Below are 57,671 nucleotides of genomic sequence, written 5' to 3'. Positions count from 1 at the left end.
TGGAAATACCTTTGTCATCTTTATGATCTATACCTAAATAGACAGGTTCACCGGAATTATCCCACTTATATGTAAAGCTAAATACACCATTTTTTGATCTTGTACTATCAATTTTATTACCTGCCCAGTCTTTATATAGATATACAGTACCGTCAGGTAGATTCGGAATATTACCTTCAATCACAGTTTGTTTATCTCTGGAGCAGGATAGAATAAATAATAGAAAGAGAATAAAGTAGAAGGTATTTAATTTCATGTTTTGTATTTTATTTAACAGCGAGATTTTCCTCCATTTGAAGTTACACGTAATGGACCACTGCCGACACCAATGTCACAATAAGCCGATTCACTACCTGGCCATGACCTGCATTCGCCTGAAAACGTTGTCCAATTTCCATTTCTGTCTTGTAGCTATAGGTACAAGCTAATCCTCTACCTGTTACCTTTTTTAAATCTGTTCTTGAAAGTTTTTTGAAATTTTTCATCTTGTATTTTTTAGAATTAGTAATTATATTTTCATTTTAAAATAGTATAATGTATATAATTATTTTTATTTATTATTATGACTTTAAATTAGTTAAATGATTTAAAATTATAACTATTTTTAATTATTTAAATTATTTAAATTATTTAAATTATATTTTACTTATATTTAGAATTGTTTTGTAGTCTTTACGGTTTATTATTAAAATTTTCTTGTCTTATTTTAAATAAAAAACGCCATATATTATGATAATATATGACGTTTATGCTTTATAAAATTAGTCTAACTTATTTCATTCCAAAAATATTCAGTGCATTCTGGTTGGTTATAGCCTCAATATCTTTATAGTCCTTCTTATAAAGATCTACAAGTTTTCCAAGAACCAAGGCTGTATATGCACTTTCGTTTCTCTTGCCACGGTGGGGAACAGGAGCCAGATATGGAGAGTCGGTTTCCAGAACAATTTTGTCCAGTGGAATTTCATTTAGAAATTGATCTATTTTTCCATTCTTAAAAGTGACAACACCGCCTATCCCTAATATAAATCCTAAGTCTATAGCATGTTGTGCCTGATCCAGGTTCCCTGAAAAGCAATGGAATATACCTCTTAATTTTGGGTGCTTCTTTCTTTCTAAAACTTCAAAAGTTTCGTTGAAGCTTTCTCTTGTATGAATTACGATTGGTAAATCCATTTCAATAGCCCAGTCAATTTGCTGTTCAAATGCTTTTACCTGAATATCCAATGTAGATTTGTCCCAGTAAAGATCTATTCCAATCTCTCCTACAGCACAGAATGGTCTTTTATCCAGATATTCTTTTACCAGAGCAAGTTCTTTTTTCCAGGTTTCAGGTTGTACACTGCAAGGATGCAGGCCCATCATTGCAAAGATTTCGTCTGGATATTGGGCTTCCAGTTCCAGCATTTTTTCATGAGTTTCTGAATCTATAGCAGGAAGATAAAACTTTTCAACACCAGCTTCTTTAGCCCGTTTAATAGCCTTATCTCTGTCTTCATCAAATTGTTCGGAGTATAGGTGGGTGTGAGTATCAATCATTTTATTATTATCAATTGTTTGTTGTAAAGGTTGTTTGTTTCTGGATATACAGCGTAGAATTTTAAATTCTCACATCACGAAAAATATTGTGATGTACTTTCTGTTGTTGCTGGGCAATCCGTTCCTTCAGTTTTTCTTTAAAAATAATATATTCTTCAGAATTATGCTGAATAGGGCGGTGCATAAGCGCCTGGTTTATTTTCAGATTCTCTTTCATAAAGTCAAGAGTTTCTGGTGTAATATAGGCTTTCGAAAACTTTTCCCAGATGTATTGTATAGCCTGATTGTTTGGATGAATCAGATCTTCTTTATAAAACCTGTAATCTCTGAGGTCATCCATCAGAATTTCATAAATTGGCAAATATTCGCAATATTCTGATACTTCTACCATTTCATGAACTGCATTAATCAGTAAAGATTTGCTTCGCTGATTTTCTACAATACCATCTTTAACATGCCTTACAGGGCTAATGGTAAATAGTACCTGTAATTTTTCAGAGGAAATGTCTTTCAGCATATTAATCGTTTCCGAAATAGCATCAGTAATTTCCAGATGTGACAAAAGTCTTTTTGTAAAATGTTTCTGAGGTATTTTATGGCAATTGGCAACAATTCTGTTTTGCTCTGTAAATTCATATATCCAGGATGTTCCATAGGTAATGATAATCCATTTCGCTTCTCTTAAAAATTCAACCGCTTCATTTAATGATTGGTTAATTCTGTCAAGACTTTTATGAAGATACTGATCATCAAAACTCGTATGATGATCCAGACTGATGTATTTTCCCTGATGGTAAATGAAATCCTCTTCAGTATATTCTCGGCCTTCATAAATCCTTTTTAGTGCATTATTTACAGCTATAGGATGGAATATTGTTCCGAAAGGATTATTGACGGTTTGTAACTGTCCGGAAGCAAAAATGGAAGCCATTTCTGTAGCGAAACAACTTCCAATGCTGAAAATACGATCTTCAGCCTGAATTTTCTGCTTGCTTTCGGCAAGTTGTATTTCAGTTCTGAAAAGCATTTATATTATGAATCTCTTTTTAACAGATAGTTTGCAAGTTCTATAAATGGCTGCTTCTTATCGTCAGGAAGATTAATTTTATTTAAGTAGTGCTGACCTTTTTCGTTATGTCTTTGGATCAGACGCTGTACTTTCTCATCAACTTTAGTTCTGCGGAATATTTTTTCTACACCGTAAACTTTGTCAATATTATCCGTTTTCTTGGAATACCAGAAGTTTAGTTCTCTGCGTTCCTCTTCGTTTGCAAATTTTAATGCGATAAGGTATAGGATAGTTTTTTTATTTTCAAAAATATCTCCGGCATGTTTTTTACCAAATTGCTCCTGCTTTCCGAATACATCCAGGTAATCATCCATAATCTGGAATGCAATACCAATATGTAATCCGAAGTTGTAAAGGTATTCAGCCTGCTCATCGCTGGCACCACCAATAAGCGCTCCTATCTTAAGAGATGCAGCACTCAGTACACCTGTTTTATTAGTGATCATTAACATATAATCACGATAAGTTACATTTGGCATATTCTCGAAGTTAATATCTAACTGCTGACCTTCGCATAGTACAGCTCCTGTTTCAGAGAATATCTTCACACATTTTTTGAATAATTCCGGTTCCAGATCTTCAAAGAATTGGTAGGCTTTAATCATTAATGCATCTCCTGAAAGAATTCCGGTATTAATACCATGCAGAGTATGAATTGTAGGCTTATTACGGCGTAGTGGCGCTTCGTCCATAATATCATCGTGAATTAGCGTGAAATTATGAAAGAATTCGATTGCTAGTGCCGGCTTTATAGCTGTTTCCATATCACCACCAAACAGATCACATGCCATCATCACCATCATCGGGCGCAATCTTTTCCCCCCGTGTGAGATAATGTAGTTAATGGGATCGTATAGCTCAGTTGGCTTCTGCGTAAATTTATGTTTCTCTATTCCCTCGGAAACAAGGTCCTGATATTGATCAAAAAACTTCATACTACAAAAATAATGTTTTTACTTTCATTTCAGACTTTAAAGACATAAAAAAACTACCCGAAAAGGGTAGTTTTATTTCTTTATTGTTTTACTTTAGAATAATATTACAATAAGATATGCAATAGCCGCTACAAGAGCACTGATTGGAATCGTAAGTACCCATGCCCAAAGTAAGCTTACTGTAATTCCCCAGCGTACCGCGGAAACACGTTTTGTAAGTCCTACACCAATGATAGAACCTGTAATAGTGTGCGTTGTAGAAACCGGAATAGCTAAATATTCAGTGATGAATAATGTTAGCGCTCCTGCAGTTTCTGCACTTACACCTTCTAATGGAGTTACTTTTGTAATTTTTGTTCCCATGGTCTTGATAATCTTCCAGCCGCCACTCATTGTTCCCAATGCGATGGCAAGGAAAGATACCAATGGTACCCAAAGGTAATGTTGTGCAAAGTAGTTGAATCTGTCAGCTGAAGGCATTGCAGCATATCCGTCCTGTAAAATGTTTACATGGTAAAAGATTACTGCGGCTCCGATAATACCCATTACTTTTTGCGCATCATTCAAACCGTGCGTTAAACTAAACAGGGCCGAAGAAGCTAACTGTAGTTTTTTGAACGCCTGATCTGCCTTATGAGGATTACTCCTTTTATAAAGATGTACAATAATCAGTGTAATGATAATTGAAATAACCATCCCGATAAGAGGTGCCAGGAAAATAAATAAGAAGATAGGGATTACTACATTAAATTTAACAACCCCCTGAGTCGTCAGTTGCTTGAATGCTAAAGAGAACGTATCAAAAAAGCCAAGCCCCGGTTGTGCTGCAGCTATCTGGTTGTAATCTGTAACAAAAGCGTGCATTAGAGCAGCGCCTAAGAAACCTCCGATAAGAGTATGTGATGAAGAGGAAGGAATTCCAAACCACCAGGTAAGCAGGTTCCATGCTATAGCAGCAATAAGTCCTGAGAAAATTACTTCGAGAGTAATGAAATTTTCGTTAACCGTTTTAGCAATGGTATTTCCAATTTTAAATTCCCCTATTACATACGCTGCAAGGAAGAAAGCGGCAAAATTCCATAATGCTGCCCACAGTACAGCCTGAAATGGCGTCAATACTTTTGTGGATACAATTGTGGCAATAGAATTGGCTGCGTCATGGAAACCATTGATATAATCAAAGATTAGTGCTAAAGCAATAATAACTATTAGTAAAATAGGAAAATCCATTCTGTGTGTTATATATTAGTTTAGGCGTATTTAATCATGATGTTTTCAATAGTATTGGCTACATCTTCAGCCTTATCTGTAACGATTTCAAGATAGTTTAATACAGACGAAACTTTAATAACGTTTATAGCGTCATTTGTTTCAAACAATTCTACCATTGAGTTGGATAATAAATCATCCGCAATGTTTTCAATAGAGTTTACTTTAATACAAGCTTCTTTTACCTGCTCCATGTTTTTGAAACCTTTCAGGTTCTTCATCGCATTCTGGATCTCGATACAAGCTTTATGGATTAATAAAGAGAAATCTGTGTATGATTTTTGTTGTGGAGATTTGTATAGATAAATATACTTTGCAGAAGCATAAATATAATCAGCAATATCATCAAGACCTGTAGCCAGCTCATGGATATCTTCACGGTCAAAAGGTGTGATAAAGTTTTTTCCTAGTTCCACAAAAATCTCGTGAGTAAGATCATCATTTTTGTGTTCATAGTCGCTCATTTTTTTAAGCATTGAATCGTCGTTCAGATCAAAATCCTTTAAACCGTTGTTAAACTCATTTGACATCTCGACAAGATTGTCTGTTACTTTCTCAAAAAGGACAAAGAAAATCTTATCCTTTGGTTGAAATGCGTGGAAAATATTACCAATTCCCATTATGATATAATCTTTAAAAGTTTGTGCAAATATCGGTAAAACGAATTTGTGTTTTCGGGGGTAAATATTAATTTTTGTTAACATAAAAAACACTGCCCTTTGGCAGTGTTTTAAATATTTAGAATAAAGCAAGTTAGATTAGTTAGCAACTTCCAAACGCATCTCTCTGCCTTTGTATTTTTTGTTGTTAATGTTACCCATTACTTCATTTTTGAAGCTTTTTTCTACTTCGAAGAAAGTGAATTTCTCTAAAATTTCAATATCTCCGATGTCAGCTTTTTTACCTGATTTTTTAGTAGACTGATTAATGATATCCAGTACATCTACTTTTTTCAGTTCATCTCTCTTTCCTAGATTAAAGAAGAAACGTACCATGTTTTCGCTTTTCTTTCTGGATTTACGATCCCCACGGTCTCTGCTGCTTCTGTCTCTATCTCTGTCCCTGCCATCTCTGTCACGACTGCGTTCACGTCTGCTTCCTCTTTCAGAATCATCCCTTCCATTAAACTTCTGCTCAGCAATATCATTACGATTTTCGTAGTATAATGCCATGTCACGAAGTTGGAACTGTAATAACTGGCCAACAAGTTCTTCTTTAGTGAAGTTAGAAAGATCTGGAATCAAAGAAGCATCAAATTCAAAATAATTTTCGTGCTCAGAGAATAATTTTTCAAAAACACCTTCTACCTGAGCTTTGATAATCTCTTGTCCTGTAGGAATTATTTTCTCAACAATTTCGATTTTACTCTGGCTCTTAATCTGCTTCAGCTTGCGGCTTTCTTCAGGTTTTATTAAAGCAATGGAAATACCATCTTTTCCAGCTCTACCAGTTCTACCACTTCTGTGTACGAATACTTCAGGATCATCTGGTAAAGAGAAATGTATAACGTGAGTTAAAGAATCTACATCTAGTCCTCTTGCTGCAACGTCGGTAGCAACTAGTATGTCGATGTTCTTTAAACGGAACTTCTTCATTACAGTATCACGCTGTGCCTGAGAAAGGTCTCCGTGAAGTGCATCTGCTGCATAACCATTTTGCATAAGGAAATCAGCAACTTCCTGAGTTTCCATACGGGTACGGCAGAAAATAATAGAATACTGATTCGGGTTATTGTCAATAAGCCTTTTCAAAGCTTCTTTTTTCTGACGATATCCTACTACATAATATTCATGCTTAATGTTCTTCTTAACCTCGTTAATAGAACCTACAGAAATTCTGTGCGGTTTAGTCAAATAATTCTTAGAAATACGTTCTACTTCCTTGCTCATTGTAGCTGAGAAAAGGAAAGTCTGTTTGGTTTCCGGAGTTTCGCTGATGATTGTTTCCAAATCATCTTTGAAGCCCATTGAAAGCATTTCATCTGCTTCGTCTAATACCAACCAGTGAATATTGGAAAAATCCAAAGATTTACGATTGATCAAATCGATAACACGTCCCGGTGTACCAACAATAATTTGCGGTTTCTCACGAAGCGATCTGATTTGGTCATTAATGCTGCTACCACCATATACGGCAACAGTCTTAATATTAGGAAGGTATTTAGAGTAGTTTTTTATGTCTTTTGTAATCTGAAGACATAATTCGCGCGTTGGACACAATACCAAAAATTGGATTTTGCGGCTTGTGTCATCTACCATATCCAAAATTGGAAGGGAAAAAGCTGCTGTTTTTCCGGTACCCGTCTGCGCCAGAGCGATAAGATCTCTAACGTCTGATGATATAAAGGGGATTGTTTGTTTCTGGATTTCAGTAGGGCTCTCGTAGCCTAGTTCACCAATAGCCTTCAGAATTTCAGGACTTAAATTGGTTTCGGTAAATAAATTCATTAATTTCTTAAATATTTTGCAAAGATACGATTTTTAACTTAAACATTTTTTTATAAATACAAAAGCACATCATTTAACTAAGATGTGCTGAGTGAATTACCTTATTTTTAAGATTATTTTTTAAGGAGTTTATTGATGGTTGATTGTATTTCCGGATCGTCCGGAGTGATAGCATAATATTTTGCAATCTTAGATTTCTGATCAATAACCAGATAACGTGGAATCCAGTTAAGATCAATATAATTATTAAAATTATTTTTCCATCCTTCGGAAAACCAGTAGTTTTCTTTTCCTTTCATATTGAATTTTTCAAGGCTTTTGTCAAATCCTTCTCTGTTGCGATCCAATGAAAAGAATACAAAATGAACATCAGGATTGTTTTTTTCCAGTTCTTCTGCCTTTGGCAATGCCAGAATACAATCTCTACACCATCCCGCCCAAAGATCGAGCACAATAACTTTTCCTTTATGTTTACTAAACACATCTTTAATAGACATAACATCTCCGTTTTCAGCAGTAATTTTCTGTGCTAATGCTTCTTTTGTAAATAAGGTCTTTAATACTTTAGGGGTTTGCTGAGCGAAGGTTAAACCGGATAAAATTATTCCGAAAAATAGAATGGCTCTTTTCATGTCTCTTTGAATTGTTATAACAAAGCTATATAAAATATAGGAATTACAGAACAACTATTTTTATCCTATAATAATGCTGTGGTTTCAGAGAATCTGATATTTAATTACTTCCAATAGCTTTTCCTTCGGGGTTTATAAAGATTTCTTCTTAAAAATCAGATTTTAATTTGTCTTAAAAATGAATTAGAGCTAACTTTGCATGAATCTAAATTTATAGTAAAATATGTCAACTTACGTTGTAGTAGGCCTTCAGTATGGAGATGAAGGTAAAGGTAAAATTACGGATGTTCTTTCCGCTAAATCAGATTACGTAGTACGTTTTCAAGGTGGAGATAATGCAGGACATACTGTATATGTAGGAGATAATAAATTTGTCCTGCAACTTTTACCATCAGGTGTTTTACAATGCCGTGGAAAATGTTTCCTTGCTAATGGGGTAGTAGTAAATCCTAAATCTTTCCTGAAAGAAATTCAGCAGATTGAAGATAAAGGAATGAAAACAGATCACGTGTTTATTAGCCGCAGAGCGCATGTGATTATGCCTTATCATATTCTCTTGGATACTTATAGAGAAGAAGAGCAGGGAGGTACGCAGATCGGAACAACCAAAAAAGGTATCGGCCCATGTTACGAAGACAAAATTTCCAGAGTAGGTATCCGTATGGTAGACTTACTAAATCCTGAAATACTAAGAGAAAAGATTGAAAAAAATCTAAAGCTTAAAAATGCTTTGTTCTCCAAATATTTTGATAAGCCGGAAATGGATGTTGAAGAGATTTACAATGAATTTTTAGAATTAGGAGAAAAGCTAAAAGACAGAATTGTAGATACTGAGCTTGAAATAAACGAAGCAATTAAAGAAGGTAAAAATATCCTTTTTGAAGGAGCTCAGGCTTTAATGCTTGATATAGACTTCGGAACTTATCCATATGTTACATCATCTTCTCCTTCTACAGGTGGGGTTTGTACAGGTGCTGGTGTTCCGCCAACATCTCTTCAAAACCTTATTGGTGTGGCAAAAGCTTACTGTACAAGAGTAGGAAACGGACCTTTCCCTACAGAATTGGATGACGAGCTTGGAGAAAATATCCGTAGAATTGGTGGTGAGTTTGGAGCTGTAACCGGAAGGCCAAGAAGAACAGGTTGGTTAGATCTTGTTTCTTTAAAGCATGCTTGTATGATTAACGGTATCAACAATCTTGTAATTACTAAATTAGATGTAATGACAGGTCTTGGTAAACTAAAGATTGCTACACACTATAAAACTGAAGATGGTAAGATCATTGATTACTTCACTTCTTCTACAACCAAGTTATATAACTATGAGCCTATCTATGAAGAATTAGAAGGTTGGGATGAAGATATTACTACAGTAAGAAGCTATGACGAGCTTCCTGCAACAGCTAAGAAGTATATTGAGTTTATCGAAAAATACTTAGGTATTAATGTTTACTTAGTTTCTGTAGGACCAGAGCGTTCTCAGAATATTATCAGAAAAGAGCTTTTCTAAGAAAAAAGAAATAGCAGAATTATATAAAAGTTCCGGAAAATATTTTCCGGAACTTTTTTTATTAAAAAATGATGGGGATAAGTGTTTATAAGGTTAATATTATTCTTAATCCAGGGTTTTTGAATATGTATTTTGAGAAAAAAGTTATTATTTGACAAATACTTATTGGATTTTAACAATTTTTTGGAATAAATTTTGATTTGAATGATGCATATGTGTTAATTTTTTTATTTAATCATCAAAACCACAAATCTATGAAGCCATTCCAACATCTGAACCACGAGTTCGCTTTGAATGAAATTGTTTTTGAAAACAGAAACAAATTTTATGGTGCCTATGACCTGAGAAATCGGGCAGGGCAGTATATGAATAGGGCCCTTTTTTCTGGGATTCTTTTCTTTGGTGCACTGACAGCAGCGGCTATAATTTATACCAATCTTGCAAATTCAAAAGTAGTTGAAGTTCCGCCGCCAACATTATTTAATGGGGTTATTGTTAATGAACCTCAGGATCCTGTAAAACCAAAAGATCCGGAACCAGTTCAGCCACAACCACAAAAAGTTGTAAAGACAATTGATACTCAGGTGCCAACTCCGGTAAATAATCCACCAATTGAGAAGATTACGACGAAGGTACCACCAGATGCTGTTTCTGGAACACAGAATGTAGAAGGGCCAGTTGCAACGAATCCAAATATTCCGGCTCCGACAATTAAAACAACTCCAGGAAATGAAATTGTACCTGCTCCACCACAACCAAAGATTTTATCGAATGATCCTGCTACTGTTGTTGATGTTGAAGCTGCTTATGTTGGAGGATTGGATTCTTTCCGTAATAAGATTAAAGAGAACTTTGACGGAAGTGTAATGGATGGAACAGAAGGTGTTATTAAAACAATGGTAACCTTTATTGTAGAAAGAGATGGTACAATTACCAATATAAAAGCAGATGGCCCTAACAGAGATTTTAATGCAGAGGCTATTCGTACGATAAAATCAGTAAAAGGCAAATGGAATCCTGCTAAATTGGAAGGTCAGAATGTAAGATCTTATTTCAGAATTCCGGTGTCTATGAAATTTGAATAAATTTTACCAGATAAAATTGCTATAATTATCCACAAAGAGTTTTTTTTGTGGATAATTTTTTTAAGGTATAAAGCCTTGTTTAACAAATATTTAACAAGATCACGTCTTTTGTGATAGGCGTTAGCATTAAAAAAATTGTATTTTTGAATCTTAAATCTTGAAAATGGGTAAAATAATAGGAGTGGCAAACCAAAAAGGAGGCGTAGGAAAGACAACTACATCTGTTAATTTAGCTTCTGCATTGGGTGTTTTAGAGAAAAAAGTTTTACTAATAGATGCTGATCCACAGGCTAATGCAACTTCGGGCTTAGGAGTTGAAGAAGTATACAATTCTACATATAATGTTTTAGAAAACAGTAAGAATGTACGCGAATGTATACAGAGAACCACTTCTCCTAATCTGGATATTATGCCGTCGCATATTGACTTAGTTGCGGCTGAAATTGAACTCGTAGATAAAGAAAGACGTGAGTACATGCTGAAAGAAGCATTGAAGGAGATTAAAAATGATTATGATTACATTATCATCGACTGTGCTCCGAGTCTTGGACTTATTACGATAAACGCATTAACTGCTGCGGATTCAGTAATTATTCCTATCCAGTGCGAATATTTTGCTTTGGAAGGTCTGGGTAAGTTACTTAATACCATTAAAAATGTTCAGAGAATTCACAATCCGGATCTGGATATCGAAGGTTTATTGCTTACAATGTATGATAGCCGTTTAAGATTGTCTAATCAGGTTGTTGAAGAAGTTAATTCCCATTTCCCGGATATGGTATTCAGTAGTATTATCAACCGGAATGTAAGATTGAGTGAAGCGCCAAGTTTTGGAGAGTCTATCATTATGTACGATGCCGAAAGTAAAGGAGCTATACAATATATACAGCTTGCAGAAGAAGTTTTGTTGAAGAACGAGTCAAAAACCAAAAAGAAGAGAGAAACCATTGAAAGATAAGAAAAGAGCCATGGGGCGTGGTTTAGGTGCTATTCTTAGCGCTGAAACCAAAGGCACAGTAAACTCAGCAACGGATGCCGGTGCGGAGCAGTTAGTGGGCAATATAGTAGAGGTGTCTATCGATGATATATATCCCAATTCTAGTCAGCCACGTACTTATTTTGATGAGAAGGCACTTAATGACCTTGCTCAGTCTATTCTGGCTTTAGGTATAATTCAGCCGGTAACACTACGTAAGGACGGAGATAAATTTGAAATTATCTCCGGAGAACGTCGTTTCCGCGCCAGTAAGATCGCCGGTCTGAAAACAATTCCGGCTTATATAAGATTGGTGAACGATCAGGAGCTATTAGAGATGGCTCTTGTAGAGAATATACAGCGTGAGGATTTAGATGCCATCGAGATCGCACTTACCTACCAAAGGTTAATTGATGAAATAGGTCTTACCCAGGAAAATCTTAGTTCCCGTGTCGGAAAAGAGAGAAGTACCATTACCAATTCATTGCGTTTGCTAAAGCTTAGTCCTGAAATTCAGGGAGCTATCCGAAGTAATGAGATCTCAGCTGGTCATGGCCGTGCCTTGCTAAGTCTTCAGGACGAAGCACAACAGGAATTACTTTATCAGAAAATTGTTAAAGAAAACCTGAATGTTCGCCAGGCAGAAGAGCTTGTAAACAAATTAAAGAACAGTAAACAAAAAACTGTTAAAGCCATAAAAGAATTACCTAACCATTTGAAGAAAGCACAGAAAAGTATTTCCGATGCATTGGACTTGAATGTGGAAATTAAATCTGTTGGAAAAGGTAAAAAAGGTAAAATTATTTTAGATTTTGCTTCAGAAGAAGATCTGGAGAGAATTTTGAAACTTATAGGGGAATGAGACTTTCGTTCCGTAAATACCAGCCACTAAAAGTGGTTAACGAAAAATAGACGAATGAAAAAATTAATTGTTTTTTTTAGTACGCTTATCGTTGTATTTTGTTTTTCTCAGGAGAAAGTCAATGATACAATAAAAAGCCCTTCGGTTACAGATACGCTTAGTGCTAAGAAAACACCAGATGATGTTATGAAAGACATCAATATGGTAAATGCAGCTCCCAAAAAAATAATTGAAATAAGTCCCACAAAAGCAGGATTATATGCTGCAATATTACCGGGATTGGGGCAGGCTTATAATAAAAAATACTGGAAAATTCCTATTGTTTTAGGGGCTATCGGTACAGGAGTAGGAATTGCAATGTGGAATGATAAGCAATACAGACGTTATCGGGAAGCTTTTATTGCAGAACTGAATGGTCAGAAGCATGAGTTTTCCGGAATTGCAGGAGTGACCAAAGACGTACTGGGACGTACACAGGATAGGGCCAAGCGACAGAGAGATTATGCAATTGCTATTACAGCTGGAGTTTATCTGTTGAGTATTATAGATGCGGTGGTAGATGCCCATTTAGCTCCAATTAAGAATGATCCTGATTTGGCATTTGCACCAGTGGTTATTATGGATCCTACGGGGTTTGAGCCTTCTAAGCCTGGCATAGGAATACGATACAGATTTTAAAATATTCGAATAAATTATAATGAAACCTTACAGGTGATTTTATCTTAGGATAATTGCCCGTAAGGTTTCATCAGATCAATAAAAAATAAAAGTTATCTAATGAAAATAGCATTAGTAGGTTACGGTAAAATGGGTAAAATTATCGATGAGATAGCCCAGAAAAGAAGCCATGAAGTCGTAGCCAGATTAAAAGAAACACCAACAGCTGATAATCTGAACAATCCGGATGTTGTTATTGAATTTTCTAACCCGGAAGCAGCTTATGAAAATATAAAAAACTGTTTGGAACTTGGAATTCCTGTAATATGTGGAACAACAGGCTGGCTTGAAAAAAAACCTGAAATAGAAAGATTAGCAGTTGAAAAGAATACTGCATTTTTATACGGATCCAACTTTAGTTTAGGAGTAAACTTATTTTTTGCACTTAATGAAAGGCTGGCAAAAATGATGAGTCCTTTTCCTGAATATGACGTTCAGTTGGAAGAGATCCACCACATTCATAAATTAGATGCTCCAAGTGGTACAGCGATTACATTGGCAGAAGGAGTTATTGGAAATTCAGGTTTTGAATCATGGAAATTAGAAGAAACGAAAGGCAAAGAATTAGGTATATTTGCTATTCGTGAAAATGAAGTTCCGGGTACACATAGTGTATATTACCGTTCGGAAGTGGATGAAATTGAGATCAAGCATACAGCTTTCAACAGAAATGGCTTTGCTTTAGGTGCAGTTGTTGCTTCAGAGTGGATCAAAGATAAAAAAGGTGTTTTCACCATGAATGATGTGTTGGGTTTGTAACATTTACCCCGAAATTATAACTAATCATTTGAAAAAATAAAGATTAATCAAATCAGAAACTGATGAATTACGTTCTTACATATTGCTTTTATGTATTAATCCTGAGTGTATTAATGGGGATTTCTACATGGAAGCTGTTTAAAAAAATGGGATATAATCCTATTTTTGCATTTATACCTTTTTACAATTATTCAATAATACTGAAGGAAACTGAGCACCCTAAATGGTGGTCAATATTGTCGTATTTACCAATTGTAGGACCCATTATGATGTCCGTTTTTCATTTATTTTTAATGAAGAAATTTGGTAAGGTTTCTTTTGTACAAAGAGTTCTTACGGTTGTACTGCCTTTTATCTACATGGCGGTAGTTAACTATTCAAAAGATACAGAAATCTATAAAGAATTTTTACTGCAGGGAGAAGAGGAAGGAAAAAAGAAAGATGGTTTCTGGGGTTCTGTTGTGTATGCTGTTGTTTTTGCAACCGTTATTCACACGTTTATAACCCAGCCGTTTGGCGTGCCTACCGGCTCTATGGAAAGAACAATTCTGGTTGGAGACTTCTTATTTGTAAATAAACTGAACTATGGTTACCGTTTTCCAATGAGACCTGTGGCAATTCCTTTCTTACAGGGAACTATAGGAGGAAGTGCTAACCCTAAAAAAGCTACGAAATCTTACGTAGATGGTGTGAAGCTTCCTTATTTCAGACTTCCGGGTTGGGAAAAGGTAGAAAGAAATGATATCGTAGTATTCAACTATCCTGGAGACTCTGCACACGTTGCAATAGATCGTAAAGATCCTTATGTAAAAAGGGTAGTAGGTGTTCCGGGAGATGTTATTGAAATGAGAAACGGTAGATTATTTGTGAATAATCAGCCTGAAAAAATAATGGGTGATGCAGAAGTGCAGCATTCTTACTTAGTATATACTTCTTCTGCATTGGATGTAAACCGTCTTTGGAAAGTATATGGCTATTTGCCTCTACAGGAAGGAGAAATGCCTACCGGAGGATATGTTTATCAGTTCCAGGGATTAACAGATAAAACTGCTGCTGAAATAAAGAGCCTTCCGGAAGTAACCAAGATGGAAGAAGTCATCAATCCGAAAGGAGAAGCTGCAATTAGCTATTATAATCAGGAAACTAAAGCTAAAATCGATACAGCTCAATCTATATTCCCTATTAATAAGCCATGGAATGCAGATCAGTATGGTCCGCTTAAAATTCCTAAAAAGGGCGATGTTGTCGCTGTAAATAAGGATAATTTACCGGAATACCAGTGGATTATTCATAAGTATGAAGGTCATAAACTGGAAAATAAAAATGGTAAAATCTTTATCGATGGTAAAGAATCTAACCAGTATACTATAGAACAGGACTATTACTTTATGATGGGGGACAACAGAGATGCTTCCCTTGATGCCCGTTTCTTTGGATTCGTTCCGGAGCAGTACATCGTAGGTAAGCCTATGTTTACATGGTTAAGTGTACAGGGTGTTTTTGATGAAGGACCAAAGAAAGTTCGATGGGATCGTATGTTCAAAGCATCTAATACCGGCGATATGAACAAAACATCTTATTGGTGGATTGCTGTACTCGTATTGGTATTGTTCTTTGGATGGGATTATTTTACTAAAATGTTTAAGAAAAAGAAAGAAGATGAATAATGTACTTCTTCCGATATTCTACCTGCCGCCAGTACAGTGGTTTGCAGAGTATCTGGATGAGAATAATGATGTTGTATTTGAAGAGTGGGAAAACTTCCCTAAACAAACCTATAGGAACCGTACAGAAATTTATGGTGCCAATGGTAAGCTTGCGCTGATTATTCCAACCAAGCATACCGGAAGCAGGTTGTATAAAGAAACGGAGATTTCTTATGCCGAGAATTGGCAAAAGCTGCACTGGAAGTCAATTAAAACGGCTTATCAGAGTTCTCCTTATTTCGAGTTTTACGAGCACCAGCTGGAAGATATTTATTCCGTTCAGACAGAAAGTTTAATGGAATTTAACCTTCGGGCTTTAAATATTATTTTAAAAATACTGAAAACTGAGAAAGCGTTTGCATCTACTTCCACGTATGAAAGAGAACCTGAAGCTACTGACTTTAGAGATTCATTTTCAGCAAAGAAGAATACAGACTCAGCTTCAAAAGAATATTATCAGGTATTTTCGGATAAGTCAGGCTATATTCCAAATTTGTCTATTGTGGACTTATTATGCAATCTTGGCCCGGAATCTGCAACATACCTTAAAAATTTTAAATAAAAAGTTATGAGAAAATTCTTTATAAGTGCTGCTTTTCTGACAGCATTTACTTTTGGTTTTTCACAGGAAACCTCCGATAAGCAAAATAAGGATCTGGAAACCTGGTATCATAAAGATTTTGCAACAACCAAAGTTTACGGAGTTAATACTGAAAAAGCTTATAAGTTCTTAGAATCAAAAGGACTAAAACCACAAACGGTAATCGTTGGTGTTTTGGATAGCGGAGTAGAGGTGGATCATCCGGGACTTATAAAGAATATGTGGGTTAATACCAAGGAAATACCAGGTAATGGAATCGATGATGATGGCAACGGATATGTAGATGATATCCACGGCTGGAATTTCCAGGGTGGTAAAAATGGTGATGTGGATGTAGATACTCAGGAAGTCACCAGAGTAATTCAGAAATACAAACCTCTTTTTGAAGGAGCTGATTCAGCTGCAAATAAAGCTAATCAGGCAAAAATGCCTGCCGAATTTGATCTGTATATGAAGTCGAAAGATATTTATACAGCTAAGAATGGTGAAGCACAGCAATACTATGTGTTTTATATGGAGCTGAAAAACAGAATTCCAGCAATTGTAGGGTTATTGGGAGGTAAGGCATTAACACCGGAAAATGTAAAGGCTATTGTGCCTAAAGATGGTCTTGAAGCTAATTATGTAGGTATTCTGGATAATATGACAAAAGACGGTGATCTTGCTGGTAAAAGTGGTAATGACCTACAAAAAGTTTTCTCAGAACAAATAGAGGATGGTATAAAGCATTATAAAGTACAGGCGACTAAACAGTTTAATCTGGACTATGATCCACGCTCTATTGTAGGAGACAACTATAATGATATAAATGAAACAAAGTATGGTAACAACCATTATGAAGGGCCAGATGCAGAACACGGTACCCATGTTTCAGGGATTATTGCAGGTTTACCAAATGGTAAAGAAGTTCAGTATGGAGTAGCTTCCAGAGTTGCCAAGATTATGACGGTAAGAGCTGTTCCGGATGGTGATGAACGTGATAAAGATGTGGCTAATGCTATCCGCTATGCTGTAGATAATGGCGCAAAAGTATTGAATATGAGCTTTGGAAAGCCTGTTTCTCCGGGTAAAGACAAAGTATGGGAAGCATTTAAATATGCACAGGATAAAGGTGTACTTTTAGTAAAAGCAGCTGGTAATGAAAATGAAGACATTAGTGAGCATGTAGCTTTTCCTACCAATTTTAAAGATCCTGCGGATGAAAAGCCTTTTGTAAATAATGTAATTGTTGTTGGAGCAAGTACAAACGATAATAGTAAATTGAGAGCTTCATTCTCCAACTATAACCAGAAAATGGTAGATATTTTCGCTCCTGGTGAGAAAATATATTCTACAGTACCGGATGGTAAGTATAAATACCTTCAGGGTACCTCTATGGCTTCACCAGTTGTTGCCGGAGCTGCTGCTGTTTTGTTAGCTTATATGCCGACACTTACACCTGCCCAAATTATTGAGGCAATTGTAAAAACAGCGAATAAGTCTACAGCAGATGCTGGTATCGAAGGACGTAAGGTAAATAATACATTCAATTACATGTCCAGATCCGGAGGCGTAATGGATCTTTATAAGGCAGCAGAATATGCCTATAATAACTTTTACACTTCAGGGAAAAAGCTTCCTGTAAAATCTAAAACAAAGGTTAAGAAATAACATGAAAAAAAACATCTTCACACGAAGATGTTTTTTTTTGATTTCGGAATTTTTGGCACAATTTTTTATTACCTTTATATAAATAAACAATTTATGAAAAATCTATTACTTACGGGATTGTTTGGCTCTATGGTAGCCGTTTCCTGTTCAACAGCAAATCAGGCACAGAGTGCACGTAATGACAATTACAGTTTAAAGGGTACCTGGCAGATTACTAATGTAGATTATGATAAAAACTATAAGATCAAACCTTTCGATGAGGGAGTTGATATTAATTGTTTCGTTGGTAGCCAGTGGAAATTGGTTCCGAACAATAATACAGGATCTTATTCTATTTCGGAAGCAGCTTGTCCAGGTGTAAACACTCAGTTTAAGTTTAACGTAACAACTGACAGACAATTCTCTTTCAAGAAAATTCCAAACGGAACTAAAGCAAAAACTGTAACAGCTGGTTATTTCCTTCAGTTACAAAATCAGTCACCAGATTCATTTGAGCTAGTACAGACTGTTGGAGATTCTTCCACACCGGTAAACGTTGTATACCATTTCCAGAAAATTAACTAATCTACTTTAAAATTAAAAAAAATGAAATATTTAAATAAATCAAGCGTAGCAGCTTTATTCCTGTCAGGAAGTTTATTACTAACTAGCTGTGAAGCTGTACAAAATGCTAATAATACACAGAAAGGTGCAGCTATCGGTACTGCTGGTGGTGCTGTACTGGGAGGTATCTTAGGAAACAATATCGGTCGTGGTGGTAATGGTGCCATCGGTGCTGTATTAGGTGGTATTCTTGGTGGTGTTGCTGGTGGTGTTATCGGTAACAAAATGGACAAGCAGGCTAGAGAAATCAACCAGGCTTTACCAGGTGCTGAAGTAGAGAGAGTAGGAGAAGGAATTAAAGTTATCCTTAACGAAAATACAATTAACTTCAACTTCGACTCTGCAACACTTACTCCAACAGCTAAAGCTAACTTAGATAAGTTGATCCCTGTTTTCAAAAACAACCCGGATACTAATATCAATGTTTACGGACATACAGATGCTAAGGGTACAGATTCTTACAACATCGGATTATCTGAAAGAAGAGCAAACTCTGTAATCAGCTATTTCGTTGCTAATGGTCTTTCAAGAGGTCGTTTTGTAGCAAAAGGTATGGGTAAAGCAGAACCTATTGCTACTAATGATACTGATGCAGGAAGAGCTCAGAACAGAAGAGTAGAGTTTGCAATTACTGCAAATGATAAAATGATTCAGGACGCTAAGCAAGGTAGATAATTAAGCCTTTTTAGCTTTGATATAAAAAAACCACTGCCTTGGCAGTGGTTTTTCTTTATGATTATTATAATCGTTACTTTTGCATCAGTATATTATAAATGAAGAAGTATTTAAAACTTTTACGAGTTGAGCAGTGGGTGAAGAATTTATTTGTGTTCTTGCCTGTATTTTTTTCCGGAAAAATAATGGACACAGATCTTTTTTCTAAGAGCTGTGTTGCTTTTATTGTGTTTTCTCTTACAGCAAGCTGTATCTATATTCTAAATGATTATATGGACATAGAACTGGATAAGCGTCATCCTGAAAAGCGAAACAGACCATTGGCTAGTGGTGCTATAGGTAAGAAGACAGCTATTGGTATATTCGTTCTATTGATCGTATTAGCGGTAGGTTTTACCTTGTATATGCAAAATCGGGGTCTGGAAATACAGGAATTTGCTACAGTCATCATCTCTTACTTTGTTATTAATATTCTCTATACCTTTAAATTAAAACATGTTGCTATTGTAGATATTTGTATTATTGCTACAGGTTTTGTACTCAGAGTTTTAGCGGGAGGTTATATTACCGGAATTGTGGTTTCCCAGTGGGCAATACTACTTACTTTTATTCTGGCATTAGTATTGGCAATAGGAAAAAGAAGAGGCGAACTTATCAATGCTCAGATTAATGGTAAAACCAGAAAAGCCCTGGATGGTTATAATGTTCAGTTTGCCGATATTGCTTTATCTATTAGTTGTGCATTGGCGATTGTATGTTATCTGATGTTTACGCTCTCACCGGAGGTACAGCAGAAATTTCATCCGAGGGTTTTTTATACTGTAATTTTTGTTGTTTTTGCTTTTCTACGCTATTTGCAGCAGACTTTAGTGTATAATAAAACAGAATCCCCAACAAAAATTATTTATAAAGACCACTATATACAAGCTACAATGCTGCTATGGCTTATAGCATTTTTATTACAGATTTATTTCAAAAAATAAAATACATCATTAAAACACCTTGCAAATGAAAAAATTGTACTGTTTTGATTTTGACGGAACGATAACGACTAAAGACACAATGTTTCTATTTCTTAGGTTTTATAACCCGGGACGTTATTATTTTCAATTTATGAAACATGTTCCGTTGTTTGTAATGATGAAGCTGAAACTGGCGAATACAGAGAGGGTGAAAAAAAGCTTCATTACTTCTATATTAAAAGATGAGAAGCAAAAAAAGCTGGAAGAGCTTGCTCAGAATTTTTTTAAAGAATACAAAAACAGCATTATGAGAGAAAATGCGCTGGATTTTTTTAAAAACATAGATAAGAATGCAACGGCCTATCTGGTAACCGCATCTTTGGACATCTGGGTAAAGCCATTTGCCGAGCATTTTAATTTTGGATATATTTCTACAGAAGCTAAATTTGTAAATGGTAAATTTGCAGGAGATTTTGCAACCAGAAATTGTAACGGGCCCGAAAAAGTCACTCGGATAAAAAGAACGATAGATTTAACAAGGTTCGACAAGACCATTGCCTTCGGCGATACTTCCGGAGACAAGCCAATGCTGGAGTGGGCAGATGAAGGGTATTTCAAATTTTTTCACTAATTTTAATATTTGAATACAAGGCACTCGAAGGGGAATATTAATGAACGTTTTTATGTTTCTCCTTGCAATAGTATATTAATGATAATGTAAAAACATAATAACAACGAGAGATCTAAAATGGATAGAGTTTATCTTGATAATGCAGCGACAACACCCCTTTTGGAAGAGGTAATTGATGCAATGGTAGATGTGATGAAAACCCAGTACGGGAATCCATCTTCCACATATAGTATAGGGCAGGAAGCAAAAGCCATAATTGAGGAGAACAGACGTAAAGTTGCGGCTTACCTTAATGTAACACCTGCTGAGATTATTTTCACTTCCTGTGGGACAGAGTCTAATAACATGATCATAAGATCAAGTGTAGATAATCTGGGAGTACAACGCATTATTACTTCTCCTATGGAGCATAAATGTGTTGCAGAAGCATGCCTTGAAATGAAAAAAATGAGAGGTGTAGAGTTAGTTTATCTTCGTCCGGACAGTAAAGGTGATTTTGATCTTGCAAAGCTCGAAAGCCTTCTTCAGAATTCTGAGAAGAAAACTTTGGTATCTCTGATGCATGCAAATAACGAAATCGGAAACTTACTGGATATAGAGAAAGTTGCTGCGCTTTGCAAGCAATACGACGCTTTATACCATTCAGATACAGTACAGACTGTCGCGCATATGCCTTTAGATTTCTCTAAAATTATGGTTGACTTCGCATCATGCAGTGCTCATAAATTTCATGGCCCTAAAGGAGCAGGATTTGCTTTTGTAAGAAAGTCATCCGGGCTTAAAGGGATTATTGTAGGCGGATCTCAGGAAAGAAGCCTTCGTGCCGGTACAGAAAACGTAACAGGTATTGTAGGATTAGGTAAAGCTTTGGATATTGCAGTAGAGCATATGGATGAATATGCTAACCATATGGAGGAGATTAAGGCTTATACAATAGAGAAATTAACAGAAAAGATACCGGGAGTACTATTCAACGGACATAGTGCAGAAAGAGGCACCAGTCTTTACACTTTATTAAGCGTACTTTTACCATTTAAGAACCCGCTTATCGGCTTACAGTTGGATATGAAAGGAATTGCAGTATCTCAGGGTAGTGCTTGCAGCTCAGGGGCTGCTAAGCCTTCTATGGTAATGATGTCAATACTTACAGACGAGCAAATGGATAACGGTACTCCGCTTCGTCTTTCTTTTAGTCATATGACTTCAAAATCCGATATAGATGCTTTGGCTAAAGCGCTGGAAGAGATTAAAGAAGGTACTATCGAAAAAATGAATGTTTGATATAGACATTCAGGTATAATAAATTGTGTAAATTTGTAGACTTAAATTAAACTGAAATAATAAGAATTATGGCATTAGAAATCACTGATTCAACATTTAGCGAAATTATCAATTCGGATAAACCGGTATTAGTTGACTTTTGGGCAACTTGGTGTGGTCCGTGCAGAATGTTGGGTCCAATTATTGAGGAAATTGCTACCGATTTTGAAGGAAAAGCGGTTGTAGGAAAAGTAGATGTAGACAACAATCAACAAATCTCTATGGAGTTTGGGATTAGAAATATTCCTACAGTTTTAATCTTCAAGAACGGAGAAGTAGTGGACAAATTGGTTGGTGTATCCCCAAAAGAGGTTATTGCGCAGAAGCTTTCTGCTCACTTATAGAAAAAAGTATAACTGATAATGAACGCTTTCCCGACTGGGAGAGCGTTTTTTTTGAAAAATATTTGTTAGTATCGATTATTGTTGTATTTTTGCAACCACAATAAACAAAGAGCATACGTTTTTAAATATTGTCGATTGATCCGGTAGTTCAGCTGGTTAGAATGCCGCCCTGTCACGGCGGAGGTCGCGGGTTCGAGTCCCGTCCGGATCGCAAAAGGTTTACAGTATTCTGTAGACCTTTTTTATTATGTATTACGTTTATATATTGTATTCTGAAAGTAAGGATGTTTACTATAAGGGCTTTTCCGAAGATGTAGAGAGGCGCTTAGAGTACCATTTGTCTTCAAAGGGAAAATATACGTCAGATATAAAAGATTGGGTAGTTGTTTACACTAAGCAGTTTATTGATAAATCTGCAGCGTTGGCAGAAGAAAAAAGACTGAAAAGGTTAAACAGAAAATCATTAGAAAAATTAATAAAAGGGTAGGATATTCCCTGTCATCTCGTCTCTCGGGACGAGACGGATTCGAGTCCCGTCCGGATCGCAAAAGGTCTACAGATATTCTGTAGACCTTTTTTGTTTTGTACCAGTTTCAAAAGGAGTTAAAATAGACAATCTGAAGGTGGCCCATAAAAAGAGAAGCGAAAGCTTAATGAAAAGTAAGAAAAGCCTATTGGCAGACTTGTTTAGAAATTGACCCTCGCTAGCGCAAGCATCTTGCTCGCGCTCAGAATGAATCAAACCTTTGCAATAATGAGGGCTTGCTTTTATAATGCTATTATGATTTTTTCTGTATTTTAGAATAAGAGAAGGGAATAGAAATTTCATGAAATAGAGGTAGCTTGTTTTATAAGTTTTGCTGCAGTATTTAATGATTTTATGTTTGTCATTACATCAAAATAAGAATATTGTCCTCGTAATTTTTTAATTCTAATAATCGATGCTGAATTCTACAAGTGTTTTGTCTTAAATAAATATGTCGTTCTGAATTTTTCATGAAAAATATCTTTGAAAAATAAGTACATTTGGCCTTGCTTTAAAACGATATGGACAGGTACAATTTTCAACATCTCTTTTCCTCTGTTGGGATTTTCATGATACTTTTGCTTGCCTTGTTCCTGATTACTGTAAAAACTAAGCACAGACTTTCAAATTGGCTTCTTGCTTTCTTTCTTTTTACAAATGCAGTTGATGCTATCAAATTTTTGCAACACGGATTTCCGGTTAATTATATTAATCTCGAGGCTTTTCGTTGGAGTACTAATTATGTGGTTTCAGCATCATTTTACCTTTATGTATTGTCTGTTTGTTATACCAATTTTCGGTTAAAACCGAAACATTTAGTACATGTAATCCCATTTTTGGCGTTCAATGCGTTTATGATGTGGGGAATTTATTTTAGTGATAGACCTGCGAAAATAAAATTCATCAACAGCATGAACGATATGCCGCTCTTGCAATTTTTCCTCTTCCTTTTCGAAGCGCTGTTTCAAGTCTATTTTATTGCCTCGTTTTTGGCAATTAGAAAGGCTAAAAAAGTATATCTCGAGAATTACACAAACCCAAATATTTCAGCACTCAATGCCCTTTACAAAATAACAATTCTCTATTACGTTTTGCATTTTATTGTCCTGATAAGATGGTTGGTTACGTATATTTTTGGTGTCGGCGAAATTCGAGCGTGGATTGTGACTCTTGATGGATTTGCATTTTTATTTTGTACCTGTTGGTATCTTTTTGTTGCGTTAAATAATCCCGAATTTTTTCGTGGTGTGAATTCTGATTTAAAACCAATTACCGAAGTTGTTCCAAAACAAAAAAACATGCCTTTATTGGTTGACGGAAGGAATAAGGAAGTCGAATTTTTAAAAGATTTCATGAAGGAAAAAGAACCTTATTTGGATTCTTCATTAACGATTCAGGATTTGGCGGAGCAAGTTGAAATGCCTGTTAAAGATTTATCAACTTTGATTAACTTGTATATGGACAAACATTTTTTCGATTTTGTAAATGAATATAGAATTGAAAAAGCCATGCAAATTCTAAAAGATCCTTTTCAAAAAGAACTGACCGTTTTGGAAATTTTGTATCAGGTTGGTTTTAATTCCAAATCCTCATTTAATACTTCCTTTAAAAAATATACAGGAAAAACACCAACAGATTACAGAAAGGAAGCTTTGTAAAATTGTATTACTTTTCAAAAAATGAGTTCGATTTTTTTTAATCGGTCGCGTATCAACGCTTTTTAGATCAGCTTTGCAGAAAGTTTTAATCTAAAAATAAATGACATTGAAAAGTACACTTCATCGCAAATCTTTTTTAATTTTAATTGCTTTATTACTTCCGTATTGGGCAATTTGCCAAATAGAAGTAACGGGAAAAGTAAAAAATGGAACAACGCCCATTCCATTTGCAAACGTGGCTCTTGTAGATTCACTTGGCGTTTTAAAATCTGGAGCAACGACAGATAATAATGGTATATTTACAATCAGGACTGTTAAGGGAAAATATAGGCTCAAAATTAATTTGTTGGGATATGAAAGTTGGGATAAAGAAATCAACTTAGAAAACAATAGTACTTTAGATGATATCATTTTAATCTTGAATTCAAGAAATCTGGAAGAAGTCGTTATAAAAGGAAAAAAAAGAGTTTTCGAACAACATATGGATCGTCTGGTATTTAATGTTGAAAATAGTCCTACTGCAAATTCAGGTAATGCTTTAGACGCATTAAAAGTAGCTCCAGGACTTATGATTCAAAATGGATCTATTAGTATTTTGGGTAAAGGATCGTCGCAGGTAATGGTTAATGGAAAATTGATGCAAATATCGGGTGATGATTTAGTCAGTTTTCTGAATTCAATTCCGGCAGGCAGCATCAAAAAAATCGAAATTATAACCAATCCGCCAGCACAATATGATGCAGGAGGAAATGGCGGACTCATCAATATCATTTATAAAGAAGGGATGAAAAATTCTTGGAAAAATTCATCTTCTTTCACTTATGATCAAAGCCATTATAATTTTTTCACACTAGGCAATGATTTTTTATACAACAAGAATAAGCTTAGATTTTCTTTAGGTTTAAACGGAACTGTTGGTGCATTTAGAGCTTTTGAAAGTTTTGATGCTTTATCTGCAAATAAGCTGCAAGAGCTGAATTCGGACACAAAACAAAAGAAGAATAGTTTTACAGGTCGAGCTTCTTTTGATTATGATATTACCAAAAATACTGTTTTAGGTTTTATGTATCTAGGTAATCAGAGAAGACCTGATCAAGATAATAAATCAACCACCCTATTATTTGATTCCAATAATACTCTTGAGCAAATTATTCAGAGTAAAAGTTTTAACGACAGAGAATTTAACAGCAATATTTACAATATGAATGTGATGTCGAAATTAGATACTTTGGGAAGAAAACTTACTGTAGATTTTAGCTATTTAGATTACAGTGTAAAGCAAAATAATAGCTTCGCAACAAATACATCATTTCCGAATGATCCAACGTTTATACATCAAACATCAGCCATTAACAATTCAGGGCAGGCTATAGAAAATTTTAGTGCAAAAGTTGATGTAGACCATCCTACTAAATTTGCCAATTTCTCGTACGGAGGTAAGCTAAGTTTTAACAAATCAAATAGTAATGTCAAATTTTTTGACGCTACTACAAATCCGCCTGTTTTAGATGTGTCACAATCGAATGAGTTTGAATATAAAGAGAATATTCAAGCCTTATATGTGAATTCTTCAAAGAAAATAAATTCAAACCTAAGTTTACAATTAGGTTTAAGAATAGAAAATACGGTTACAACAGGTTTCTCGAAGACAATAAATCAAACAAATAAGAAGGATTATTTCAAATTGTTTCCTACATTTTATGCTTCTTATAATCCTGATGCGGAAAACAATTTTGCCCTTAATTACGGGAAAAGAATTAACCGCCCAGGGTTTAGTGAGTTAAATCCATTCCGGTTTTATTTGAATAACAACAGTTATTCTGTGGGGAATCCTTTTTTACAGCCTTCATTTAGTGACAATTTTGATTTAACGCATACGTTTAAGAAAAAACTAAGCTCAAATGTATTTCTTAGAATTACCAATGATAACTACGGATTACTATTTACGACAGATACAGAGCGTGATACACAGGTAATTACTAGAAAAAATTACTCAAAGGAATATTATTATGGCATTAGCGAAAACTATACATTCGATAAATATTCTTGGTGGACAAGCCAGAGTGCTATATCACTTTTAGCCTCTAAAACTACCTTATTTGATACTATAAATGCAGAGGTTCAAAACGGGATGAGGTTCTATTTTAGTACGAACAATACTTTTTCATTGACCAAAACAACAAAGTTGGAAGTCAATTACTGGTACAGCTCGCACCATAAAAGAGGTCTCTATGAAATGGGAGAATACTCCAGTTTTGATATAGGCATTAGGCAAAGCTTACTAAATGATAATTTAAAAGTTATGCTTTTGATAAATGATTTATTCAATACATCATATCAAAATAACATCATATCGATTGTGAACGGAGTAAAGCAAACAGGAAATTTTAATTACAGTAACCGATTTTTTAGGCTTTCTCTTCTTTACAGTTTTGGAAGTAATAAAGTAAAATCCGACAATCGAAAATTTGGCAATGAAGAAGAGCAAAGACGTTCTGGAGTTTAGTATCAAAAAAAGCTTCTAAGAAAAGAACTCATAATTTTAGAATTCTTTACGAACTTGGTTTCAGTTCTAAATCATACTTTTATTCCTTCCTTCAAAAAATATACTGGAATTGCTCCAGCAGATTTGAAGAAAAAACCAAATTAATTCGTCTTACTTTCTCATAAATGAGTTCGACTTTTTTAATCGGTCGCGTATCATAGGTTTTCACAGCATATTTGCAGAAAGTTTTTAAAATATAATTACAATGAAAAAAATAATTGTCTTAATATCATTAAGTATTTTATTCACCAATTTTCTTTCAGCTCAGAAGCCAGTTGAGCAAGAAACAGAAATCAATCAAATTAATGAACTAATGACCAAATCCTACGAAAGAGGTTTGTTCAACGGAAATGTTTTGGTCGCTAAAAAAGGAAAAATCATCTATCAAAAATCATTTGGCTTTACCGATGAAACAAGAAAAGCGCCTTTAACGAAAAACTCCATTTTTAATTTTGGCTCTATTGTAAAGCAGTTTAATGCAGTTGCTATTATGATGTTGGTGGAGCGTGGTCAGCTGAATCTTGATGATCCCATTTCGAAATATAATTTGGACTTGCCAAAATGGTCAGAAAAAGTGACGACCAGGCATTTAATCAATTATGCCAGTGGAATTCCTCGCATTGAAAACAAAATGATCGTCCCAAAAAATAATGAAGAAGCATGGAAGATTTTGAGGAAAACGGACACCCTGTTATTTGAGCCGGGAAAAGGCTATAGATACGATAATGGCAATGTGTTTTTGCAAAGAAGAATTATTGAAAAGGTAACAGGAATGACTTTTCAAGATTTTGTGACTAAAAATATTATCAAACCTTTGAAAATGACTAATTCTGTTTTTGATGCAAAATCAGGATACAAAAACCGAACATCATGTTATGATATGGACAATGTGAGATGTCCGGAAATGAAATTTATCAGTGGTTGGCTTTGGTTAGACATTAATGATATGTACAAATGGATTGAAGCGATGAATCATAACCGTTTAATCTCTAGAAAGTCCTTTGAAACATTATTGAATAATCCTTATGCAAAAGAAGAAGGAGGATCGCTTGGTAGATTTTATGAAGAAGATGAATTGCAACGACACAATGGTATTTCGTATAAATTTGAATCCATTCTATTAAACGATATGAAAAATGATGTCATTGTAATTTTAGCATCCAACAACCTCAATAAAGTTTATAGTTTAGGATACACAATCCGTGACATTATGCTTGGAAAAGATTTTGAAATTCCTAAAAAATCTGTTTACCGAGCGATAAGAAAGGAATCTTTTACTGATATCAATAAAGCGAAAGAAGCTTATTATTTACTCAAAAAAACTTCTGAAAAGGAATATAGCTTTGAGAACCCAAGCGAGCTGAATACTTTAGGCTATGAACTATTGAGAGCGAGTAAAATATACGAGTCGATAGAAATATTCAAGCTGGCAATAAGTGAGTTTCCTAAAAACGCGAATCTATTCGATAGTTTAGGAGAAGCCTATTTTACAAATAAGCAATATGATTTAGCATTAGGTAGCTATAAAAAAGCAATAAGTCTTGGTGGAAGCAACGGTAATGCAGAAAAAATGATTGATAAAATAAATAGCTTACTGTAGGATAGGTTTTTATTGAAAAAATAACAAGTCCCATCAGGGCAGCAAAAGGGCTTACAGATATTCTGTAAGCCCTTTTGTTTGTATTAGGCTTATATATAGTATTGATAAAAACTAAATAAGGCACTGTTCAATAGGAGAAATCTTTTTGGAAATTTTTGACATTTTATAAAACAATTAAGGAGAGAATAATGGTTTATTATGAATTAAAAATACAAAGTTGCTTTTTTAAATAACCAATGCTTATATTTTAAATAGTTTAAGTAGATAATGGAATATATACTTTTGTCCTTGGTGTATATATGATTATATTTTTATTTTATTCTGATTATACATTTAAAAATATTCTTTTTTGATAAAAAAAGGAGCTTTTTATTGTTGATTTCATTATTTTTTTTCTTTTGTGGTCAAAAATATTAGCTAAGTCTCAAAAATGGGGAAAATCACTCCTTTTGAACAAAATTTTGCATTCTATTGCTATTTTTCTAAATCTTACCTAGCCATGGGGGCTTACAACTGATATCTTAGTTCAAACTCAAAATTTGAATTTTCAGACAATTATAAATTATTATTCGTCGAATAGTAGTTTGAAGAAAAATAAACTAAAACTTGATTAAACATATACTTTATTGTAAATCAAGTTTTAGTGAGTTTTAATGTTAGTGGCTAAGAGTTAAAAACTTATGTTCCCGATAGGTTTAAACTATTGTTAACATAGGATTTTTAATTTTTATTTTCTGATTTATAAAAGTTTTTATACTTTAGTCGCTACACCAAACACGATACATGGAAAATAACTCTAACAGCGTTATTCGATTTTCTATTGCTGATAGTGACTTCTACTTCAAGCAGTTTTTATTAAAAATGCTCTTGGAGAACCCTTTTTATAGAGTTGTTAATGACTGTAATAACGGTCACGAACTTATCTCTAGACTCTATCGCAAACAAGAAGATGTTTTTTTAATTAATTTATACATGCCCATTCTAAGCGGGCTGGAAGCTATAAAATTTATTCGGCAAACGAATAAAACTACTCCTATTATTACCTACTCGGCAACCTATCAGAATGATATGGATGCTATAGTATCCGAAATACCCAATGCCTATTACTGTCAGAAGAACAGCATCGTGATAAGAGATATACTCAGAAATAGTATTTTATCCAAAAAAGTAGATTTTGAAGATTATCGCCAGGAATGGTCACAACAAATGCTGGAGGTGCAGGATTACATGGAACGCCAAAAGAAAAGCCAGCAGGATCTGTCTCTGTCCGAAATACAGATGATTAAACTTTGCTATGAAGGCTATAGTAACAAAGATATTGGTGAGAGAATGAATCTTAGTACAAGAACAGTTGATACTTATATCAAACGATTGACTGAAAAGCTTGGGCTAAAAAGCAAGTTGGATCTTGTGCGTTTCTGTGTAGAGAGTGGCTATTATAATACCAGTATTTAATTAATTAAAAACAAACAAATGATTTCTTCAGGTCAGGAAAAGCTAAACAGAAAGGATGTAAACAAAGGAATCTGGAAGTTCATTTTCTCTTTTCTGTTCCTTTCGGGATTCTCATTCCTCTCTGTTTTTTTATTTTTTAAAAGCAGTGAGTACCAAAAAGAAAATATTCAGAAGGAGGTAGAGAACTACAAAAATATACTGAATAAAAATGAACTGTTACAATCCAAGATGGAGGGCATTTATTCCAAAATGTCGATGATAGCTAATGACAAAGTTCAAAATGATGAATTCTTAAGAGATAATATTGTAGAGGATATCCATGACTGTAAAAATATCATGGGAAAGGACAGTATAAAAGAATTTAAGCAGTATGCTTCTTTACTGAAGAATATCAATGAGATGGTATCGCTTAAAGACAAACTGATTTCTGCTTCATTAGAAGAGAGAGCAGCGCTTAATAATCTGCAGGAATGCCAGGGACGATTAAATATTGTTACCAGTAAGATATTAAACGATGCGCCAAAAGTAGGGCCGAGAAGAAGACCAAGATCAATAAGATAAGATAGAAAAAATGCAGTTTCAGGTTACTTTATCCAAGAAAGAAAAAAGGTATTACTTTGTATACCTCTTTGGGATGCTTTTATTAGCGGTCGTTTTTTTAGGTATTATTTTCTTAAATAAACTGGAATCCCCTTTCACTCACTCCGATGCACTGGCTATAAAGACATTGCAGGAGAAATCTGTTTTCAACAACCGTCAGCAAGCCATACAGCCTACAATAGACAGTACATTTATTAAGCTGAAGAAACTATCAAGCGAAAATCAGCAGCCTGTTGAAGAAAATGAGCTGAAATATGAGATTAATGATATCAAAAATGCATTTTCTGATATTACCTCTGTTGATGCAAGAAAAGATAACTATGCTCAGATTGCAAAATTTTATAAGATGTACTATGATGATAAAAAGATCATTGTAAAAAAGAATGAGAATGTGAAAACATTCACCAAGCAGTATGAAGAATGCACGATAGGAATGAAGGATATGCAACAACACATAAATCAGCGAAAAAATGCCCAAATCATAAGTAACAGAAACTAGAAACAAATATTGAAAAATGAACTACTTTCAAAAAAATAAAAAGAATATAATTATTGCTGTTATTTCTACCTTATTGGTTGCTTCATTAATTGCAATCTGGTTACAAAGAAAATCAGTGAATAGTTCGGAAAATATTGTAGCTGCTGTATTTCCCGCAAATCTAAGTTTAGGAGACTCACTTAGATTTGAAGATAAAACACTAAATGCTAAAACCAAGCAATGGGATTTTGGTGATGGTAAAGTCTCAGAGAAAAACAAGGGAATTCATATGTATACTAAGCCAGGCTTTTATGAGGTAAAGCTTACAATAGATAACAAGTACACAAAGACATTTCCAATCCTGGTTTCATCTGTTGTTCGTCCGGTTTTAGCTCCAGAGGAAAGCAGAATCGATGCACAAACCCAGGCTTTACAACTGGAGAATGTGGTCTTTAGAGCAGTAGCACCAAATGCCAAAACATTTTCATGGAGATTTGGAGAATCAGGAAATATAGATTCAAAAGATAAAATGGCGATTTACTCTTATAAAAAGCCAGGTAACTATACTGTTACATTACTCACGGATGACAATCCACAGCCCATTGTCCACCAGATAAGAATATTACCGGCTTATAATCCTAACGAGCAGCTGGAACAGGATTTATCTTCAATCGATGACACATACAGTGATATTGATGATGATATCAAAAGAACACTACAGCAAATTGCTGATGGCAATAACTTCAATAGCAATTATAATTATTTGTTGAGAACTTATTTCTGTAACAACGACAATACTGTAATGATTGTGAATAATGGAAAGCCTAAGAACTACTATTATTATACAACAGGTTTACAGTTTGACAAAAATAATACAATCCAGGAGGTGAAATCAACGTTTGATAATAATCAGAAATGTATTATTAAACTGGAAGTGACACAGAGTAAATAGTTTGTGAACAATTAAAAGACGAGTAATGAAAAACACCAAATCTACATTATACATTTTAGGATCTGCTTTACTGGTTACAGGATGTCAGGTCAGAGTACCTTCAGTAAAAACACCTGCACCGGATTATTATGGAGGTATTGAGCAGAATATGGTCATTAACGGATACCCTAAAGATCCTCTGCCATGGATTACTTTCTCTGACAGGTCGAAGAATACCGCCTTTTTAAAGAAAGAAAAGAATGAATCTCCTAAGGAAATCAAGTTTCTGGAGCCTCTTATGGTAGTAGACTATAATAAGTCGAGTAAACTAGTAAAAGTAGCGGAATATAATGCAGATGCTCTGATGAAGAAACTTCCTGGGAAATCTGTGAAATCTTACGGATGGATATCAGAGGATAATCTATTATTGTGGAATAGTGCTTTAAGAGACCGTACATCCGGATTTATTATGAAAGCGGCTATTGTACCTGGTAATACAGATGTAGTTAAAAATACAGGAACTTATATTAAAAATGACTCTGCAGTAGTTTATTCTTCACCTAATCTTTCGGATCCGGTAAAGAAAAAGATTCCTATTGGGGAGTTGGTTTATGTGTATAAAAAAGCGGCTGATAACAAAGGATATCTGGTAGGGAAATCTCCGAAAATCAATATGGATAGTATTGATAAAGATATCTATGGTTGGGTAAGTGCCAACATGATTTCTACATGGGGAGAGCGCTCGGCGATAAGACTAGACAGAAAAGCTGATTACAGCAAATTTCCACTTTTCGGTATCTACAGTGCACTTCCGGAGTATACAGACGAGAAACCTATAGTACCTATTGCGGATGCGGCTAACAGAAGTGAAATAGAAAATATATTCCCGACTTCTACAACACTGAATAAGAATACAACGAAGTACTTTACCAATGCATTCGACTACAGCCAAAATTATATTTTCAATGTATTAGGTGAAAAACTACCTTTCAAAAGGTATAAAGAAATCACCAAGAGAAATAAAAATCTAAATATTGTATTTGCTATCGATATAAGTGCTGAGAACAGAGCTTATGCACCAATTGCGAAGTCTGTGATTCAGGATATCCAGCTTAAGATGCAGAAGCTGTCTTACTACAAAGATGTAAAATACAGTGCTGTTTTATATAAGAATAACACCTGTGGACCTAATGTTATTGCATCTGTACTTTCCAGTGATTACAACGGTATTTTTAAATACATAGATGATAAAACAATGGAAATGCGTTGTGAAGGAGTAGGCGGGCAGCCGGTAAACGAAGCGCTTAGTACAGCCGGACAATTGCTTAGTACGGTTCCGGACGAGACCAATTTAATTGTCTTAATAGGTTCTACAGCATCTTCCGGGATGAATACATCGAATGCGGTTAGATTTATTTCTAAGGCGAGAGCCAAAGTAATTGCTTATCAGACACAGTCCAGGTCTTCTGATGCTTACAACGATTTTGTATTACTGGCACAAAATATTGTAACAACTACAGCACAGAATATTACAGAACTCAACAAAGAGAAAGTAGCTGATCAGAGCCTTATTCTCAACAAAAATAACTTCAATTTCATCGAAGGAGATTTTGGTATTTATTCCTTAGATTATCCTAAGAATAGTATGACACAAGGATTTGTTATCTATCCTAAGAAAAGGGAAGACAATAGCAATTCACTTCTTATTAAAGCAATGGATACCTTGGTAACACAGGTTACAGATGAAAACAAGATCACAGATAAATCTTTAACAGCCTATTTTAAATCTGCTGTAGGATCTGGTAAAACTACTGTTGACGGCAGATATGCGTTTATGTTTCCTGATGTTTCCAACCCGCTTCCGGCTTCATTTGCTTCACAGTTGGTTACTTATGATTACCCGACAGTTGCTTCAGGATATCTTCCTGTTGACATGAGAAAAAATAATCCGGGAATAGAGAAGGGAATACTGGTTTCTGAACAGGAATATGACCAGCTTAAAAATTTCTATGATCAGATATACAAACAAACAAATCCGGATAGTAAAGATTTTAATCAGAAAAGAGCGATATCCCGCTATGTAAAATTACTAAAGGAGAACAATCCTACTTTGGATGACTTTGATACAAATAAAATCTACAGTCAGCCTATGAGAGTAGCGGTTGCTAAAAGCACGGGTATGGATAATTCTGATGAAGTGATGATGTCTGAGATTAATATTGAGCGTTGGAAAGATAAAAAAGTAATAGGCAGAGAAACCGTTCAGACTTATTTTAAAAATTATAAAGTATTGTCTAATAGATTGTTGGAGAATAAGAATAATCCAAAGTATAAGGTGATTCAGAACGGTACAACGTTCTACTGGCTGAACGAATATTTCATGCCTTTTGTTACAGACAGAACAAAACCTTAATGAATTAGACAGTAGTAGAATTACTACAATTTGTGAATTTTCCCTGCAGGGGCAATTTACTCTGATGACAGAATATTATTTTTGATAATAACGAAAAATTTTCTTTTAAAAGTATTGAAATTATGGCAGTGAATAATTCCAGAGGTGTGCTAAAGTTTAATGGAGGAGAAGCACAAAAAGTATTGAAACTAAACTATAGCGTACAACGCTCTACAGATGTATCCGGAAGAGTTGCATCTGATGCTTCCAATGCGTTGGTTAAAATTACAATTGAAGCAGGGGAAAACGCTCATGTTCTGGAAAGTTTACTGAACAATAAGTATAAGCCTACAACTGGTGAGGTTACATTTAATAAAGCCCACGAAGAAGGTACACTTATCAAACTTAACTGGGAAAACGGATATGTAATCCAGCATGAAGTAGATTTTAATGCAATCAATGACAACAATATGCATATTACCTTCGTTGTCAGCGCCGAAAAGATCAATTACGGCGGATCTTCTTATGATGGTATATGGCCGGGAAATTAAGAAAAACACCAAACTGTTGAAATTATAAGTTTCAACGGTTATATTTCACAAGATATGAACTTAAACTTTTGCAAATTATTAGCTTGCGTAACTTTACTTATGTTTTGTGGTAAAAATACCACGGCACAGGTCCTAACGGTTACTGATACGTCCGATGCTCATGCAATGAGGATAAAGAGTACAATAAATGCTAACAGAGAAATTGTTGACTTTATAGAGCACAGTCTTGCTCAGAGAAAGTTACCTAAGCATTTAAGAAATCTTCCTCTTTTGGAATCGGGATTCGACAGAACAAGAGTTTCTTCTACAGGTGCTGTAGGGATATGGCAAATTATGCCGGCTCATGCGAACTATTATGGATTACGTGAAAGTGATCGTTCAGATATTTATAAAAGTACTCAGGTAGCCTTAAATTCTCTGTCTACTCTTCATCGTAAATATAAAGACTGGATTAGTGTTTTGGCGGCTTATAGCTGTGGTGAAGCCAATGTAGCAAAAGCTATGGAAAAGGCAGGATCCAAAAATTATGAGGACTATTACATCTATCTGCCGGATGAAACTACAAATGCAATCAGAAAATATATCAATGCTTGTTATGTAACAGGAGAGCTGGATCAGTTATTACCCGGAGGGTCTGCTAATGCTGCTAAACTTAAAGCGAGAGTTGCTGATAATAATCCGGAGGTACAAAACAATGCAGAAGAGCAATCTGTTGATCCGTCGCTTTTAAAAACAACGATCAATTCAGGTTATGATCTGGAGACTATTGCACAATTTATAGGTATCAAGCAGGAAGATCTTCTTTACTGGAATCCTAATATTGAAAAGAATTTAAACGAAAAACAAGAGGTTAATTTTTATCTTCCTGCAGAACAAATGGGAAGATTTGAGGCTAACAGAAATAAAATTCTAAGGCTCTCTTTAACGAAGTAAAAAAAAGATTTTATTTATAGCAAAACTCGATTAAATGTTATAATTTAATGGAGTTTTATGTTTATTAGAATAGCAATGGAAGGCATTAATTACAGATTCCCCTTTAATCCCTCTGCTTTGATGACAGAGAACGGCAGTATAGAAACTTGTGATATAGCAGAAAGTATAGCACAGAATATTATGCTGTTAATTATTACCAAAAAAGGAGAAAACCGATACGACGAAAACTATGGTAACGATGTATGGAATGTAGAGTTTGACAATGGTATTTCTTCGGCGGTTTGGGAAAATGTATTTATCAATAGTCTCAAAAGGCAAATCTCAGATTATGAGCACAGGCTGGTGAATCCTCAGATTAAAGCGCACATTGTTTTTGTAGAGCATAATTATGATACCCGAAACTTTACAGAGATAAAGAAAAAGGTCAAAATTGCTATCAATGCGAAACTAGAGGCTACAGGAGAACAATTCAATTTTGCTACTGAATTATTTTTAAGTCCGATGTCAATCGATTAAAAAAACTTACACACCACACACAAATGCACCTAGACCAAAATATTTATTCTAAAGAAACAATTAAAGCCCGGATGTTGCAGAATGCAACAAAACTATGGGGTGTAAAAAGTATCCAGTCTTTGGATCCTTTTGTAAAATTATTGATAGATGCTTTCAGCACGGAAGTGTTCAAAGCCAATAATGAAATTCAGAATGTAAATAGCAGACTTCTGGAAAGGCTGGCAAGAATGCTTACGCCCACTAAATATACTCATCCCGTACCGGCACATGCAATTGCATTCTATACACCGGAAGAAGATGTGGAATATGTAATGGATTATACCGAGTTTTTCTTTAAGAAAAGTATCAATTCATTTAGCAAAACACAGTCCGATAAGCAGGTGGATGTTCCTTTTACGCCTGTAGATAATATCAGAACCATAAAAGCTCAGGTAGGTGCGATGATTGTAGGAAATACCTGTTATGCATTCGATGAGAATCTGAACAGAACGCCTATATGCAGAATAAATAATCGTATTGAAGATTATAGAAAAATAAGTATCGGAATCAATGTTTCCAAATATAGTGCAGGCAGGCTTCCTGAGAAGCTGAGTCTTTTCTGTGCGAATACAGCCTTTGAGCATATCGATTATGTATACAGACTTTTGCCACATGTAAAAGTAAGCAGCAATGGCAAATCACTCAGTATCAATCCGGGGTTAAGTTATACCGATCAGCGCAAATATGAAGGCTTTGAAGAAGTTTTCAGAGAACAGTCTATCCGCTACAAAGTGACGGAGGATATTAAAAAAATATACAATTCAAAATTTATTGAAGTTGAGGGCATTCATGATGATTTAAAACTTCAGCCAGGTTATTTTCCATTTGAATTAGGCTACCTTAAAGGTCAGGCACCGGCGTTGGATCAGCTTATTAATGACAATAGCTTTCTTTGGTTAACTTTTGAATTCCCACCACAATTTACAGATCAGATTCTGGATAATTTCTCTTTTGCACTCAATGCCTTTCCGGTTTATAACAGAGGCTGGAAAAAAACAGAATACATCCTCGATATTATGGGGAATAATATCCCTTTGGAAACAGGAGTAGGTGAGTACTTCCTCTATGTTGAAGAAGTGGTAGACGGAGAAGGAAAGAAATATGAAGAAATCCCTTTTACACCCAACGATCATCTTAGCAAAGGACTTTATACTGTAAGAAAAGGCGGTATGGAAAGGTTTAGTAACCGCAATGCCGTAGATTTAATGGTGAATGTACTGGAGCTTACGCGTGATGAGGTTGCTGCATTCTCTGTTTTCAACAGAGATAAGCTAAGGGACCTTTTAGGGGAAATGTCGGATAAGATGAAGGGCATGATTAAAAAAGTTGAGAATGCTGATAAGGATCTGGTAGAAGATGTCAACTACGTGATTATAGAACCGATTGAATCTTCGGTGCATACATACGCCGCATTCTGGATTACCCATTGTGCTCTGGCTAACCACATCAGGCCTGGTACCACTCTCAATTCTCAGCAAAAAGCAAAAAGCATTACATTCTTAACAGAGAGTACCGGGGGAGATCTGGAACAAAAAGGATCGGATAGTATTCAAGCTTATCGTTATGCGCTTATGACAAGAGATAAGATTGTATCGATAGAAGATATAAAAGCTTATTGCCAGATGGTTATGAAAGATGAACTTAAATCTATAAGAGTTAGCCGCGGAACTATTATAAGTGATAAACCAAAAGAAGGATTTGTAAAGACTATTGATGTGAGTATTGTTGCCCAGAATTATGCTTTTTATGGAAAAAGTTATTGGGACAATCAGGCAACAGTTTTAATGAATAACATTAAGGTTAGAGCAATAGACGGCGTTATTTACCGTGTAAAAATAGAAGATGGCTCTACAGTAGAAATTTAAAATATAAACCGAATTAAAACCAGGTGATATATGCTAAATGGTGAAGGCTCATTTACGGACAGAAAATACAACCAGTTACAAACAGATTTCAGGGTAGAAGCTGTTGCGGCAAATATTCTTAAATATTACGATGCGGAAGCTGATATTTACATTAAACGTATAGGCCTTAATGACAGAGCTTATTTAAAAGATATTAAAGGTATTACTACGTCTTCCTATGATCTGGATGAAGAAAATATAATAATAGAAACCTATAGGGAAGGTATATACGATTATTTGCCAGAGGGCGTTTTTCACCCGCCTTCATTGGGGGCATCCAGTACGAATATAGATAGTGTTGTACGGGAAATAAGAAAGCAAAAAGCCGTTGAAGAAGATGCCCGGAAATTCTTCCAGCCTTTCGAATTAGAGTTCTTTTACACCCATGTAAGCGCGCTGCTTAAGGAATCAGAATTTGATGCAGAAAACAAAACTAATGCGCTTTTAGAATTTGCATGTGAATTATGGCCTGTACTAAGAAAGATAGACCTGAAGTCCGCTAAAATACTAGTACATATTCTGCCGTTTATTCATGAGGTAAGAGGAAATAAAAACTGGATTGAGAAATTTTTAAGTGCATTTCTGAATGTTCCTGTCAATATTAGTTTTTTAGCCAATATTGTGGAAGAACAAGATGATAAAGAAGGCGTAACAGCACTAGGCAATGCCCGTTTGGGAGTTACGTTTATTCCTACTGGGAAGCATATGGACGGAGACCGCAATTGGATGATTAATATAGGGACGATTCCCTATGATGAAATACACCGTTACATTCCGGGAAGCTCCTTTAGGGAATTGCTTAGAGAATTGTATGATTTTTTCACTCCGGTTTCGGTAAAAATATTTGAAAATTTCATTACAGAAAAAAAAGATGAGTCGTTTGTTTTAAGTGTTGATAATGAATTAAATAGACTGGGCTATTCAACCTTTTTATAGCTCAGAGAAAAGTGTTACATTTACTATGTATATAAAAGAAAATTATTGTTTATTATGGAGTTAACCTCTATCAAAGGTGTTTTTTTAAGGTATATTTTGATGCCGCTGTTTGCTGTTATTATGATGTTTATAATGGGCATTATAAGGAAGAATACTCCTGCAATTAAACTAAAACATATTATTGTTTATGTACTGTTGGGGGGACTTATTCTGGCAATCCCCGGTTTTTTCGGATTTACCGGTAATCTTTTTAATCCTTACTGGTATTTAGGCGCTCAGGCTGTATTTCTGGGACTGGGTATTTTGCATGTTAATTTATTACATCATTATTTCAGGAAACATTTTACTTCTACAACAAGAAGCATAATTTTCGACTGTGTTCTCAGTATTACCTGTATAGCCTTTGGAGGTTATCTTTTTGTATTAATTTTTAAATGGATTAGTACAGGACTTGGAAATCCGTTTATGGCGGCAACGAGTATGGTCTCTTTTGTTATTCCGTTACTTTTCTATTACTGCTATATTTCCTTTATCAGTATTCCTTTTGACATCTATAAAACATGGAGATATAACCCGGACGAAAAGCCCTTCAATTTCCAGGGGGTGGACTTTGATAAGCTAATGGTACTCAACGTAGAGCTGAGTAAGAATTTGGAAGATCAACAGCGTTTCAGAATAAAAGCTAAAACATTGCCTACAGGCATTACTTATGGAGAATGGTTCTTTAGAGTAGTGGACGATTATAACCACAAAAATCCTAATTCTAAAATCCAATTAACGGATTACAATAACAATTCCTATTACTGGATTTTCTATATCAAGAAATCTTTCTTCAGCTCCAGAAAATATATTGATTTTGAAAAAGATATTTCTTCGAATAAGATATCCGAAAACCAGGTCGTTATATGTAAAAGAGTAATACAACACCAGGAGGAAGGCGAAAAGGAAAAATTAGTAATAAGTGAAGCTAAATAACAGCACCAATGATACAACCAATTAAACACAATGCCATCAATTGGGTGGATGGGATGAAGGTTTCCCAAATGCACCTTAATGAGCAGGATAATTTCATTATAGATAGTATAAGGGATTCTAATTCCTTACAGATTAATAATTTCAATTATGGATTACTGCCTATGGCAGGGCAATTTTCCGAGAAAACTGTTTTCGAGATTTACAGCACGGCAACCAATGATGCCCAGCTGGTTATTAAAAATTGCAATGCAATAACTCTGGCCGGTTACAGAATTGAAATAAAGGATTTCAATATGAATATCAGAAGTCTGGCTAAAAATCTTAGCGCTACTGAAGATAGTATTGATGGTGATTACTATATTCTTATTTCTGTAAATCCGTTTAACAAAGTTCCTTTTGGCGAAATCGATCCAGAGGAAATACCACCGCGTCATCCTTATTCCATGCCAAACTATAATATAGAAATGGTAGATGTAGCAGCACTGAATAATAATCTGGCCGGTGGAAATTATATAGTGCTTGGAAAAGTTAACTTCAGAGCCAATTTTGCTCAGATCGACAGCAGCTTTATTCCGCCATCCACCTCGCTTCAGAGTCATCAGAGATTGGTAGATTATTATCAGAGTTATGTAAGATCAGTATCCAATCTTCAGCAGTATGCATTTAAGATTATTCAGAAATCTTCACATAAAGATCAGAATACGGCATTAGCCAATAATGTAAGAGCACTTTGTACAAAACTTATCAATGCTTTGGCAGATAATTATTTCAGTTTTAAGAACTTGGTACCGGAGCAGCCTCCGATTTATCTTATTGATATTTTTTCGAAAACAGCTTTGCATTTATACAATGCTACACAGATGATTCCGAATGCTGAATTAGAAGAAATGCTGAACTACAGTCTGGAGTGGAGTGAAATTGCACCGCATACTTTCTTGGGTCAGATTACTACAGTATCCGAAATCAATTACGACCATTACAACTGTGGAGAATACCTAAGGAATATTCAGTCGCTTTTAAACTGTCTGGAAACTGTTTTCGGAAAGCTAAGCGAGTTGGATTATATCGGTCAGAGAAAAGAAAATATTATTGTAACCGAACAAGAAATAAAATCGAATACCGATCCTAAAACAGGATGGAGTGTACTGGATTAAAATAATAAATAGGGGATTACGTTCTTTTGTTTTAGAAAAACTTTTAATAAAACATGTCTAATTTTTTTTCTAACTTTAAGAAGTTGTTCAGTAATCTCTTTGAAAAACAAGATGATAAAATAACAATTAAAAATAAAAAAACATCAAATATGGCAATGTATAATTACGGTGTCGGCGGAAATGAGATTAAAGTAGATGCCAATGAAGCAATTCAAGAGATACAGGAGAACAGATCCCTGTTAGTGAGTCAGTTAACTTCAGATGAATCTATGGTTCCTGAGGTTGTAAGAGGATTAAAAACAATAGAGGATATTTTCAGACATTTTCAGCCTTCTGTTTCCGTGCAGCACGAAAAAGAAGACGGATCATTTGTTGATGAAGAATTTCGTTTTCAGACTTTAGGAGATTTTACCCCTAAAAGTTTGACCCAGAATTCTCAGTACCTACAACAACTTAGTATTGAACAAGAGCAGTATAATAAGATCCTGCGTCAGCTGAAGAATAATAAGATTCTTCGCAATATGCTGGAGAATGAGCAGACAAAAGCAGCTTTTGTAGAAGTTTTAAAGGAAGTAGCAAAAGAACTTGAAAAATAGTCTTTCATCAAATCAAATAACATAATTATGGAAAATAAACCACAGGCGGCACCACAGCAGGAAGGTCAACAGCAGCAACAGCAACATTCCGGAGCAAAGAGTAATCCGCTAAATGAATTGAATAAAGTAGGCGGATTTGGATTTGTAGAAACCGTTATTGACGGCATTGCTAATATGAACCCTACAAGAAAGGCCAGAAAAGAGATTTTCTTAAATGATGAAAATAAAGACAAAGAAAGAAAAGATTTATTACAAAAAATCAATCTTTGGGTGAGCCTTTTAGAAGGAGAATCTTCGGCTGAAAAAATGGCTGAATCTGCTAAAAATAAGGCAAATACTGCCGAGCATAATCTAAAGCATAATCTTAAAAACGCTTTGGATTCTGTAAGAGACCTTGAAACGTCTTACCGTACCGTAGCACAATTTTATAAAAATACAGAGCTGGATAAAGTAGACAATGTAAGCATTGTAAATGCTTCATTAGAGCAGATGAAGGATCTGGATAATCCTTTATTTATCGATGCTATTGCAGATGAGTTTAAACAAAACTATGATAGATTAGACCTGAGAGATAACTATTCTATTTTGGCAGTTCCGGGATATCTGGGGTCAAATAAAGTAGTTGAGAAATGGGCTAAAATCTGTAATGAAAATAAAGTCATGATGGTAACTGACTTTGCCAATTTAGATAAACCAGATGATGTAGTAGACCTTTTCCATTCGGCTAACCTTACCGGTGGAGAGCTTCACAGAAGCAATGTTATTATGACATGTAACTGGCTTGTCGGCAGAGGAAAAGCTGAAGAAGTAGGAGAAGAAGAGAACGTAGATCTTCCGCCATCTACCTCCCTTGCAGGTAAAATCCACAGAACACTAATGTCTCAGGTAGCTGCCGGTAAAAAGCACGGTAATATCAATGAGGTTGACGCTGTTAAATTCGATTTGAAGAAAAGTGAGATCTCTCAGTTAGAAAAAATGGGACTGGTTCCTATGGTGAATGAGTATGGAAAGATTATGGCTTTCTCTGCTAAGACATTGTTTACAGGAGATAATATCGGACTTCAGACATATTCGGTTGTAAGAGTATTCGACTATGTAACGAAAGTACTTTTAGACTTCTTAAACAGAAGAGCTTTTGAAAACTGGACACCAAGAAATGAAGATGACCTTCGTAAGCAGATTGTTTCTTTCTTAGATGGTATTAAAGGAGCAGATAAGCTTATTGAAAACTTTAAAATCGTAAGATTCGAGCAGGATAAAGTAAATAAAGACCGTGTATGGTTGGATATTCGCTTGACACCTTATTTCCCGACTAAGAGCTTCGTGATTAAGCTGGATGGTCATAAAGGAGATGATGGTAATGAGTGGGATGCTCAATATACGCAGGAATAAATAGCTGAAAAATTATAATATTGAAGAGGGATTTCATAATAAAACATGAGGTTCCTCTCTTTTTTCCAATGTAAGAAATATCTTGAATTGGAAGACACACCACATCAAATCAATAAAATATAAATGAGTGTATTAATTTCAAATGAAACTGTTAAACAGTTATTTCATATAGCCCAGTCTATTGCCAGGGAAAATTATAATTCTACCTATGGAGCTCCGCATCTATTGCAGGCTTCTGTGCATCAGGATATAGGACTTCGCGAATTTTTACAAAGTATAGAAAAAGATCCGGGGTATTTATACGATTGGGCAGATGTCCGTATCGAAGATTATCCCAAAACGGCTCATTTGCCACAAGAAGTTGAAGCAGCAGATCATGTAAACGAGATTTTGTCTCAGGCTGATGATATCCGCATAAAGCTAGGACTGGATGAGGTTACTCCGGTTTGTGTTTTAGCCAGTATTGTAAAGCCGCATGTTGTATATGATTCGCAGGAACTAAAATCGCTTCCACTTCGGGAACATGAAATATTAAATCATTATCGTGGCAATAAAGTAAATACTCAGGAGAATGGGGATGATATACTGAGTTCTCCTTCCTACGAAAAACAATCTTTTCCTTCTATAAACAGCTATTGTATTGACAAAACACTGGATGCTGCACAGGGAAAGCTGGATGATATAATGGGCAGGGATAAAGAATTAAGAACTCTTATAGAAATTCTTTGCCGAAGAAGTAAACCCAATGTGATTATTGTGGGAGAACCAGGGGTTGGTAAAACGGCTTTGATAGAAGGATTTGCTCAGGAAATTAATAAAGGTAATGTACCGGAATTATTAAAAAATGCAACACTTTTGGAGTTGGATACCGGAGCATTACTGGCAGGAACTTCTTATAAAGGTGAAATAGAAGACCGACTAAAAAAAGTAATTAATGAATGTAAGAAAATAGATAAAGCAGTTTTATTTATTGATGAAATTCATGCTCTTTTAGACAGCAGAGGCAGCGCCGGAAACGTAGCCAATTTGCTAAAGCCGGAACTTGCCAGAGGAGAAATTACCGTGATAGGAGCTACAACTCAGGAGGAATACCGTAAGATTATTGAGCCTGAAAGAGCCTTCAACAGGCGTTTTGAGGTTTTATTAGTGGAAGAACCGGATGATACTACCTGTGTCAAAATGATCGAAGTATTATTAGACGGGTACAAAGATCATCATAAAGTTGAGGTTGAAAAGTCTGCACTTGCTGAATGTGTACGTCTTTCCAAGAGATACGCAAAAGGTAAAAAACTGCCGGATGCAGCTATAGATTTATTGGACAGAACAATGGCTGCAATCAAGATGCTTGATGAGCTTTCTGAAAATGAACTTGCAAAATGGAAAGAAGAATATGATCACCTTTTGAAACAAGAGTACTTAGATGACAAAGACTTATTGGACGAATTAGTTTGGCATTACAGGCTATTACAGGACAGGCTAAGTCCTATTTTATGGGGCTCTTTATCCGAACAGCATCAGGTAGACAGTTCCATGAATGTGGAGGAGGTAAAGAAAATTATCGATGATACTTATACAGAGCTTCAGCAGCATGCAGGAGTAAAACGAGAGAAGGTAGGTAAACTTGAGCTGGCTGCTGTAATGGCAGCTAAAACCGGAATCCCAATTGGAAAAATACAGGCTCAGGAGAAAGAAAAGTTAATCAATATGGAATCCTTACTCCTAAAAAGAGTGGTAGGGCAGGATCATGCACTAAAGATATTATCAGATGCTATTGTTGAGAACAGAAGTGGTCTTAATAAACCAGGACAGCCTATTGGTTCATTCTTCTTATTAGGTCCTACGGGTACCGGAAAGACTGAGTTGGCTAAATCCATTGCCGAGCTTCTTTTTAATGACGAAAAAGCAATGGTTCGTTTTGATATGTCAGAATTTAAAGAAGAACATTCTGCAGCATTATTATACGGAGCGCCTCCGGGCTATGTTGGTTACGAAGAAGGCGGAATGCTGGTAAACAAAATCAGACAACAGCCATATACCGTAGTATTATTTGACGAGATAGAAAAAGCTCACCAATCTGTGTTTGATGTATTCCTTCAGATAATGGATGAGGGAAAAGTCCATGATAAATTAGGAAAAGAGGGTGATTTTAGTAATGCATTGATTCTCTTTACTTCGAATATTGGTAGTGAAGAAATTGTAAGAAAATTTGAAGAAGGTATAACGCCGGAATCTAAAACGCTTATGCAGATTATGTCGGATTCAGGGAAATTCCGTCCGGAATTTTTAGCACGTATTACCGAGATTATTCCTTTTGCACCAATTACAGAAAACGTAGCAGAACGTATATTCAGAATTCAGTTAAAATCCCTGATTCAGTCTCTTACCAGACTGGGGATTGAGTTTGAAATTTCGGATGCTGCAGTGCATCACTTAGCTGTTAATGGTTTTAGCAGCAGATACGGAGCCAGACAGATTTCGGGTGTAATTCGTACCCAGCTTGCGCGCCCAATCTCTAAAAAGATTGTGCGGGAAGAGGTGAAGGCAGGTCAGATCATTAAAGTTGACTGGTCCACAGAATCTGAAACATTAAACTGGGAAATAAAAGACCATATATAAAAAAAGCGGAACCTTGGTTCCGCTGATTTTTGTTTTTACTTAAGATAATCTTAGTTAACAGGCCAGATACCATCGTAAGCACCACCACCATAAGTGATTTTCTCAGCGCTGATAACGAAGCTCACCAGCATATTGTTGCTGTCGATAGCGTCAAAGTCAACTTCGTGCTGGATTACATATCCGTTTTCCCAGTTAAGCTTGATAAGAGTTCCTTCTTCATGAGACTTGTTGAATGTAACTTCACCAGAAGTTGGTTTGTATTTACCATTCAATAGAGATTCGATGATGTCAGATTTTTCAGTCGCTTCTACAGTGATTTTGATAATCGCATTAGAAGGATCAGAAGCAACTCTACCTGAAACGTCAGTAGAACGTGCTACGCTGTAGTTAAGTTTTAATACTTTTTGGTCAGTACCGTTGTTGAATTTTAGAAGAGCTCTTGAATTGTTAGCAGCCATAATTTCTAGTATTTAATAGTTAAAGATTTATATTTTGATTTCAGTGTTATAATAAACTTCCATTTCTGTTAAGTCAAAGATATAAGGCTTTTATCATTTGAAAATCAATAAATTCGGAAAAGATTGAAATTGTAGTAATTCTACGATTTTATATGATATTCAAAAAAAGTACATTTGTTTAGTACATTGGAGAAGTATATTTTGTGCGTAACGAAATTGTATATTCTTCAATTGAAAATATAAAAATATAAAACCCTCAAATCCCAATATGTATGAAAAAGAATGGCCAACCGGAAGACGTATTTTTTTCTCCACCAAAATTTGCACCGGACAATAATGCGGACGGAATAAAAGAGAACCACCACTCGGGTATAAACAGGCTTGTAAAGCTTTCTATTGTAGTTGATGGGCAGGTCATAAAATACTACAAGCATTTTAAATTAAAGCAAAGTGCAAAAGGACATCATTATTTTGAGCTCACTCTTGCTCATGATGCTTTAGGTGAAAGACAGGATCATCAGTTAGGCCAGGCGAATCAGTTTTTAGGGAACCGCCTTACGGTTAAAATGATGTATAAGGATATAGCATCGAGTCCGGAGCGTGTGTTTGTAGGTGTTATTACTCAGGTAGGGTTTAGTCAGGATAGCCATAGTTTAGGGAATATTGTATTAAAAGGTTATAGCCCGACTATTTTGTTGGATGCAGCACCTCATACCCAAAGTTTCGGAGGAGGTCAGCCTGTTAATATGGGGATTATAGCAACGAATGTTATCAAGCAGGGTATAGATAGTAGTAAATACGATGTGCGGGTAGATGCCAAAGCATCTTCGCAGATATTATATAGTGCTCAGTATGATGAGACTCATTACAATTACTTAGCAAGAATGGCAGAAGCCTATGGTGAGCAGTTTTATTATGATGGAGAGGTGCTTCATTTTGGTAATATGCCGCCGCAGAATAAACCTATAGAACTTACTTACGGTAGTAATGTAACCGATGTAAATGTAGAATTAAAAGCGGTACATCTTAAACCTGAATACTACGGATATAACAGTAGTAGCAATACAAAGCTAACTTCCGGAGAAACCTCCATCAATCATAAAAGTGATCTGGCACAGAAAGCCTATCAGAAGAATAAAGGAATTTTTACGACCCCTTCCTTACGTATTGCTCCAATAAAGGCAGTTACGGATATGGATGTAGTGAATTCTCAAACCAGTACTTCGGGAAGCCAGGCGGTAGAAGTCTTTACGGTGTCCGGAGGAACAACGGTACCTTTTCTTTATCCCGGTTGTGTATCGGATCTTAAGATGCGCAAACAGGACAGCAACCAAACCAGTTATTTTACACGACTTATGGTCACTGAAGTTACTCATGAGGTAGATACTTTGGGACATTATACGGGACATTTTGAAGCTATAGCATCCGATACAGGTTATATGCCCAAACCAGAGTTTGTAGTGCCTATAGCCCAACCACAGATTGCTACAGTGATCTCAAATACCGATCCTGAAAGTCAGGGTAGGGTAACTGTCAAGTTCGATTGGCAGCAAAGTGATACCACCAATTTTATCCGTATGATGAGCCCTGATGCAGGAGGTACGGATCAGATTACCCAAAATCGTGGTTATGTAGCGATACCAGAGGTGGGAGATCAGGTGATGGTAGGTTTTGTACATAATCATCCCGACAGACCTTTTGTAATGGGCGGTATTTTCCATGGTGGAACAGGTCTTGGAGGAGGCGTTAACAATCATTTGAAATCTATACAAACCCGAAGTGGAATAAAGGTTCTGATGAATGATGCCGAGGGAAGCGTCAATATTATCGATCCAAGTGGTAATACCTATTTCATGGATGGAAAAGGAAATATAACTGTAACCGCTCCAAAAGATATGAACTTTAATGCCGGAGCAAACCTCAATATTTCAGTAGGACAGAATATGACCACTACAGTAGGTGCCAATCAGAGCAATACTATTGGAATGAACAAAGTAGATAATATCACAATGAATCATAATGAGAGTGTCGGGGCAATGAAGAATATGGCTATTGGAGCCAATTTTATGACCAATGTGACCGGAAAACTCACCCATTATGTAAAAGGAGATATGGAAACCTTTGGAGAAAAAGAACATCGATTGACAAGCCTGAAAGGGGTAGAGGTAAACAGCAAAGGGAATGTAGAACATCACGCTGAAAAAGAGGTGATGAATAATAGTGGAGAGAAATCTAAAAGCCAGTAAGAATGAGTATTGAGTATTTTGTAGAGGGTAAGATACTTACACAGACTGAAGGTAATAACACTACTTTTTCTAAAGAAGGAATTGTACATAACAGTACGCAGTATGTTAATCAGAAAGGAGCAGATACAGGGGTGAGTTATAATTCTCCAAAGATTGTTCACCCTAATGATAAACCAATTAGTACTGTGGATGTAAGTCTTAATCTTTTCTTTGATGGGACTTTTAATAATAAAACAAACGTACAGGAAGGAATGCAAAAAGATCCTTCTAAGCGAAAAGGAAGTTATGATAATGATTTTAGTAATGTAGCCAGAGGCTACGATGCTATTGATGCAAATGCAGAGAATCAGGTTTCATGGTATATTGAAGGTATTGGAACTGTAGATTCCAAAACAGATAACGATACTTTGGGACTGCCGGCACGTGGTGGCGGACTCGGTGTAGGAGAGCGGGGAATTGCAGCTAAAGTAACAAAAGGATGCATTAAAGGTGCTGAAGCACTCAGAACTAAATACAGAGGGAAAGTTATTAATGTTTTAACCGTAAATGTATATGGGTTTAGCCGTGGTGCAGCCGCAGCACGACACTTTATGCATGTGGCTACAAATGCACCAACAACACAAAAGCTTAGTAAAAATAAATTGCAAATATATCCACCTGAAGTATTTGAAAAATCTGATAAAGAAGAGCGTTCGGAGCAGTTCTTTGTCCTAGAGAAAACAGATTCTCATCTTATGAATTATGGATACTTCGGCGCTTGTCTGCTGAAAAATGAATTGGTTGTTAATCAGATAAAATTCAATTTTGTAGGACTATATGATACGGTAGCATCTTTTGGTATCAACCATAAAGGTTTTAGTCTTTTTGGTGTGAGTATTATTGATAGCGATGCCGAGCAATTAGGTCTTAATGCTGTTAAAAACGGATCGTTTGTATTTCAAATCGCGTCTGCTGATGAATATCGGGATAATTTTAGTTTGACTAATATAGAGAGTGCTGGAATAAAAGGGCTGCAGATTACGCTTCCTGGCGTACACTCCGATATTGGTGGCGGATATGTAGATAAAGAAAAAAATAAAGTATTGCTTTATGTTGAAAGAGGAGGAAGGACAGTATGTGATAAGTTCAGGAAAATCTTAATCGAGGAGGGTTGGTTCAAAGATTCCAGCAATGAAATATGGGTAGAACAGGATGATCTTCATTTAAGTAATGTGAGTCCTCAATACAAGCTTTGGGGAGAAAGAACGTTATCTAATCATTACGATAAAGTATCACTATTCCATATGTTTGAGTTTTCGAAACAATTTAATGTAAAGTATAACCCGAGTATAGAAAAGGATAATAATATTACAGATAATTTTATTCTGAAAATCAGCAGTCAGCTTCTGAGTTACATTCAAAAGTGTAATGAACTTAGAAATAAATATGTAAACCTTTACAATGAGGGGGCTAATCCATCCGATCAGCAATATGTGAAGACCGCAAAAGAATATTCATATTTGGACTCATTCATTAATATGGAAGACCTTAAAAAACTAAGACGGGAGTATCTTCACTGGTCATCCAATATGGCTACTTTCGGAATGGGGCCTCGTGAATCAGGAGCCTTGACTAACTCACAACGTAAAAGGTATATCATAGATGGATAAATTTAAAATCATTATATTTTTATTGGGAATTCTCCCACTTATTAACTGCCAGAAAATGAAAAACGAAAAACCTATGCTATCTTATAATGTGCAGATTTCGCATCCGGGGAATAACTATCTTATAACTCCGGTAGAGGATAATATTATAACATTGGAGGGAACACCTGCTCATTTACCTTATGGCAGTTCTTCAGGAAGCTGGGGGAATTCCGGAAAAGGATTTACTGAACAGCAAGGGACACCTATAGGTGTTAATATCGTTTATTTTTCCAGATATGAAGATGCTTTTTATCGTCTTAAAGTTGATTTTCCAAAAGATAAAGTACAGGATCTGATACAAAGAGCCTATGCTAATGCAGAATCTAAATCTTCAACTAAACCTTTAAAAGAATATATCAATATAAATCAGGAACCTGACTATGACAAAGCCTATAATGGTTTAGGAAAGTCCTATGACAAATTCAGTGATCTTATTTTTGGATTTGCTCCCAATGGTATGGTAGTAGTATGGCTGGGCTTTGGTCCCACGCAGATAGAGCTTGGAAAGTATACAGCCGAGCGTATTAAGGATGATAAGGTATATGCTGATAAACTGTTTTCAAAGATTTCTCAGACAAGAGAAGATATTAAGAAAGATATGTTTATAGATGGAGCTTCTTCAAAACAATGGGAAGATTACAGGACTCTTTATAAATGGTCTCCTAGAATAAGTTCTGAGAATAAAGGTTTTCGATTGTTTAATGTAAATGTTGATTATTATAATGCGGAAAGAGAAACAATGCTTCGCCCATGGGTAGAAAATATACCGGTAAAAGACAGGGCTATTCCTAAGGAGGTCACTTTCTTTTGGGAAACAGCAAAGGGAGAATCATTTGAAGGACGTGCATTTTTTGATTGGCAAAAGACGAATGAAGCTTTTAAAAGAGCTGGTAATAATTTAAAACTGGAGTTTAAAATTACTCCCGATAATAATAATTATGAAATTCTCTTAAATGGAGAGCCTTTTAAGGCAGATAGTCTGAGAGTATACAACAGTAATTTTACATTTAAAGAATCTTATAAGTAATTGTAAATAAGTCGATTGTTTTTAAATGGTTAGTGCAGATAAAGAATATGTGAAAATAAGAATTGACGGAATTCTTGATCTGGAGGAAATCTCCAGAGGCTATGAAATGACAAGTGAGGAGCTTATAGAATTTCATAATAAGCACTGTGCGCTTCACGAACTTCTGACATTGACATTACCTAAATATGTTGAACATTTATATATTCCTGAAAAAGCTTTTAAAAAACAGGAAAGCAATCAGCTGAAAAGTACAAAGCTGGATTTACCCAATACAGAAAGTACAAAAGTATATGGCGTTATAATGAAGTTTTTTCCTAAAGAATTGCAGTTTCATTATAAGATAAAGATAAAAAGGAAACAAAATAGGGTAGAACTATCCAAAGAGAAAACATTTGTCAATAATCAGGAGGTCGATAAGATTGTAGAACAAATTTTTGAAAAGGCAGAGCAAGCACTTTATCCATTAAAAGTTATAATAAAAGATAACGGGAATATTCTAAGAATTGACAATGTTGAAGAAATAGCACTAAGATGGAGGTCTGAACATTTACCGAAAATAAGAGAATACTATGTATCGGAAGTTGCTAATGAAATGATAAGACGTTTAGATATTGCATTAGGAGATGTAAATAAAAAATTAGATCTGCTTTTTAGAAATATATTTTATAAGCTTTTTTTTCTGGACGTGTATCTGAGTTATGAGCAGTTTTCTAAAGAGGGAATCTTTGATATTTATTTTTCTGGGCTTGGACGTGAAGTTTCTTATAAAGCAGAAAGGATAATAAATAAGCAATATACTTCGGGTAATAAAATTGTATTAGAAATAAAAGGAAAAGAACAGGAAGATCCATTGAATGTAAAATCTAATAAAGGACAAATAGATTTACTTTACAAATTACACAAAGAAACAAGGGAGATATTTTCTATTAATGGAATAATTTCAACCTTTGAGAAAGTAATAGAGCACAGAATAGAATTTCAGCTTTATGAATTGAATTCTCAGTAAATTAAAATAAACACTAAAAACACCAAAATATGAGTGAAAAACATTTAGTCTGTCAAGGAGCGCTATGTATGTGCAATTTTGGTACAGCGCCAGATAAGCTTAAAGTGAAAACTCAGAGCAAACGCTATATTAATGATAAAGATGGTGCTGATAAGCTTATGGCTACCCATATGGATATTGGTAAGACTTTTGAAAAAAACACTTTTGGAAGCTGTAGTAAGATGAACAATAACCCTTGTCAGGTTACCGTTACAGAATGGAGTGGCTTTTATGATAAAATAACCTTAGAAGATAATAAAGGTAAAGCCTTATTGGAAAGTAGTAAAGCTACTTGTCCTATTGGAAGTAAAGATTGTATCAAGATCGTCAATCATGGTCAGACGGCTGAAGTTTCTTCTCAAAGTGTTGAAAATGCAGACCAAGAAGTATTAGCAGAATTGTTTCCGTTTGTTCCATTATCTTCAGAAGAGGATAAAATACTCAATATTCAAAATTAATATTATGAAAAAGTCCCTGCATATAAAAATTGTAGATAGTCCGAGTAGTAAATTAGATATGGATACGGGTTATGGTGTTTTAAAATTACCAAAAGCCTCTTCTTTCTCTGTAGTTGTTGAAGAGTATGAGAAAGAAACTAAAGCTCTAAGTGAAGATTTTAATAAAAGTGTGGAATTATCCAAAAAGAGGTGGGATGAGAGAGCGAAAGCAGGTTGGTCTCCTAAAAAGTTGTTGGAAAACTGGAATGCCAATGAGGAGGAAAGGCTGAAAGCCTATAAAGAGAAGCAGAATAGTATTCAAGAAAAATATAAAGATGTTAACTGGACTTGGATATTAGCTCCTAAAAAATTAGACCCTCAAAATTTATCACATAATGAATCTTTTAGCAAAGGGGTTACAGGAATGCAGACTGTAAATTTTCCAGAGGTATTGGAAGGAGGAGGGCTGGCATATCTTGAAGCTTTTTTCCCGGAAACAGGAGCTGAGGGTAAGAAACCTTATGGGATTTTTGTAAGAGCAATGGGGAAGCCTTCTGTTATAAGAACGGAATGGACGGATATGCAGGATAATCCAATACCAAAAGGGACAAAAGTCTGTTGGGGGTCGCACTTGAGATTACATATTTATACCTCGGGCTTATATGGACAGGAGCTAGAAATAGCTTTAAAGGATAAAGATACTTTTATACTGGATTCGGATGACGATTTGAGTTATGGAGGATCCAAAACCTTTATGTGTGAGGTTGATGCTGTAAAAGCCAATAAAAATGAGGAAGGAAAACAGGGTGTAGCGGGGTTAATCACTGAAAATGAGGAGAAAGTAAAGCGAACATATATCCAAAAATCGGTAATTAATGTTTGGGTAGACTATAGTTGGATAAAAGAAGGCGGGAGTAATATTAAAATATATTCGTTGGTAAAATCAATTCAAACAGGTAAATTCTTTGAAAATTTTGAACGAAATTATTTAGAAGTTGCTTACGAAGGTAAGCCATATAATTGGGAAAAAGATTCTTCTAATAAACCTGTATTAGTTGGGCAAATCGAAACCAATATAGCTGCTTATCATCCTTGTCTTTATAAAGAGGTTATTTTTAATCCTATTCCGGAAAGTGATACGGAAAAGAGTAGAGTTCTTTTTAAAGAGCAGGAAGGAGTCTCATTTCCGAACTTATTAAATATTCCTATAATATGTCCAGATGTTGATCATTTGAAAGATTACAGTATTGAATTAAAGCAACTTGAAACAACTGAATGTATCTTTACAGGTAAAAAAAATGATCATAAAACTAAGGCATTAACGGTATTAAAATCTCCGGAAAACTTTAAAAATATTAATGTTAGTAGTAATGTTTTAAGCTTTAAAGCTGCATTCAATTATCATCCAAGTAATGATAATCTATTGGAAAAAACAAGCTTTAAAATGCTTGAATATATTTGGCCTGTTAGTTTACCTAGAGACAATAGTGCTAGTTTGGACATCATGGCTTCTACATGTAGGTACTCAAAGCAATTAAAAATTTTGGTATATCCTGATGTTAAATGGACACTTGATTTTAGATTTGGGATGAAAGGTCCGGAACAATATACATATACCAACCTTCCTAATTACCCAAGAACTGATAAGGAGGATGCAAAAGATCCTAAGTCTAGATATAGTGATGCTTTTTCAAAGTCCAATAAGGCTGGAAGAATAAATAAATATGGAATGGAAAAAAGAGCCAATGGAATGGAATTGGAATTCCAATTGGTTTTAAAGGCGGAGTATAACAAAGGAGAAGAAATTGAACTTGCTGATAAATATGCACAAAAAATAAAAAAGTTTTTAGAATTGCTATTAACTTTAAAAGAAGGATTAGATAGGTTAACCAATATTGATAAAATTAATTCTGGGCATAAATCAGCTGTAAAAGGACTGGGGAAAATTCTAAAATCACCTATTGTCGGGACTATAGATTACCCTGCAATTAGTATCGGAGGTAAATGGCAGGCAGCGATTAAAGAAGATACCAATGAAGTTTATACAGATGGTAAACTAATGGTAAGATTTAATCCACTACTTAAAGGGGATGTTTCTTTAGATATTATAGCAGCTGTATCCTATGTTCCCGCATTTGGGCAGGCTGTAAAAGCTATTGAAATTGCATTAAATACAGTTGGAGCAGAGTTGAATTTTATGCTTACTTTATTTGGTCAGGTAAATGTAGAATTTGAATATGCCTTGGCGGAAAAAGGAGGTTCAAATTTAAATTTAAATGGAGAAATTGGGCTTAGATTATCCTTGTCTGCTAAAGCTAAAATCAGTCTAAATGCTGTTGTATTCTCAATCGATGGAGAAATACAAGCAGAAGCTTATGCTGTAACATCTGTAAAGCCAAAGGCAAGTATTGGGCACGATAATAAAGGTACTTTTGTAGAAGCAAAATGTGATTTCATGGGCATTAATATTGTTTGTATTATTACGGCGAAAGGAAAGAATAATCAAATACAATATAAGGATACTTATAACATACTTGATAGAGAAGATAATTTTGTGAAAGGTAAGGGTTATATTATAGAAGCATGAGAAATTTAATAATAATAGTTTTTATCCTTTTTTATGGAAAAGCCAAATTCCAGGATAAAGCAAATACGATGATTAAGAAAGTAGAAACAAAAAATAAAAAAATGGATATCCAAAAACCATATTATACCGCAAAACTTCAAGTTCAAGCCTGTTATTACGAAGTATTTTTAAATGATATACCTGTATTTAGTTATGGTGTAAAAGGAGGAATGACGAATGAAATACCTTTGAATACTTGTATTTTGACTAGCGGCAAACAGTTATTAAAAATACGTCTATCACCAATGTTTAATAATATGCAATTAAATGCAAATACTGATTTATCTGTTGATTTTGGATATAGTGAAGTTATAGATGGAAAGAAAATGAGTGATTATGTTTCTTTGGGAAAATTTCAGCTTCCTAAGGAAATTTTAGAAAAAAAATTGCCATATTATGAAATAGAACTGCCCTTTGATGCTTCTGTATCTTGGAATTATAAAAGTATTTTGGAAGACGCACAAGATTTATCTAATACTACAACATTTCTTGATGAAGGAGCTAGAAAATTCTATAAAGTTCTTCAAAGTAAAGATTCTGAGAGTTATTTTGAAATAATGAAACAAAGTATAAAAATGCAAGCTCAGATGGAATATATGTCCAAACAAGAAGTAGATGATTTATATAAAGAAACTAATTTATCAAATATAAAAAAACTCTATCCTTTGGAGGACTATGATATTAAATTTTATGCTAAAGGAAAACTGGTCAGATTTGTTAGTAAGAAGAAGGACGAGAATGGAAATCAATATTTATTTAAATATACAGTTCCACCATTAATGGCTGGGAAACAAGACGGAGAAGGAGCATTTAATTATCTTTTCTATTTACCAAAAGGAAAAAAACAATTAGAAGTTTTTTAATTTAATACTATGCACCGATATCTTATTTCGAAGGGTGAAATTCCGTTTGTCATGAATAAGTTTAACCGGAGTTTATGGCTTTCATTATTAGTTTTTCCTTTTGTATTAACTATCACTTTTTTACCACTTTATTTTATTCTATTTTTTATCAATATGATTGTTTTGGAAGGATATTTTGAGAATCAAAGTATTCTTACTTATTATGTGATTGGAATTATTGCTATAGTCATAATTAATTTTTTATATGGAAAGATTATTCTGGGCCATAAAATTAAAAAAGGAAAGATATATAAGGTGCAAGAAAGGTTTTTCATCAAAAAAAAAGATACTTACACCTACACATCTGAAACTGTTTCTAATAGTGATTATTTTAGATTATATTTAATAGGGGAGGATAAAGAAGAAAAAGGGATATATATTTCTAAAGAGGATTATAAGAGAATTAATGAAAAAACAAGTATTATGCTGGTATATTTCGAAATAGTAGATATACCAATAGAGGGATTTTATGAAGATGAAAAATTAGATTTTTTTCGCTTTTTTGTTGTGAAAAAAATGAAGCATTTTGTCAGACAATTAACATACTGGCGATAGTTAAGCTTTATATAGACACGTAAAATATGAAAATCGTAAAAAAAGTTATAAATATTGGTTTTACATTCTTATTGATATCTTGTGTAAAGTCCCAAAACTCTAATTATATATGTAATGATTGTAGTAGTTTTGATTTGTCTAAAATCTCTTTTAATGAAGATGTTGATCAACTTACATCAAAAACAGAAGTGTTCAAAACCGTTTTTGTAAATGAGGGATGTGAAGAGAAAAGAATGGAGGACATTTTAAAAGCTGATAATGTATGCGCTTTTAAATATAATCTTTATGAAACTCCAAAGAATAAGATACATTTGTCATTCTCAGATAAGTTTAAATTTAATAATCTTCATCTATTAGCTGATTCAAAAAAAGGATTGGTTGCCTATTCTTCTTCCGAGGATTTCAATGGAGGAGAGAAAGGCTTTACATTGTTTGTAGACTTTTTAACAAAAAAGTTGAACACAAAACCACAATATAATATTTTGCTTATGGATGAAACTATTGTTTATCAGTGGGATACGAACTCTTATATTTATCAATTAACAAGGGCAAAAAATAAACAACAAAAAGAGGCTGTAATCAATGGTAAAACAATAGC

Annotated in this window: 53 protein-coding genes and 1 tRNA gene (2 of these 54 running past the window's edge); 44 read left to right on the top strand and 10 right to left on the bottom strand. The window is 34.9% G+C overall.

Features of this window, described 5'->3' with window-relative positions; translation table 11 throughout:
* The 9 genes from AYC65_RS10210 to AYC65_RS10170 form a co-directional block, all read right to left on the bottom strand.
* Window positions 1-256, bottom strand: partial view of a TlpA disulfide reductase family protein gene (locus AYC65_RS10210; protein ID WP_059333887.1) — the 5' portion only. The gene continues 842 nt to the left of window position 1, outside the view; only the first 256 of its 1,098 coding nucleotides appear in the window; it begins with the start codon at window positions 254-256; the stop codon falls past the left edge of the window.
* Between the two features lie 43 nt (window positions 257-299).
* Window positions 300-485 (bottom strand): bacteriocin-like protein, encoded by a 186-nt coding sequence (locus AYC65_RS10205; RefSeq protein WP_034869063.1) that lies wholly within the window; start codon window positions 483-485, stop codon window positions 300-302.
* Between the two features lie 286 nt (window positions 486-771).
* Complete coding sequence (locus tag AYC65_RS10200) at window positions 772-1,539, bottom strand: TatD family hydrolase (RefSeq protein ID WP_034869061.1); 768 nt, start codon at window positions 1,537-1,539, stop codon at window positions 772-774.
* A gap of 61 nt (window positions 1,540-1,600) precedes the next feature.
* On the bottom strand, window positions 1,601-2,566 hold the full coding sequence (locus tag AYC65_RS10195) for a GSCFA domain-containing protein (RefSeq protein WP_034869059.1): 966 nt from the start codon (window positions 2,564-2,566) through the stop codon (window positions 1,601-1,603).
* Window positions 2,567-2,571: 5 nt separating this feature from the next.
* Window positions 2,572-3,543, bottom strand: a complete 972-nt coding sequence (locus AYC65_RS10190; RefSeq protein ID WP_034869057.1) for a polyprenyl synthetase family protein — start codon at window positions 3,541-3,543, stop codon at window positions 2,572-2,574.
* 93 nt (window positions 3,544-3,636) lie between these two features.
* Window positions 3,637-4,773, bottom strand: a complete 1,137-nt coding sequence (locus AYC65_RS10185; protein WP_034869056.1) for an inorganic phosphate transporter — start codon at window positions 4,771-4,773, stop codon at window positions 3,637-3,639.
* A gap of 20 nt (window positions 4,774-4,793) precedes the next feature.
* A complete protein-coding gene (locus tag AYC65_RS10180) occupies window positions 4,794-5,432 on the bottom strand; it encodes a DUF47 domain-containing protein (RefSeq protein WP_009085057.1) in 639 nt (212 codons plus the stop codon).
* Between the two features lie 138 nt (window positions 5,433-5,570).
* Window positions 5,571-7,259, bottom strand: a complete 1,689-nt coding sequence (locus AYC65_RS10175) for a DEAD/DEAH box helicase (protein ID WP_034869053.1) — start codon at window positions 7,257-7,259, stop codon at window positions 5,571-5,573.
* A gap of 113 nt (window positions 7,260-7,372) precedes the next feature.
* Window positions 7,373-7,891: a TlpA family protein disulfide reductase gene (locus AYC65_RS10170; protein ID WP_034869052.1), complete on the bottom strand. Its 519-nt coding sequence runs from the start codon at window positions 7,889-7,891 to the stop codon at window positions 7,373-7,375.
* A gap of 223 nt (window positions 7,892-8,114) precedes the next feature.
* On the opposite strand from AYC65_RS10170, the gene AYC65_RS10165 reads away from it, so the two are divergent.
* The 35 genes from AYC65_RS10165 (at window position 8,115) to AYC65_RS09990 (ending at window position 46,089) form a co-directional block, all read left to right on the top strand.
* A complete protein-coding gene (locus AYC65_RS10165) occupies window positions 8,115-9,401 on the top strand; it encodes an adenylosuccinate synthase (RefSeq protein ID WP_034869050.1) in 1,287 nt (428 codons plus the stop codon).
* A gap of 254 nt (window positions 9,402-9,655) precedes the next feature.
* Complete coding sequence (locus AYC65_RS10160; protein WP_034869048.1) at window positions 9,656-10,486, top strand: energy transducer TonB; 831 nt, start codon at window positions 9,656-9,658, stop codon at window positions 10,484-10,486.
* A 163-nt stretch (window positions 10,487-10,649) separates the two neighbouring features.
* Complete coding sequence (locus tag AYC65_RS10155) at window positions 10,650-11,444, top strand: ParA family protein (protein WP_034869047.1); 795 nt, start codon at window positions 10,650-10,652, stop codon at window positions 11,442-11,444.
* On the top strand, window positions 11,434-12,324 hold the full coding sequence (locus AYC65_RS10150) for a ParB/RepB/Spo0J family partition protein (protein ID WP_078404769.1): 891 nt from the start codon (window positions 11,434-11,436) through the stop codon (window positions 12,322-12,324). The genes AYC65_RS10155 and AYC65_RS10150 overlap by 11 nt, the downstream gene beginning before the upstream one ends.
* A gap of 54 nt (window positions 12,325-12,378) precedes the next feature.
* Window positions 12,379-13,002 (top strand): DUF5683 domain-containing protein, encoded by a 624-nt coding sequence (locus tag AYC65_RS10145; RefSeq protein WP_034869044.1) that lies wholly within the window; start codon window positions 12,379-12,381, stop codon window positions 13,000-13,002.
* Between the two features lie 99 nt (window positions 13,003-13,101).
* A complete protein-coding gene (dapB, locus tag AYC65_RS10140; protein ID WP_034869043.1) occupies window positions 13,102-13,800 on the top strand; it encodes a 4-hydroxy-tetrahydrodipicolinate reductase in 699 nt (232 codons plus the stop codon).
* A 62-nt stretch (window positions 13,801-13,862) separates the two neighbouring features.
* Window positions 13,863-15,467, top strand: coding sequence for a signal peptidase I (gene lepB / locus AYC65_RS10135; RefSeq protein WP_034869041.1), 1,605 nt, complete (start codon window positions 13,863-13,865; stop codon window positions 15,465-15,467).
* Window positions 15,460-16,068: a WbqC family protein gene (locus AYC65_RS10130; RefSeq protein ID WP_034869040.1), complete on the top strand. Its 609-nt coding sequence runs from the start codon at window positions 15,460-15,462 to the stop codon at window positions 16,066-16,068. The genes lepB and AYC65_RS10130 overlap by 8 nt, the downstream gene beginning before the upstream one ends.
* 6 nt (window positions 16,069-16,074) lie before the next feature.
* Window positions 16,075-17,757, top strand: coding sequence for a S8 family serine peptidase (locus tag AYC65_RS10125; RefSeq protein ID WP_034869038.1), 1,683 nt, complete (start codon window positions 16,075-16,077; stop codon window positions 17,755-17,757).
* 93 nt (window positions 17,758-17,850) lie between these two features.
* Window positions 17,851-18,321: a lipocalin family protein gene (locus AYC65_RS10120; protein ID WP_034869249.1), complete on the top strand. Its 471-nt coding sequence runs from the start codon at window positions 17,851-17,853 to the stop codon at window positions 18,319-18,321.
* A gap of 21 nt (window positions 18,322-18,342) precedes the next feature.
* Window positions 18,343-19,035, top strand: a complete 693-nt coding sequence (locus AYC65_RS10115) for a YiaD family glycine zipper/OmpA-like lipoprotein (RefSeq protein ID WP_034869037.1) — start codon at window positions 18,343-18,345, stop codon at window positions 19,033-19,035.
* Between the two features lie 98 nt (window positions 19,036-19,133).
* Window positions 19,134-20,018 (top strand): decaprenyl-phosphate phosphoribosyltransferase, encoded by an 885-nt coding sequence (locus AYC65_RS10110; protein ID WP_034869035.1) that lies wholly within the window; start codon window positions 19,134-19,136, stop codon window positions 20,016-20,018.
* A gap of 25 nt (window positions 20,019-20,043) precedes the next feature.
* On the top strand, window positions 20,044-20,628 hold the full coding sequence (locus AYC65_RS10105; protein ID WP_034869034.1) for an HAD-IB family hydrolase: 585 nt from the start codon (window positions 20,044-20,046) through the stop codon (window positions 20,626-20,628).
* Window positions 20,629-20,745: 117 nt separating this feature from the next.
* Window positions 20,746-21,909: a cysteine desulfurase family protein gene (locus AYC65_RS10100; RefSeq protein ID WP_034869032.1), complete on the top strand. Its 1,164-nt coding sequence runs from the start codon at window positions 20,746-20,748 to the stop codon at window positions 21,907-21,909.
* Window positions 21,910-21,977: 68 nt separating this feature from the next.
* Entirely contained in the window at window positions 21,978-22,292 is a 315-nt protein-coding gene (gene trxA / locus AYC65_RS10095; protein WP_009085023.1) for a thioredoxin, read from the top strand.
* Between the two features lie 137 nt (window positions 22,293-22,429).
* Window positions 22,430-22,503 (top strand) — tRNA-Asp (locus AYC65_RS10090).
* 36 nt (window positions 22,504-22,539) lie between these two features.
* Window positions 22,540-22,779, top strand: coding sequence for a GIY-YIG nuclease family protein (locus AYC65_RS10085; protein ID WP_034870030.1), 240 nt, complete (start codon window positions 22,540-22,542; stop codon window positions 22,777-22,779).
* A 560-nt stretch (window positions 22,780-23,339) separates the two neighbouring features.
* On the top strand, window positions 23,340-24,476 hold the full coding sequence (locus tag AYC65_RS10075) for a helix-turn-helix domain-containing protein (RefSeq protein ID WP_034870028.1): 1,137 nt from the start codon (window positions 23,340-23,342) through the stop codon (window positions 24,474-24,476).
* 106 nt (window positions 24,477-24,582) lie between these two features.
* Window positions 24,583-26,982 carry a TonB-dependent receptor gene (locus tag AYC65_RS10070; RefSeq protein ID WP_034870107.1) on the top strand — a complete coding sequence of 800 codons (2,400 nt, stop codon included), beginning with the start codon at window positions 24,583-24,585 and terminating at the stop codon, window positions 26,980-26,982.
* 244 nt (window positions 26,983-27,226) lie between these two features.
* Complete coding sequence (locus tag AYC65_RS10065; protein ID WP_034870027.1) at window positions 27,227-28,621, top strand: serine hydrolase domain-containing protein; 1,395 nt, start codon at window positions 27,227-27,229, stop codon at window positions 28,619-28,621.
* A 783-nt stretch (window positions 28,622-29,404) separates the two neighbouring features.
* Window positions 29,405-30,076, top strand: coding sequence for a response regulator transcription factor (locus AYC65_RS10060; RefSeq protein ID WP_034870026.1), 672 nt, complete (start codon window positions 29,405-29,407; stop codon window positions 30,074-30,076).
* Between the two features lie 18 nt (window positions 30,077-30,094).
* Complete coding sequence (tssO, locus tag AYC65_RS10055) at window positions 30,095-30,637, top strand: type VI secretion system TssO (RefSeq protein WP_034870025.1); 543 nt, start codon at window positions 30,095-30,097, stop codon at window positions 30,635-30,637.
* Between the two features lie 10 nt (window positions 30,638-30,647).
* A complete protein-coding gene (gene tssO / locus AYC65_RS10050; protein WP_034870023.1) occupies window positions 30,648-31,175 on the top strand; it encodes a type VI secretion system TssO in 528 nt (175 codons plus the stop codon).
* A gap of 16 nt (window positions 31,176-31,191) precedes the next feature.
* Window positions 31,192-32,106, top strand: coding sequence for a PKD domain-containing protein (locus AYC65_RS10045; RefSeq protein WP_034870022.1), 915 nt, complete (start codon window positions 31,192-31,194; stop codon window positions 32,104-32,106).
* 25 nt (window positions 32,107-32,131) lie between these two features.
* Window positions 32,132-34,498: a type VI secretion system protein TssR domain-containing protein gene (gene tssR, locus AYC65_RS10040; protein ID WP_034870021.1), complete on the top strand. Its 2,367-nt coding sequence runs from the start codon at window positions 32,132-32,134 to the stop codon at window positions 34,496-34,498.
* Window positions 34,499-34,620: 122 nt separating this feature from the next.
* A complete protein-coding gene (tssD, locus tag AYC65_RS10035; RefSeq protein ID WP_034870019.1) occupies window positions 34,621-35,028 on the top strand; it encodes a type VI secretion system tube protein TssD in 408 nt (135 codons plus the stop codon).
* Between the two features lie 54 nt (window positions 35,029-35,082).
* Entirely contained in the window at window positions 35,083-35,961 is an 879-nt protein-coding gene (locus AYC65_RS10030) for a lytic transglycosylase domain-containing protein (protein ID WP_234300295.1), read from the top strand.
* 75 nt (window positions 35,962-36,036) lie between these two features.
* Window positions 36,037-36,477, top strand: coding sequence for a GPW/gp25 family protein (locus AYC65_RS10025; protein ID WP_034870016.1), 441 nt, complete (start codon window positions 36,037-36,039; stop codon window positions 36,475-36,477).
* A gap of 23 nt (window positions 36,478-36,500) precedes the next feature.
* Window positions 36,501-38,381 (top strand): type VI secretion system baseplate subunit TssF, encoded by a 1,881-nt coding sequence (locus AYC65_RS10020; protein WP_034870014.1) that lies wholly within the window; start codon window positions 36,501-36,503, stop codon window positions 38,379-38,381.
* Window positions 38,382-38,411: 30 nt separating this feature from the next.
* Window positions 38,412-39,356: a type VI secretion system baseplate subunit TssG gene (locus AYC65_RS10015; RefSeq protein ID WP_034870013.1), complete on the top strand. Its 945-nt coding sequence runs from the start codon at window positions 38,412-38,414 to the stop codon at window positions 39,354-39,356.
* 54 nt (window positions 39,357-39,410) lie between these two features.
* Complete coding sequence (locus AYC65_RS10010) at window positions 39,411-40,331, top strand: TssN family type VI secretion system protein (protein WP_034870011.1); 921 nt, start codon at window positions 39,411-39,413, stop codon at window positions 40,329-40,331.
* 8 nt (window positions 40,332-40,339) lie between these two features.
* On the top strand, window positions 40,340-41,485 hold the full coding sequence (locus AYC65_RS10005; RefSeq protein WP_034870010.1) for a hypothetical protein: 1,146 nt from the start codon (window positions 40,340-40,342) through the stop codon (window positions 41,483-41,485).
* A gap of 53 nt (window positions 41,486-41,538) precedes the next feature.
* Window positions 41,539-42,081, top strand: coding sequence for a type VI secretion system contractile sheath small subunit (locus AYC65_RS10000; RefSeq protein ID WP_052114693.1), 543 nt, complete (start codon window positions 41,539-41,541; stop codon window positions 42,079-42,081).
* Between the two features lie 27 nt (window positions 42,082-42,108).
* Window positions 42,109-43,473, top strand: coding sequence for a DUF5458 family protein (locus tag AYC65_RS09995; protein ID WP_034870008.1), 1,365 nt, complete (start codon window positions 42,109-42,111; stop codon window positions 43,471-43,473).
* A 123-nt stretch (window positions 43,474-43,596) separates the two neighbouring features.
* A complete protein-coding gene (locus AYC65_RS09990; RefSeq protein WP_034870007.1) occupies window positions 43,597-46,089 on the top strand; it encodes an ATP-dependent Clp protease ATP-binding subunit in 2,493 nt (830 codons plus the stop codon).
* A 50-nt stretch (window positions 46,090-46,139) separates the two neighbouring features.
* Here AYC65_RS09990 and tssD (AYC65_RS09985) read toward each other — a convergent pair whose 3' ends face one another.
* The gene (tssD, locus tag AYC65_RS09985; protein WP_034870005.1) at window positions 46,140-46,547 is read right to left on the bottom strand and encodes a type VI secretion system tube protein TssD; all 408 of its coding nucleotides are present in this window, start codon (window positions 46,545-46,547) and stop codon (window positions 46,140-46,142) included.
* A gap of 272 nt (window positions 46,548-46,819) precedes the next feature.
* Between tssD (AYC65_RS09985) and AYC65_RS09980 the strand changes: the two genes are divergently transcribed.
* The 9 genes in view from AYC65_RS09980 to AYC65_RS21070 are tightly spaced (at most 55 nt apart) and all read left to right on the top strand, a layout consistent with a single transcriptional unit that may run on beyond the window.
* Window positions 46,820-48,793, top strand: a complete 1,974-nt coding sequence (locus AYC65_RS09980) for a type VI secretion system Vgr family protein (RefSeq protein ID WP_034870004.1) — start codon at window positions 46,820-46,822, stop codon at window positions 48,791-48,793.
* Window positions 48,794-48,795: 2 nt separating this feature from the next.
* Window positions 48,796-50,442 (top strand): T6SS phospholipase effector Tle1-like catalytic domain-containing protein, encoded by a 1,647-nt coding sequence (locus AYC65_RS09975; protein ID WP_034870002.1) that lies wholly within the window; start codon window positions 48,796-48,798, stop codon window positions 50,440-50,442.
* 55 nt (window positions 50,443-50,497) lie between these two features.
* Window positions 50,498-51,508, top strand: a complete 1,011-nt coding sequence (locus tag AYC65_RS09970; RefSeq protein WP_234300294.1) for a DUF2931 family protein — start codon at window positions 50,498-50,500, stop codon at window positions 51,506-51,508.
* Between the two features lie 49 nt (window positions 51,509-51,557).
* Window positions 51,558-52,514, top strand: coding sequence for a hypothetical protein (locus AYC65_RS09965; RefSeq protein ID WP_236887510.1), 957 nt, complete (start codon window positions 51,558-51,560; stop codon window positions 52,512-52,514).
* Window positions 52,515-52,543: 29 nt separating this feature from the next.
* Entirely contained in the window at window positions 52,544-53,011 is a 468-nt protein-coding gene (locus tag AYC65_RS09960) for a DUF4280 domain-containing protein (protein WP_034869997.1), read from the top strand.
* 4 nt (window positions 53,012-53,015) lie between these two features.
* The gene (locus AYC65_RS09955) at window positions 53,016-55,577 is read left to right on the top strand and encodes a hypothetical protein (RefSeq protein WP_034869995.1); all 2,562 of its coding nucleotides are present in this window, start codon (window positions 53,016-53,018) and stop codon (window positions 55,575-55,577) included.
* A complete protein-coding gene (locus AYC65_RS09950; protein ID WP_034869993.1) occupies window positions 55,574-56,479 on the top strand; it encodes a hypothetical protein in 906 nt (301 codons plus the stop codon). Before AYC65_RS09955 ends, AYC65_RS09950 begins: the two co-directional genes overlap by 4 nt.
* Window positions 56,480-56,530: 51 nt before the next feature.
* Complete coding sequence (locus AYC65_RS09945) at window positions 56,531-57,073, top strand: hypothetical protein (RefSeq protein WP_233174271.1); 543 nt, start codon at window positions 56,531-56,533, stop codon at window positions 57,071-57,073.
* Window positions 57,074-57,099: 26 nt separating this feature from the next.
* A protein-coding gene (locus AYC65_RS21070; RefSeq protein ID WP_234300291.1) for a hypothetical protein crosses the window boundary here: on the top strand, window positions 57,100-57,671 show its 5' portion. The gene runs 124 nt beyond the window's last position; 572 of the gene's 696 nt are visible here — the first part of the coding sequence; its start codon is at window positions 57,100-57,102; the stop codon falls past the right edge of the window.

This window comes from Elizabethkingia bruuniana (genome assembly GCF_002024805.1).
In the GTDB taxonomy this organism is placed as follows: Bacteria; Bacteroidota; Bacteroidia; order Flavobacteriales; family Weeksellaceae; genus Elizabethkingia; species Elizabethkingia bruuniana.
This window is presented reverse-complemented; position numbering and strand designations above follow the sequence as displayed.

Coding starts and splice junctions, on each gene's coding strand:
- AYC65_RS10205 (WP_034869063.1), bottom strand. CDS start 485: ATGAAAAATTTCAAAAAACTTTCAAGAACAGATTTAAAAAAGGTAACA.
- AYC65_RS10200 (WP_034869061.1), bottom strand. CDS start 1,539: ATGATTGATACTCACACCCACCTATACTCCGAACAATTTGATGAAGAC.
- AYC65_RS10195 (WP_034869059.1), bottom strand. CDS start 2,566: ATGCTTTTCAGAACTGAAATACAACTTGCCGAAAGCAAGCAGAAAATT.
- AYC65_RS10190 (WP_034869057.1), bottom strand. CDS start 3,543: ATGAAGTTTTTTGATCAATATCAGGACCTTGTTTCCGAGGGAATAGAG.
- AYC65_RS10185 (WP_034869056.1), bottom strand. CDS start 4,773: ATGGATTTTCCTATTTTACTAATAGTTATTATTGCTTTAGCACTAATC.
- AYC65_RS10180 (WP_009085057.1), bottom strand. CDS start 5,432: ATGGGAATTGGTAATATTTTCCACGCATTTCAACCAAAGGATAAGATT.
- AYC65_RS10175 (WP_034869053.1), bottom strand. CDS start 7,259: ATGAATTTATTTACCGAAACCAATTTAAGTCCTGAAATTCTGAAGGCT.
- AYC65_RS10170 (WP_034869052.1), bottom strand. CDS start 7,891: ATGAAAAGAGCCATTCTATTTTTCGGAATAATTTTATCCGGTTTAACC.
- AYC65_RS10165 (WP_034869050.1), top strand. CDS start 8,115: ATGTCAACTTACGTTGTAGTAGGCCTTCAGTATGGAGATGAAGGTAAA.
- AYC65_RS10160 (WP_034869048.1), top strand. CDS start 9,656: ATGAAGCCATTCCAACATCTGAACCACGAGTTCGCTTTGAATGAAATT.
- AYC65_RS10155 (WP_034869047.1), top strand. CDS start 10,650: ATGGGTAAAATAATAGGAGTGGCAAACCAAAAAGGAGGCGTAGGAAAG.
- AYC65_RS10145 (WP_034869044.1), top strand. CDS start 12,379: ATGAAAAAATTAATTGTTTTTTTTAGTACGCTTATCGTTGTATTTTGT.
- dapB (WP_034869043.1), top strand. CDS start 13,102: ATGAAAATAGCATTAGTAGGTTACGGTAAAATGGGTAAAATTATCGAT.
- lepB (WP_034869041.1), top strand. CDS start 13,863: ATGAATTACGTTCTTACATATTGCTTTTATGTATTAATCCTGAGTGTA.
- AYC65_RS10130 (WP_034869040.1), top strand. CDS start 15,460: ATGAATAATGTACTTCTTCCGATATTCTACCTGCCGCCAGTACAGTGG.
- AYC65_RS10125 (WP_034869038.1), top strand. CDS start 16,075: ATGAGAAAATTCTTTATAAGTGCTGCTTTTCTGACAGCATTTACTTTT.
- AYC65_RS10120 (WP_034869249.1), top strand. CDS start 17,851: ATGAAAAATCTATTACTTACGGGATTGTTTGGCTCTATGGTAGCCGTT.
- AYC65_RS10115 (WP_034869037.1), top strand. CDS start 18,343: ATGAAATATTTAAATAAATCAAGCGTAGCAGCTTTATTCCTGTCAGGA.
- AYC65_RS10110 (WP_034869035.1), top strand. CDS start 19,134: ATGAAGAAGTATTTAAAACTTTTACGAGTTGAGCAGTGGGTGAAGAAT.
- AYC65_RS10105 (WP_034869034.1), top strand. CDS start 20,044: ATGAAAAAATTGTACTGTTTTGATTTTGACGGAACGATAACGACTAAA.
- AYC65_RS10100 (WP_034869032.1), top strand. CDS start 20,746: ATGGATAGAGTTTATCTTGATAATGCAGCGACAACACCCCTTTTGGAA.
- trxA (WP_009085023.1), top strand. CDS start 21,978: ATGGCATTAGAAATCACTGATTCAACATTTAGCGAAATTATCAATTCG.
- AYC65_RS10085 (WP_034870030.1), top strand. CDS start 22,540: ATGTATTACGTTTATATATTGTATTCTGAAAGTAAGGATGTTTACTAT.
- AYC65_RS10075 (WP_034870028.1), top strand. CDS start 23,340: ATGGACAGGTACAATTTTCAACATCTCTTTTCCTCTGTTGGGATTTTC.
- AYC65_RS10065 (WP_034870027.1), top strand. CDS start 27,227: ATGAAAAAAATAATTGTCTTAATATCATTAAGTATTTTATTCACCAAT.
- AYC65_RS10060 (WP_034870026.1), top strand. CDS start 29,405: ATGGAAAATAACTCTAACAGCGTTATTCGATTTTCTATTGCTGATAGT.
- tssO (WP_034870025.1), top strand. CDS start 30,095: ATGATTTCTTCAGGTCAGGAAAAGCTAAACAGAAAGGATGTAAACAAA.
- tssO (WP_034870023.1), top strand. CDS start 30,648: ATGCAGTTTCAGGTTACTTTATCCAAGAAAGAAAAAAGGTATTACTTT.
- AYC65_RS10045 (WP_034870022.1), top strand. CDS start 31,192: ATGAACTACTTTCAAAAAAATAAAAAGAATATAATTATTGCTGTTATT.
- tssR (WP_034870021.1), top strand. CDS start 32,132: ATGAAAAACACCAAATCTACATTATACATTTTAGGATCTGCTTTACTG.
- tssD (WP_034870019.1), top strand. CDS start 34,621: ATGGCAGTGAATAATTCCAGAGGTGTGCTAAAGTTTAATGGAGGAGAA.
- AYC65_RS10030 (WP_234300295.1), top strand. CDS start 35,083: ATGAACTTAAACTTTTGCAAATTATTAGCTTGCGTAACTTTACTTATG.
- AYC65_RS10025 (WP_034870016.1), top strand. CDS start 36,037: ATGGAAGGCATTAATTACAGATTCCCCTTTAATCCCTCTGCTTTGATG.
- AYC65_RS10020 (WP_034870014.1), top strand. CDS start 36,501: ATGCACCTAGACCAAAATATTTATTCTAAAGAAACAATTAAAGCCCGG.
- AYC65_RS10015 (WP_034870013.1), top strand. CDS start 38,412: ATGCTAAATGGTGAAGGCTCATTTACGGACAGAAAATACAACCAGTTA.
- AYC65_RS10010 (WP_034870011.1), top strand. CDS start 39,411: ATGGAGTTAACCTCTATCAAAGGTGTTTTTTTAAGGTATATTTTGATG.
- AYC65_RS10005 (WP_034870010.1), top strand. CDS start 40,340: ATGATACAACCAATTAAACACAATGCCATCAATTGGGTGGATGGGATG.
- AYC65_RS10000 (WP_052114693.1), top strand. CDS start 41,539: ATGTCTAATTTTTTTTCTAACTTTAAGAAGTTGTTCAGTAATCTCTTT.
- AYC65_RS09995 (WP_034870008.1), top strand. CDS start 42,109: ATGGAAAATAAACCACAGGCGGCACCACAGCAGGAAGGTCAACAGCAG.
- AYC65_RS09990 (WP_034870007.1), top strand. CDS start 43,597: ATGAGTGTATTAATTTCAAATGAAACTGTTAAACAGTTATTTCATATA.
- tssD (WP_034870005.1), bottom strand. CDS start 46,547: ATGGCTGCTAACAATTCAAGAGCTCTTCTAAAATTCAACAACGGTACT.
- AYC65_RS09980 (WP_034870004.1), top strand. CDS start 46,820: ATGAAAAAGAATGGCCAACCGGAAGACGTATTTTTTTCTCCACCAAAA.
- AYC65_RS09975 (WP_034870002.1), top strand. CDS start 48,796: ATGAGTATTGAGTATTTTGTAGAGGGTAAGATACTTACACAGACTGAA.
- AYC65_RS09970 (WP_234300294.1), top strand. CDS start 50,498: ATGAAAAACGAAAAACCTATGCTATCTTATAATGTGCAGATTTCGCAT.
- AYC65_RS09960 (WP_034869997.1), top strand. CDS start 52,544: ATGAGTGAAAAACATTTAGTCTGTCAAGGAGCGCTATGTATGTGCAAT.
- AYC65_RS09955 (WP_034869995.1), top strand. CDS start 53,016: ATGAAAAAGTCCCTGCATATAAAAATTGTAGATAGTCCGAGTAGTAAA.
- AYC65_RS09950 (WP_034869993.1), top strand. CDS start 55,574: ATGAGAAATTTAATAATAATAGTTTTTATCCTTTTTTATGGAAAAGCC.
- AYC65_RS09945 (WP_233174271.1), top strand. CDS start 56,531: ATGAATAAGTTTAACCGGAGTTTATGGCTTTCATTATTAGTTTTTCCT.